The organism is Calothrix sp. CBUCES-K 9914 (assembly GCF_059640475.1).
Window position 1 is genome coordinate 1 of record NZ_JBXXZH010000048.1, and the last position, 46,157, is coordinate 46,157.

Consider the following 46,157-nt stretch of genomic DNA (forward strand, 5'->3'; position numbering starts at 1 on the left):
GCGAGTTTGGTAGCGTTGCTGTTTCCGCTCTGGGGATGGGAATGCTTTTTTGACGAACCAGTTATGATGCTGGGGTTTATTTTATTAGGAAGGACTTTAGAGCAACGAGCGCGCGGTCGAGCTGCTGCTGCTTTCAAAAATTTACTCGAACTACAGCCACAAGTCGCACGTCTAGTAGGAAAGCCTAAAAGTAATAATGATTCTGATTTGTCTACCTCTATTGCTACGAATAGTGTAGTGGAAATTCCGGCAGAGCAGGTACGAATTGGAGAATGGTTACAGGTTTTACCGGGAGAGAAAATACCAGTAGATGGTGAAGTGGTACAAGGACAAACTACCGTTAATGAATCGATGTTAACCGGAGAAGCGATGCCTGTCATGAAGCAGGCTGGAGATAAGGTAACATCAGCTACACTCAATCAATCAGGTGCGATTATAATGTGCGCTACTCGTACTGGTTCCGATACGACGATAGCCCAAATAATTGCCCTTGTAGAAGCCGCACAAACTCGCAAAGCTCCTATACAGAAACTTGCTGATACCGTTGCTGGTTATTTTACTTATTTTGTCTTAATTGCTGCGCTATTAACTTTTCTATTTTGGTATTTTATAGGCGCCCATATTTGGACAGATATTGCCCCCGTAACAATGGCAATGTCTCACCACTCACCCCTCACCCCTAGTAGAGACGCGATTAATCGCGTCTCTACACTCATCACTCATCACTCTCCTTTATTATTTAGTTTAAAACTCGCGATTGCCGTTATGGTAGTTGCTTGTCCTTGTGCATTGGGACTTGCGACCCCAACAGCCATTCTTGTTGGTACAGCAATGGGCGCCGAACGTGGTTTATTGATTAAGGGAGGAGATGTATTAGAGAAAGTTCACAGCTTAAACACTATAGTTTTTGATAAAACAGGAACACTAACCAGCGGTAAACCTGTAGTATCTGACTGCATTGTTTTCTGTGAATTAACAAAAGTTGAGGTTTTACAGCTAGCAGCAGCAGTTGAAAGCGGGACTTGTCACCCCCTTGCCACTGCAATTCAAACTGCCGCACAATCAGAACAGGTAACTATACCTAACGCTAAAGATTTTCATACTGAAGCAGGTCTTGGAGTTTCAGCATTAGTTGAAGATAAGATGGTGTTTCTCGGTAATTATGAATGGCTCAGTTGGCAGGGTATTACGGTTGAAGAAACTGCTATTGATCAAGCGCGCGTGTTAGCTAGTGCTGGGAAAACAGTAGTGTATTTGGGATACGACGGTAAACTAGCTGCTCTAATCGCAGTTGCTGATATCCTAAGACCACTAGCAAAGACAACTGTCGAACAACTTCGTGAAATGGGTTTGCGGGTAATGATTTTGAGTGGAGACCGTATAGAAGTTGTGAGCTATATAGCCAGTCAACTCGGTATAGACACAACCGACGTAATTGCAGGAGTACCACCAGCAAAAAAAGCCGAGTCAATCCAAACGCTACAGCAAAAAGACCGAGTTGCAATGGTTGGTGATGGAATAAATGACGCACCAGCATTATCGCAGGCAGATGTTGGAATTGCGCTTTATTCAGGAACAGAGGTAGCAATGGAAACCGCATCAATTGTACTAATGCGCGATTGTTTAACAGATGTTGTAGAATCAATCAAATTAAGTCGTGCAACATTTAACAAAATTCGCCAAAATTTATTTTGGGCTTTTGCGTATAATACGATAGGGATACCACTTGCTGCGGGTATTTTATTTCCCAAGCTCGGTTTTCTTCTAAACCCGGCTGGTGCTGCTGCTTTAATGGCTTTTAGTTCTGTCAGTGTCGTTACTAACTCTCTTTTATTACGACGATTACCCCGCAGTTAAACGTCTGTAACAAATAAAATTACAATGTGTAGTACCTAGTTTAACTGATACAAGGTTAAACTAGGTTGATGTTCGATATTTACAAATAATGTGTACTACTTTGTTTTTAGTACAGCACACCAATCAGTCAAAACTTCTGAGGTCAGCACGTATCGCTCATCTTTGAATTATGGGTAAACTAAGTAAAAGATTATTTGTACTAATTTGTACCATAAATGTAAATATAGAGCATGTCAGTAAATAATACTCAATCAATCTTTAGTAATCAAAGTTCAACCGATTTTGGTAACGATTTGTCAATGGCAGCAGAAACAAGTGAAAGCCATCTATTAATTATCGAAGATGACCAAGGACGTAAGGAAGTCACGCTTGAGCGTCCGGTATATTCAATTGGCAGGGATCGAGACTGCGATATTTGTTTAAACTCGCAGTTTGTCTCCCGTCGTCACGCTGTACTAGTGAGATTACCGCGCGACAATAATAGTCAAAGCTATTACTATCGAATTGTCGATGGAGATAGCAAAGGCAAACCTAGTGCGAATGGGTTGGTGATTAATGGTCGTAAGCTACCAGCTCACGACTTGAAAAACGAAGACGAAGTAGTTTTCGGACCGCAAGTGCGAGCAATATATTACCTGCTTAAAGATTCGATGCGAACAGGTCAAACTGATGCTAGTGAATACGACATCACTCTAATTAATCCTGGCATGACCGACGATATGGATGATTAGATTACTTTGTGTTAGATTCCCGACTTCTTTAATAAGTCGGGAATCTAACCATCGGCTACTTATCAAAACTTATGATATGAAATACTAGTGCCATCTATCTAACTACACACCTTTTTTCAGCAAACCACTCCACTAGTTTACCCAGCGATGCTTTCGATTAGACTCCAGTGCCGACTAGTTTCTATTTCCTGCTTAATATACTCGAACACTTGTCGGCAGTGATTATCGAGTTGAAGTGGTAGCTCTTCATTTTTCGTTACTAAATTCATACGAGTTTCAGTTGCAGTGGCAGTAGTCTTATCGATAAGTACTTCCACTGTAACTAGTTTTGAGAATGGAACACTTCCGGGAAATTCGCGCGCCATAATGTAATCAGCATTGTAATATTGCACATTCAAACCCGTAGCTTGTAGAAGGTCTACAAGTGTGGGATGAAGATGGTCTATCGAAACAGAAAGAACAAATGAACATGTATAGCGAGCCATAATAGCCCCAAACCTCGCAACACTCCGTCCATCCTATAATAACTAAGCATAGTTAAAGCAAGTATTTTTTTTAGTACTGAGTGCTGAGTGTTGAGAGAGTTAGGAATTAGGAGTTGGAATTATGAAAATCGCTATTACTGGAGCAACAGGGTTTGTCGGTAGTCGTTTGGTTGAACGGCTTACCAAAGATAATAATCAAGTAGTGGTACTTACTCGCAACGCTGCTCATGCTCAAAAAGTTTTTCCTCATAGCGCATTTCCAAATGTGGAGGTTGTTACGGCCACGCTCACTACGTCAGGAGAGTGGCAAAATGCTTTGTCTGGGTGTGATGGTGTGGTAAATTTGGCTGGTGAACCAATTGCAGAAGGACGTTGGACTCCCGCGCGCAAGCAAGAAATTCTTGATAGTCGTAAGTTGGGTACTGCAAAAATTGTTGAGGCAATTACTAATGCTAATCCTAAGCCAAATGTACTAGTCAATGCTTCCGCAATTGGTTTTTACGGAACTGACGAAACAGCTAGCTTTGATGAAACTAGCTCACAAGGCAGTGATTTTTTGGCAGAAGTTTGTCAAGCGTGGGAACTTGAAGCGCAACTAGTCAAAACTGTAGGTATTAGACTGGTTATTGTGCGCTTAGGTATTGTTTTGGGTAATGGCGGTGCCTTGGGTAAAATGATTACACCATTTAAGTTATTTGCTGGTGGTCCCCTCGGTAGCGGAAAGCAATGGTTTTCATGGATTCACCTTGATGATGTGGTGAATTTAATCATCCAAGCCTTAACAAAATCTGAGATGGAAGGCGTATACAATGCTACATCACCTAATCCAGTTCGGATGGGACAATTTTGCGAGACAATGGGAAAAGTGATGGGGCGCCCTTCATGGCTACCTGTACCGTCTTTTGCTCTCGAAGCATTATTAGGTGATGCTGCGATAGTGGTTCTAGAAGGACAACAGGTGATACCTAAACGCACTTTATCATCTGGTTTTAATTACCAATATCAAAATTTAGAGTCAGCTTTAGTAGAAATACTGAAGTAGAGCTTGTTAGTGTGTTTATACTCGTAGTAAGGACTTTAGTCCTTAAATATAAGCACTCTTCGTGCTTACTACGAGGTTATTTTCTTGGAAACCCAACTTATAATTCCACTAAGAATGGCGCCACCCATCAGAATACCAATAGCAGGGTTAAATACTGGTTGCCATAGCTGATGCCACAAATCAAGACCAAGTGGAACTCCAGTTGCGTTACCAACGACCGCTACCGCAAACCAAGCAAAACCGAAGAAGACTAAAAATACATCTGCCACAAGTATTGTATTTAACAAGTTTAAGAATTTGTCTTTCATAAAATTTTGATGATAAAAAAGGGGTAGAGGGCAACGAGCATCTCAACTCCCTGCCATTCCCCGCAAATTATTCAAATAGCCAATTACTAACTTTTGTTAAACTTTGCCAATCTGGTTTTCGCTCAAGACCATCTTTGATACTTTCTTCAAGCTCTGAGCGCCATTCTTCGTTAACAAAAATTAACTGCCGTGCGAACTCAACATGCTGCCGAAGTCCTTTTTGCCCGGTTTCTAACATAGCGACAGCCAAGTTAACCCTAGCTTGGGGGTCTTGCGGATTAATTTTTACAGCTTTTTGAGCCGCTTTGTGTGCTTCTTTTGGCATTTCATCAAGAAGATAAAGCCAAGATAAACAAGTCCATGCAGCGCTGCTTTTGGGAGAACGGTCACATATATCTTTAAAAACAGGAATTAAGGTCGCAGCACTTTCTCCGGCTTTATAACGTTCTAATCCTGAATCGAATAGTGATTCTACGGTTTGAGTCATATAAAATGGTCGAACACTCGAGAGCAAGACAGTCAGTGGTCGGTAGCTAATGGTTATTAGTTAATAGTCATCGAACTGACAAAAGACAATATTACACACCAAACGATTTACCGCAACCACAGGTTTGAGCGGCGTTTGGATTGGTGAACTGAAAACCGCCACCAATCATGGCATCGCTGTAATCAAGCATCAAGCCATAAAGATATAATAAACTCTTACGGTCGCAGACAATCTTGAAGCCGTCATAGTCAAATACGTCATCATGGGGAGTAATTTTACTCGAATCCTCAAACTCCATCATATAGGACATTCCTGAGCAGCCGCCTTGACGTACTCCTACTCTTAGGCACAAGTCCTCACCTTGCTTGTCACGCAAAGCTTTTACTTGTCGCAATGCAGCTTCGCTCATTTGAATTCCTCTTTGTTGGGATTGGGTAGCTTGTGTCATATGATAATTAAACTCCTGAAAATTTAAGGTAAAGGTTTTTGTGGCTCAAACGTGCGGAAAGCCTAAGTAGGTGGGCACCACCAGAGCTTCCCAAAAGGATTCAACAATAGTTTTTGTTTATATTGTAGCGAGAGAGGGGGGTCAAATAGCCAAATTGTAAATACGTTCTCAATACCGCGTTCGTTATGTTTTTATTCTAGAATTGAGAGACTCACTGTGTTTAATAAAATCCAGCATGGTTATCTCGCCACTAAAAATTCTGGCCAAAAATTAAAAAATCACAAATCGCTTGTTTTGATTCACGGTTGTATATGACAAGTTTTAATCGCTCTACCAGTCGTCGGCTGAGGAAATTACCCCAAATTCCTTCTATATGGGAGGGCGATCGTCGTCCGTTGTCATCACACCAGCAGTCCGAGGACGATAAAGGCGAATGTATCCTTTGGGTAGATGGTTCACAAGGTATTGTTCGGGGTATGGACGTAGTTGGGTATGACGCTGGACCAGAGGCAATTGTGCGGACATTAATGCGTGCGATGGAAAACCCTCACAGTCCCGCTAAACCATCACGTCCACAGCGAATTGTTGTTCGCGACCGCGAGATACAATTTTATTTACGTGGTGTTTTACAAGACCTTGATATTGCGATTGATTACACACCTGAACTTCCGTTGATCGACGAGCTATTTCGTGGGTTTGCCGAACTGATTGAAAACCAAATCCCAGATTTGCCACCGCAATACGCTGAATTATTGCACGAAAAAGCATATGCAATGTGGGAAGCTTGTGCGTGGGAATTTTTACAAGAACAGCAAATTATATCTATAGAAATTAATCAATGGGATATTGATACTTTATATGCCTCAGTAATGGGGATGTTAGGTATGGAGTATGGAATTTTACTATATAGGTCAAGCGAATCACTCAAGCGCTTTCGTGCTGCTGTTTTAAGAGATGAGGATACCGAAGATTTAGAAGAAGCTTTTCTCAAGCAAGATTGTTTGTTTCTCACCTTTGAGCGTAGCTCCAAGCTTGAAGGTTTAGATGAGGAAGAGTATGAAGACCTTGCCGAATTGCCGCTATCAGAAATTAGCCCGACTTTCGGTAACATTCATCCTTTAGAGGGACTACGTTCGGTACTATATGACGAAGAAGCGCTAGTTGTTTATGTCGCTCTTGAAAGCTTGTTTCGGTTTGTTCGCGACCATCGGCGCCAACTAAGCGCGGATAATTTTCCAAATGTAAGTCGTGCCTACCGAATTCCACTACTAGAATCAGAAGATACAAAGTCTGTCAGCGTTAATGTTGCCACTATGCCGGAATTAGCAGCCGAATTAGAAGAAATGGCTAGTTTGGATTCCGAGGACGAAGAAAGTATGTATGGCACACCGATGTTTCGTTCACTGCGCGATGATTTGATACCTGACGACTCGTTTTTAAGTTTAGGAGTCGTCTCGTGGGAAATGCTTGATTATTTACAGAAAGGTGTAAAGTATCAAAAAGCTGGTGATATAAAACCCATTGGTGACGGGTTACCAGTTATTTTGGTTCAAACATCGCGCCCTAAAGCTAAAGCTGTAATTGAGAGTATCGAAGAAGCTGGCGGACTTAGAGCGATTTGTTTTAACCCAGGTGCAGACCCTTTAGGTACTGAAAGATACGACCTTGGTTTACTTCAAACTAACAACCGTGAGCTATTTCTATTTGGTGAATTTGAAGACGATGACCCTACCCACGTTGAAGCTCGTAGGAAATGGAACCAGCGCTGCAAAAATACTAAAGGTTACTGCGGCTTAATTATTGCTAAAGGACTCACTGGCGCCAGTCGTGGTAATCCGCAACTCCGTGACATGATGGCTTTATTTGAAGCCGTATCAATCTCACCCCAAGAATTGGGGATTGGCACTTTACAGCTTATGCCTGAACTTCAGTTTGAGTAGAGACTGAATTAATTCGGTCTCTACAGATTCAGAAATATCACTGATGTAATCTGTATAAACAGTAAAATATATTACTATATGATACGGTCGTGTAACTTTTAAATTCAGCTATGTTTAATACAGCCTCAGTTTCTGGCTCGCAGTGGGAGAGCAAGCCAGGAAGTTCGCCAGTAACGCATATAGCTAAGATGTGGGCAAAAAAATATGTCCAATGCTTAGATACAATAGACAACTTACATAAAAATGAAAATACGGAAGATATAATTGTTAAGAAGTTGTACGATTCGTTACGTCAAGCAAGTATTGATGCTTGGCAGCAGACTGAAAAGTTAATTGGTCGAGAAGTTCATCGCCATGAAATTGACCGCGCGCTTATTGATCCGTGGCGAATTTCTCAAGACTCCTTTGTTTTATACAATAAAGCTATCGAAGCATACTCTCAAAAATCACCACCGGAACACCTAGCTCGAACCTTGGGCGGCCATTTGGGACAACTACGCGCACAATATACAGTTACTGACGCGCGAGTGATTGGATTTGTATCAATGCAGGTACATTATACAGGTCAAGTCCTTCTCAAACAAATTCCTGACTCAGAACGACAACGAGTTAGCAGTTATTTTAAAGTAATTGACGATTTTCTTTATATGCCTTTACAGAGAGCATATGAAGCATCCGCCAAACATGAGTTAAATTCGCCTGTTTTAAGGGTAGTGCAACAACTATTACCAATTAGCACTGATATTGCAAAGTCGATATGTGAACGAATTATCCTAATTTACCCCAGATACCATACACATAGCGGATACCTTTGTGACCCATTTGTCAAAATTGCCAGCATTCGTGATGTCGAAATGTTTCAAGTGTATCTATGGGTGTGCGTTCTTGAAGATAGTATTGGTTCAATTCAACACGAGTTATTTCCACTATGTGTAATGCTTTACCCTTCACTTAAAGTCCAGTGGGAATTAGTACGAACCATGATTCATCTGCTACGCCAAGAAATAAGCGCCAGATTAGGAGAGGAACAAAAAAATTTCTTTAAACCCTACTTTGAAATTTTATGGGAAATGTTTAGCCCAGATATTTTCCCAGACAGCTTTTAAGTCAATTTATACCTATGTTTTACTTTCCTGACAAAATCTACTTAGAATTTATCCAATAAACTTTTATACATTTAGCTTTACTCTATGCAAAATTTTAATTAGCAATTTGCTTTCATACACTTTGTACTGTAGCATTTTTATCTTTTGCTAATCATTTTTGTCAGGTATAGTTTATTACATGAGAGTCCTGATTAGTTTATTTGTGACAAAAAAGCCAGTTTAGTAACAGTTATCAAACGATTATCATTATATCTTTAAAAATAAGTATATGTCTACAAAATTTCTATAAAATAAAACACAGACTAATGACTTGAGGTACAAGGCTTTGGTAGCGTGTATGTGTAACTGTAATAACTGTGTGATTAAACTACATATACATATGATGTACACTGTCAAGAGAAGTGACTAAAAATTTAATAAATCTGCGATATTCTTTACAAATATTTCATGAAGTAAAACATTCAAATTGGATGCGTAAAAAATCAAGATTACTTAAAGAATATCAGTGAATAAGAGACGAGATATACAATTAAATAGTCAGGTTATGGATTATTTTTAGCTGGCAATATCTAGACAAACCAGGGTAATAATGAAAAAAAGATTGGAAGGATTTGATGAGCAAAGGTTAGGTTACACTTCACGAGGTGCGACTTCATCTTTAGCGCTGCAGTGGGCAAAAAAATATTTACAAAATCTGGATCACGGTTTGCACGAGCAATCGGACGAGCTTACACAAAGTCTGAATCATGTTATCTCTCAAGAGGGACGCAAGCAAACCGCGCGTTCGCTCATGAAATCGTTACGCACGATTAGCCATCAAGCTTGGAATCGAGTTGAGATGTTATTGGCTCATGAAGCCAAATGCCATAAGATTGACCCACTACTTATTGACCCGTGGGAGATAAGTGGAGAATCTTTCAAGATTTACCAAAAAACTTTGGAAGTCTACACTCAACAGGCGCCTCTGCGGCAATTATCCACGGTGATGCGGTTGACGCGCACTGGTGAACCCATATCTCAAAAAGCTTTAAATATCTACACTGAACAGGTGGCGCCAAGTCAGTTAGCAAAAGTAATTGGTTTTAATGTTGGGGCAATACGAAAGAAATACACAAAAAATGACCCGCGCGTGATTGGCTTTGTGAGTATGCAGTTTCATTACACAAGCGAAATGCTGCTAGAAAGTTTATCGCCATTAGAGCGTTCGATACTGAGTGCTTACTTTAAAGTTATCGATGACCATTTATACATGCCACTCCAACGAGTATATGAAGCGGCGGCACAACACGAATATGATTCTCAAGAAATGTTAGTAGTGCAAAGTTTATTACCAGTAAGCACTGAAATCGCCAAAAAAATATCAGAAAGGATAATTGAAATTTATCCTAATTACCGCTGTTCATCAGGTCTTTTGAGTGATTCAGCGATAAAGATTTCTAGTATACGTGATATCGAAATGTTTCAAGTCTACTTGTGGTTATCGACCTTAGAAGGAAGTGTGGCAGCAATTCAACAAGAATTATTTCTTCTATGTGTAATGTTGTATCCAAGATTCAACGTGCAGTGGGAATTGATACGACAAATGCTACATTTACTAGGTCAAGAACTACGTGAACGCTTAAAGCCCCAACAAGTAAATACGCTGATGCCGTACTGTCAGGTTTTGTGGCAAATGTTTTCTCCAGAAGTATTTGGAGAGATGGGTTTGCGTCACAGAACGGATGAGTTTGATGATAATTTTGTCAATTCGTTATTTGCTTGACAGTAACAATATCAAGTTAATTTATAAAATTTTATTTAAAGTTTTACTTAAGCAGGATGGTTTTATCCTGTCGATAGTTTTTCATGGAGTAGTATTCAGTGTGCAATATTTTTCCTGGCACAATGAACGACTATGAATTACAAGTTTTATAGTTTATTAGAAGATGATACATATCCTACAAACCCAACCCAAATATATTTTATTAATGAAATTATTGATTTAGAAACTAAAAGATATCAAAGTATAGCTGGAATATGATATATTCATAATCTTTCACTTAATTGCAACTTACAACTGAATTCAGCAAAACAAGAAGCATAACGATGACTAATAAGAAATGGGCTGTCAAACGCATAACTGTTAATTTAGCGGCACAGGAGGCAGAAAGACTTGAGGTGTACTGTCAGCAAACTGGTAGACCTGCAACCGATGTCATCCGGGAACTGATTCGAGGCTTGCCAATTAACGAGGAAGCTGCCAGTAATGGTGGCACGAATCGATAATAGCCAATAAATTAACACGTTCATATTTGATTCTTTTGGGAAGTATATGTAATCCATAAATGATTCATAAAAGTTAATGCTGCTCCTCCACACATTTCACATACACATTGACTTCATACAAACTTTCAACTCTAAAATTAAAGAACTCATGAGGATAAATTGCAATTTCGGACACTAAGCCAGTTAAAATTTGTAAAGATAACTGGAAAAGGAAGTACGGAATGCGCGTTGCAATCGTAGGTGCCGGTTTAGCTGGACTGGCAACCGCTGTAGATTTGGCTGATGCGGGCTGTGAAGTCCAAATTTTTGAATCGCGCCCGTTTTTGGGCGGAAAAGTCGGCAGTTGGGTCGATAATGGTGGCAACCACATTGAGATGGGTTTGCACGTCTTTTTTGGCTGCTACTATCAACTGTTCGAGTTGATGCAAAAAGTCGGTGCTTTGGATAATTTTTTAGCCAAGCAACATACCCATACCTTTATTAATGAAGGTGGACGTGTTGGTGCGCTTGACTTCCGCTTCTTCAGTGGCGCCCCCTTTAATGGGTTAAAAGCATTTTTCACTACGTCTCAACTTTCGGTTTACGATAAATTCCGAAATGCGATGGCATTGGGTACAAGTCCGGTTGTGCAGGGACTGATAGACTTTGATGGAGCAATGCGAACGATTCGTGACTTGGACAAAATCAGTTTTGCCGACTGGTTCCGCAGTCATGGTGGAAATAACAACAGTTTACGAAAGCTGTGGGATCCAATCGCTTTAGCACTAGGATTTATTGATACTGAAAATATTTCCGCGCGTTGTATGCTAACAATTTTTCAGCTATTTGCGGTTCGTACAGAAGCCTCGAAGCTGAGAATGCTTAAGGGTTCTCCTTACGATTATATGCACAAGCCGATACTTGAATATCTTGAAGCAAGAGGTGCAAAAGTTTACACTCGCCGACAAGTTAGAAATATTAATTATACAGAAGTCGAAGGGCAAACGCGAGTAACCGATATTGTAGTTGCAAACGGTGATAGCGAAGAGATTATTAAGGCTGACGCTTACGTTGCAGCGTGTGATGTGCCAGGAATTAAGCGATTAATACCTTCTGATTGGCGTAAATGGGATCAATTTGATCACATCTATAAACTTGATGCTGTACCTGTAGCCACGGTACAGTTACGATTTGATGGTTGGGTTACAGAACTTCAAGACTCAAGCGCACGTGCTTCACTCGAACATGCAGCAGGAATAGATAATTTATTGTATTCCGCCGACGTTGACTTTTCTTGTTTCGCTGATTTAGCTTTGACTAGTCCTGCTAGTTTTTATCGTGAAGGGGAAGGCTCGTTAGTACAATTAGTACTAACACCGGGTGACCCTTTTATTAAAAAAAGTAATGAAGAAATAGTCGAACACTCCCTAAACCAAATTCATAAATTATTTCCCTCATCACGGGAATTAAAACTAACCTGGTCTAATGTCGTTAAACTAGCACAATCACTTTATCGTGAGGCGCCGGGAATGGATGTGTATCGTCCCAACCAAAAAACACCAATCGTTAACTTCTTTTTAGCCGGAAGTTATACGCAGCAGGACTATATTGATAGTATGGAGGGCGCCACACTATCGGGAAGACAAGCCGCTAAAGCAATATTAGAAACAGTTAAAACGTAGGGTGCGTGACGCTACTAATAATTTAACTGCGAAGCTATTAATCTGGTAGCGTCACGCACCGACTTAAGATTGCCCTTTACCCTTTCACCCCATTAAAATATAATGCCAGACTGGTTAGAGCATACCGTACAGGTAGAAGTTGAGGCTCCAATGAATCTAGTATGGGGTCTATGGTCAGATTTAGAACAGATGCCACGTTGGATGAAATGGATTGATTCTGTAAAAGTTCTTGAAGATGACCCAGGTATATCGCTGTGGAAACTTAACTCAAACGGGTTGGAGTTTACTTGGCGTTCGCGTATTCTCAAGAAAATACCTAGTCAAATTATTGAATGGCAATCTATTGATGGACTACCAAATCGCGGCGCCATTCGATTTTATGACCGTAAAACCAGTAGTATTGTGAAAATGACCGTTGCATACGCAATTCCTGGCATTATCGGGAAAATTATGGATAATTTGTTTTTGGGAAAGGTTGTGGAATCTACCCTGAATTCCGATTTACAACGGTTTAAACAGTATGCGCTTGATGCGAAGGAAGAGAAGGACTGAAGTCCTTAGTACGGTTTTTACTACAAGCTTACCAGGTGGGGTCACTGAATAGATTAATTGTTAGTTCTTCGCGTCCGGGTGGTACAGATGATATGCACGCGCGCACTATTTTCCCGTCAGAGTACTCGACGGTGCAAGCGTGACATGAACCCATTAAACACCCAGTGGGAATAAATACACCAGCACGGTCTGCTACGTTGAGCAAAGGTTCTCCAACCTGGGCATCAACTGTTATATCATCGGGTAAAAAGTGGACGCGAATACTCATGATGGATTTGCTAATTACAAAAATGCTGATAAATCTAAGTGCCGCTCAACCTCATTAGCAAGCGAGTCTAATAAGTTTTCACGATGTTCACGGTAGTTGGCAACACCCGTAGGTAATGATTTTAAACCACGCTGCTGACGTAAACGGTTTAACCAAGCTCGGCGCCAAGGACCGTTATCAAATATTCCATGTAAATAAGTTCCCCATACAGACTGACAACCATCAACTAATCCTAAATTCACGTCGTCGAATAACGCTTGGTAGCCTTGGTTATCATTGGGTGGAATTTCTGTTCGTGAACGTCCTTGGTGTATCTCAAATCCTGTTACGGGTAAACCTAACTGTGGGAAGTTGGAGGTAACTTGACGCTGACGGGCAATTTTTTGTCCAGTAATAACTGTTTTGAGTGGTAGCAATCCTAACCCTTGGAATCTACCTGCTTGACCTTCGATACCTTCAGGGTCAGCTATCATTTGTCCCAAAATTTGGTAGCCACCACAAATTCCTAAAACTGTTCCTCCAGATGCGGCGTAGTGCTGGATTGCTTCTGCCATACCACTTTTTTGCATTATTAGTAAATCGGCAATCGTAGTCTTGGTTCCCGGAATAATTACTGCATCTGGATGTCCTAAATCTTGCTTTGGACTCAGGTATTTTACTGATACGCTCGGCTCAGATTCAAGTGGGTCAAAATCTGTAAAGTTAGAAATACGGGGCAAACGAATTACTGCAATATTTAGATCACTGCCTTGCTTATGGGCTTTACGTTCAAGCAAATCTAACGAATCTTCCGCCGGAAATACTTGCTCTAAGTAAGGAATTACACCAATTACTGGAATGCCTGTACGTTCTTCAACCCATTTAATTCCTGATTCGAGCAACGAGCGCTGTCCTCGAAACTTGTTGATTACAATGCCTTTTATCAACGCGCGCTCATCTGGATCAAGTAGTTCTAAAGTACCAATTATATGAGCAAACGCTCCACCTCTGTCGATATCAACGACTAATATTGTCGATGCGTTTAAGTGTTTGGCGACTCGCATGTTTGTTAAGTCGCGGTGCTTGAGATTAATTTCTGCTGGACTGCCAGCACCTTCACAAACTAATAAGTCAAATTCAGTTTGTAAATGCTGTAGGGATTCTTCAATTGAACGCCAGCCTAAATCAAAATACTGTTCATAATATTCAGAAGCCGTGACTTTACCGACAGGTTTGCCTTTAATTATTACTTGCGAAGTCATATCGCCCTGCGGTTTGAGCAATATAGGATTCATTTCCACCCAAGGAACTACACCAGCTGCCCAAGCTTGAACTGCCTGAGCATAGCCCATTTCGCCACCACTTGCTGTTACATATGCGTTTAGAGCCATATTCTGACCTTTAAAGGGCGCCACTCGCCAACCACGGCGCGATAAAATACGACAAATAGCAGATGTTAATAGAGATTTCCCCGCGTGGGACGTAGTGCCCACCACCATAATTGCTTTCATAAGTTAGTAATCTATTAGTTTTTAGTTGGGTCGAGTGGTAGCTTTAATGTGAGGTGTCAATCGTCACTATATAAATGACCTTTGACAACTCAACTATATTAAAGATTTCATAAATGGGATTGACGTTTCCCTACTTATTGTTCCCGTGTATTCCTCTTTAATAACTCATTACCCCCCAATTCTAGAAGGGTATTCTCAACCATCGAGTTACAGTTTCATAAAAGCTATCGCTTAAAGTTGGCTTACGCCAGGGTTTCGTCAAAGATTGCTCAACTAACTGGCGCCCAAGAGGAGTCAGTCGGAAACTATCGGTAATGCCCTGACCATCAACTTCGCGTCGTAATACACCAACTTGAATGAGCCAGACTAATTCATTATCCGCGATTAATTCCGAAAGTGAACGTTTAGTGTAACCTTTATTTACACCTGTACTACCAGTAATTTCACTTATTGCCACCCGGTCTTGACGCATTGCATCAAATAAGGTCAACTTAAAAGGTGAACAAATTAGAGACCGCAGCGCGCGTTCTTGAGTTTTATTTGAGTAGACATGCATGTTTTTGGTTTTGATAATCAGTAATAGACATAAAGTTAGGAGTTGTAGCATAGGCGTCTCGCCTGTGCAGTATAAGGAATTATTTTTACCACAGAGCCACAAACGGCACAGAGAAGAGAGTAAGAAAAATTTGTGGCGCCTGCTTTACAAATTTAAGCCCCTCATCTGAAAACATTGTAAATTATTGTAAAATTTTAAATGCATAAACAATCAGCAAACAGGGTAGTTTAATTATGGCTTTAACAGTTGGTACAAATGCACCTACATTCACCACCAAAGACACCAATGGTAATACTGTCTCCTTGTCTGATTTCACAGGTAAAACTGTAGTCTTATACTTTTATCCCAAAGACGATACTCCAGGTTGCACCAAGCAAGCTTGTAGTTTTCGCGATGCTCAATCAGACTATCAAAATAAAGATGTAGTCATATTGGGAGTTAGCGCTGATGATGAAAGTTCGCACCAAGCATTTACTCAAAAATACAATTTAAATTTTCCTCTGTTGGCAGATACTGACCACTCGCTGATCAAAGCTTATGACGTTGATGGTGGTGGATATGCAAAACGAGTTACCTATGTAATCGATGGTAACGGCAAAATTACTCACGTTGATTCCAGCGTTAACACTTCCACTCACGCTAGTGATGTGTTGACAGCACTTGGTTTGTAATTAAACTATATTTATGCAAAAGTAGGGCAGGCAAGATGCCTACCCTACTAGTTTAATGTTCAAATATATATAAGTCCTATTTGCTTGGTTCAAGCTTAATGATTTGTGAGCTTGGTTGAATAGGCTTTAATATATTTCCTGTATTTACAGTGTTTCCTGTTTTTCCAGTTTGCAGTCTTTGCTGCTGCCGCGCGCGGAATGCTGCTGCTGCTTCATCTAATTCTTGGCTCTGTTGCTTGTAAAATTCTGGATTGAAATTATTGATACCCAGTTGCGCGTTATGAAGCATTTGGAACATATTTAACGGCCCCTGTTCAGTACCCCTGGAAAATGGGTCGTTACTGTTATAGTCGTAGTTTTGTTGATTGGTTGATTGGGTGGGGTACACTTGGGTTGGAAAAACAGGGGTAGTATCAGTTTGAGTCGGTTTGGTTTCTGCGTTGCTTGGTTGTGCGACGCTTATTATACCTAGTCCCGCTAATGACAAAAGTGCTAATAATCGAATTTTCATAGAGTTTGCCCCTCAAGTACTGTATGTAATGATGTTTCTATTTTACGAAAGTGTCCGGCGAAGTCGAGGTTGAATACTTAGTAATGCGACAACTGCAAAACCTAATAACACGAGTAAGGCGCCACCAAAGGTTACATCACCCCAAAATGCGTGCATAACAACACTATTTAATCCCCAGTCGCTGTGAGTGTAGAGGTAGCGAATAGGTTCAATAGCGTAACTTAGAGGGTTGAGGGTAGCTATGGTTTGTAACCACTGTGGCATGAATGACAATGGCGCCAATGCAGTGCTGGCGAATAACATTGGTAAGGTGCTAACAAAAATAACTGCGATAAGTTCAATGTGTCCAGGCAAAGTAAATGCTAGGCCTAAGCTTAGAGCAGTAACACCTAGTGCCAGAGCGAAGACAATTAGTACTATTGCACTCAAGCCTGCTGCGTCGGGTAGACCTGCACCTAAAAATGATGCGGCACCAACAATAACGGCGGTTTGGAGTAAACTTTGGCTAATAATAAAGATGGCTGACGCGAAGACAATAGAGAACCGTGACGCTAAAGGTGCTACGAGTAGTCGATTCAAAAAACCAAACTCACGGTCGAACATTACAGGTAGTCCAGCATTGAGCGCTCCTGCAAATGCTGTAAAAACTATAATACCTGCTGCGAGAAATTGACCGTAGTTCGTTGTACTACCAAATATTCCTTTTGGTGCGTTTTGAAATAAGGCGCCAAACAGTACTAGCCACATTACAGGCTGAATGATACCTGCAAATAAAGTACTGGGGCGCCGTTGTAATTGGATGAATAAGCGTTTTGTCAGCGCTAAAGTTTCTTGAACTATTTCACCAAAGGTATTGCTTGGTGATTTATCAGCATAGAGTTGCGGTGATGCAACTTGTTGCCAGTTAATATCTGATTTTGGAGGTAGTACTGTGCCACTCATAAGGATTTTGGATTTTAGATTTGGGATTTTGGATTATTTAGATTAAGTTAGATTAAGATTTATCTCATATTTTGTTTTTTCTCTGCTTTGGGGTTGCGGTTTGCTACTGCCGCCATTTCGGCATCCATAAGCGTGCGTCCTGTAGCTGCAAGATACACATCGTCAAGACTAGGACGCGACTGAGCAATGCCAAATATTGGTAAACCAGCATTGTTTAACGCTTGCTGAATTGTTATTAAAGTATCGTTCTGTGGAGTTACAACTAGGTTCAGCGAATTTGCCTGTGCGCTATTAATAATCACATTCTGTACAAATGGCAAAGACTGAAGCAAAGAAGCTGCTTTTTCTGCTTCCTCTGTTGGGGAGAATTCGCGAATACGAAGTGTTATTCTATCCCCTCCAATTCTATCCTTTAACTCAGATGGCTTTCCTTGTGCGATTACCACACCTTGATCAATAATTGCCACTCGGTCGGCTAGTGCGTCTACTTCTTCTAAATAGTGGCTTGTTATTAGTACTGTAGTTCCAGCTTCACGTAACTTCCGTAAAAACTCCCAAACTATAAACCGACTTTCAATATCAAGTCCTACTGTCGGTTCATCTAGTACTAATACATCAGGTGCATGAAGTAATCCTGCTGCTAAGTCTAAACGTTTAAGTATTCCTCCCGAATAAGTACCAGTCTTTTTATCGGCGTATTCCTGTAATCCCAGTAAACTTAATATTGTATCGATTCGCTGTTTTGTGACTGCTGCTGGTAAATGATAAAGGGCGGCCTGCAATTGCAGTAGTTCACGACCAGTTAATATTTTATCTGGGGCGACTTCTTGCGCTACATATCCTAAACGTTGTCGTGCAGCTTTGGGGTTTTCTACTACCGAAATACCTGAAACCTCTACCTTACCTGCATCGGGTGTAGTCAGGGTACACAAAGTACGCAAAGTGGTTGTTTTTCCTGCACCGTTAGGACCAAGTAAACCAAAAATTTCTCCTGGCTGCACCTGAAAGGAAACGTCCTTTACAGCTTCAGTTGCACCATAGCGCTTTTTTAGATTTTGTATCGAAACTGCGGGAGCCATAGCAACATATTCCTAACTATATAAAAATCTTAACAAATCGCAATACTACTATTTTCATCTTAGCGGTCATGTTCTCATATAAACGTGTTTACAGAAAATAGGAAACTAGGGATTTCCCCAAATGTATCGACATGACCTAGAGTTATCTAACGGTACAATGTATAAATTGTTATCTATAATTAACTAATTACTGAGGTTAGGACTGAATGGACAGAAACAGTCTCCGGGCTTATATGAATTTGATTCGGAAATTGCTTCAGTGTTTGAGTGGAGAAGAGTTGGCTTTGTTACAAGCTAACTTAGAATTGGTTGACACTAATTTAATTAAATTGATGGAACGAGTTGCTGCCAGAGCAATGCAAAAAGGTGCTTTTGGGACAGCTAATTTTCTCTTAGACTTGGCACAGCAGCTTCAGGAAACGCTGGTGCCACAGGGGCTATCTGAAGATGAATCAGCAGGATATTCTATTTATATGCAAGTAGTTGAGGAGTTGCTCAATTGCCCTAACGGCGCCGAAACAGAAATTTTACGTTCTTATCAAGATATTATTGATACAAGATTTATATTAACGTTGCAACAGATAGCCGCTATGTTTGCTGACATTGGTGAAAAAAGAGCATCTGAGTTTTTACAAAAAATAGCGGTGCCTCTAACTCAAGCGCTTAATAATGCAACTTCTGATACAACTTTAAATTCTAACATTTTACCTTCACAATATATTGATTTTCTTGGAGATGTATTGCGTTTAACAGCTAGTACGAACGGTGATGCCAAAGCTGTTTATGAATTATTGGAAGTAAATTCAGATAAGCTTAATATTCAATTTGCTCAAGTACTTGATAATTGGGAAACAAGTACTTTAGTTACAGTTAACTCAGAAATTGCTTTAATACCATTTTTATATGAGGATGCACATTATTATTCTTAGCCCCCCTTCCACGCGGGGGGCTGGGGGGATTTAGTTATTTGCAGCTTCATATTAAATCGGTATAAGTATTGCGGCTGATATTATTAATTTTAGCCATTTGCTTCAGGACTTTTCTGGCGGTGAACCTGCTTATAATGTCGAAATAGCAATTGTAGGTTATGAAGTTGCGCTGCGAGCATATCGTCGTGATCAATATCCTAAAAAATGGGCTTCTGTACAAAACTATCTTGGAAAAGTTTATATGAAGCGTATTCTCGGTGATAAAGCAACGAATATAGAGGTTGCAATTGAATGTCACCGTGCTGCACTCGAAATATACGAACGCGAACATTTTCCGAAACAGTGGGCAGAAACTTTACGATACATGGCTACTGCCTACGAAAAACGTATTTATGGAAAAGAAGAAGACAACTTTCATATATCCTCTGAATATTTCCGCATTGCATCTCAAGTATTGCCACAAGAAAATGACTAGTAATCATCATAATTATCAAATACTGGCGCCTAGTATTCACTTTCTGGCTTTCAACCTTCAAGAAAGTGAAATAATTAAACTTAAATCAAATCGGCACCATATCAGCAAAGACTGGTTATGGAAAACATGTAATAATATAGTTTTTAAAGTTCTTCAGCAACAGTTTGTAATTACAAATTATTTGGATTTGACCAAAGAACCTAATAATTTTTTCGTTATTATAGCGCTTCCTATTCTAATGAAGTACATAAGGGCGGGCAGGGATGTCCGCTCCACAAGAAATTTACTATTTAAATCTGTACCTCATGTGATTAAGAACCGCTATATTAGCAGCAGTAAAACTTTTAATGCTCCATTAAAAAGTACTAATTTTTACATACCAGATGCAATTCCTTTACAAAGTAAGTTTGCTAAGATTCCCGACTTCTCAAAGAAGTCGGGAATCTTAGCACGCACATTGCTTACTACAAACTAATTACGAACTTACCAAGTCAGGAAATACAGATTGTACTGCTGGATGTACTAACCGATGATTTTGGACATTGACTCCTTTAGCTAAAGCAGGATTAGTTTCCAAAGCTTCTAATCCTAGATTCGCTAGCTGTTGTACATAAGGCAGGGTACTATTATTCAAAGCTTGGGTTGCTGTCCAAGGTACTGCACCCGGCATATTCGGTACACCGTAGTGAACCACACCCTCTTCGATATAAACTGGGTTTGTATGAGATGTGGGGTGTAACGTTTCTATACATCCACCTTGGTCTACTGCTACATCCACAATTACTGAACCCGCACGCATTTGTTGAACTAGTTCACGAGATACTAATATGGGTGCCCTTTTTCCTAAAACTAATACGGCGCCAATTAATAAATCAGCGTCTTTAACAGCTGTTTCGATATGAGCAGAGTTACTATAAAGTAATTCGACGCGCGAACCAAACAAAGTCTCTAAATAACTTAACCGTTCAACGTTAACATCCAATATCTGAACTGAGGCACCCATACCGACAGCGATTTTAGCAGCTTCAGTTCCAACAACCCCACCACCTAAAATCACTACCTTGCCCGATTTTACACCAGGTACTCCACCTAACAGTACTCCTCTACCACCCTGCTGACGCTCTAAATATCTGGAACCGAACTGTACTGACAACCTGCCTGCGATTATACTCATTGGTGTTAATAAAGGTAATCGATTGGCTCCGGGTACTTCAACTGTTTCATATGCTACAGCAGTAACACCACAATCGATTAAATGCTCAGTTAACTTACGGTCAGCAGCTAAATGTAAATATGTAAATAATATTTGCTCTTTATGTATAAAATCATACTCGTTTGTTAATGGTTCTTTAACTTTAACTATTAACTCGCGATTCCAGGCTGCATCTTTAGTTGGTACTATTTCGGCGCCGACATTTTTGTAATCATCGTCAGTAAATCCAGCACCTACACCCGCTTGTGTCTCGACATAAATGCGATGACCACTTTCTCGCAACACGCGCGCGGATGAAGGACTCAACCCAACTCGAAACTCTTGGTCTTTCGTTTCTTTGGGAATACCAATTTCCATTTATTGCCTCTAATTTAATTTTGCTTTAGTGTAGTTTCTCTTAGACTAAGTTGCCAGTTTGATACGTTAGATACGAACGTCACTACTTTGGAACACTTTCTTATTTTTGACACGCCTTACAGCCGTTTTCTTGACTATTACCTTAATTTTACTAAAATATATAAATAATCATTACATTTTGTTACAAGTCGAGTTTACTTAGTATTATAAAGTGCTTTATGATACTAAGATTTATCATGTATACGCAGGAGAGGTTTTTTTACCGACCGAACCTAAAGTAAACGTGTCACAAACTGCTATAAACTTGAGTTTGCCTTATTGAGGTACTTTTAATCATGACTCAGCCCAGCGTTACACCAAAGCTCGAAGAACCCAAGTTTGGATTTAATGAGTACGCCGAACGTTTGAACGGTAGAGCAGCAATGATTGGATTTCTCCTAATAGTGGTGATTGAGTACGTCACCGACAAAGGAGTGCTAACATGGCTCGGTTTACGGTAAGATTGCCGGAAAAGATGGCATATAAGTTGTAGTCTTAGTTGTAAGTCTTACAATTAAGGTTGTTCAACCAGCCGACAGATTTGAGACTCGGCTGGTTTTTAATACATATGAACTTTAATAATTAACTAAATTAAGTAAAATGCCGTCTATCTTGAGATTGATGCTTGTGGTTATAGTAATAATTAATGTGCTTATTCCGGTATTGTAAAACGTCTTCCCTTGTCACCCCTAAATCGAAATTATAATAGATACTAATGGGGTTTCATCCCTGGCGCCGATTATAGGTGAAGCATTTTAGGTAAATTTATACAAAAGGCTAAAAACAAAAGCTGTGATGAATATTGCGTTACCTCGTTTATTAAAATCTAAATACCGTCGAGAGCCTGTAGTTAGCGGATTAATTACCATTGGAGTAATTGATGCAGTAATTGGTGGGTTCGGCGATAGCTGGTCTTTATTTGCTTTTGGCTTAGGGACAGCGGGTCTGACACTAGCGTTTCGATGGTGGCGTGTTCAGCAAAGTCGTCCTTTGCCGCAAGAAGAAAAGCTGGCGCCACAGCTTTATCTACCTGAACGTTCTTCCAGTACATCGTTACCAATGTTGAGCGTTACTAAGAAAAGGCCTCCTCAGTAGAAGAGTAGAAAGTGCTGAGTACTGAGTAAATATACTAAAAACCAATTAGAATTGTCATTCTGAGCGTAAACGAAGTTTTCCCGAAGGGTAGCGAAGAATCTCGAAGATGCTTCACTGCACTGCAAGTTCCTTCAATACGTTCATAGCTCAGTATGACAAAGGTTTATATTTTATGGGTTTGCTGTATATATATTTCTGTTTTGATTAGATAAGAGTTTTTACCACAGAGACAGTAGAGACGCGAGGAACATCGCGTCTCTACACAGAGAAGATAATTATGATGGGTTGCTTTGCAACGGATATAACGGATGTAACGGATAATTAATTTGTTATAAACGATGATTATTACTTTCCCTCGATTGTTTATTGTTAGCTATATAAATATCAATCGCTGTATAAACATACTCCCGTGCGCTCATTCCCGCTGTTGACGCGAGTTGTGCAACTGAAATAAGTACATCTACTAGCAATACTTCTTCGTCGTTCTCACTTGCTTGATAAAGCTATCGCGCGCAGCGCCATATATTTACATACCTGGACGCAATATCTCTATTTCATTTTGAGACTTTTGCCTGCTCGTCAATTCCTACGAAACTATTAAATCACGACTGATTGATTATCTAGTGCTTTGTATCTCGTCTTTCCTGAATTATATGGATTACCGATGGTAGTAGCGACACTAGTACAACTAATATAATAATTGGTAGTAGATATTTATCTACTTGTTCTGCTGGTAGTAAGTTTCCTAAAAAATAACCAAGAAGGGTGATGCCAAACGTCCAAACAAAGCCACCAATTAGGTTATAAGACATGAATGTTTTATACTTCATGACTCCAAGACCTGCAATAATTGGTGCAAATGTACGAACGATTGGGACGAAGCGTGCTAGTACGATTGTTTTCTTTCCGTGTTTTTGATAGAATTTCTGAGTTCTGACTAAATATTCTTTCTTGAACCACCGCGAATCTTCTTTTTGAAACAGTCGGCGCCCAAATTTAGAGCCTGTGACGTAACCAACATTATCTCCGAGAACAGCGCATACAAAGCAGCCAATTACTAAAATCCAGATATTGAGCAAATTTTGAGATGCAGCAAAACCCGCAGCAACAAGCAAGCTGTCTCCCGGTAGAAAAAAGCCAATCAGCAATCCGGATTCTGCAAAAATGATTCCCCATATCGCTAGATAGCTAAATCCTTTTAGTGACTCAATTAATGCCCGAACATCTAAATGCATATTTTTTTATGTAAATGTAAAATTACGTTAGGTATGCACACAATATCTTACCCTCTGTGGTTTTTTCAGGATAAAAATTAAACTTAAATTTAAGTAAATTTCTTGTGTAGTGTTAGGCGGTATACATTTAACTGAAGCTAGTAGACTCCAACTGTAATATTGCGATGGCGCCTTTGAAATAATGAGCGAAAATAAAATGCAAAGATATTTTAAGATAATTGGACTATTTTGGAGTGCTGCGATAGCTGCCGAAATGGAATATCGGATTAACTTTATTTTGGCGAGTCTAAGTAGCGTTGGAAACTTAGCAGGTAGTTTGTTTGGTTTGTTTTTATTCTACCGCAAAGGTTATTCATTTGCGAGTTGGTCATGGGAAGAGGCATTACTCGTTCTAGGTGTTTTTACTCTACTTCAAGGTTTTGCAGCAACATTTCTGGCGCCAAATTTGAATAAGATAGTCCGTCATGTTCAAGAAGGCACACTCGATTTTGTCTTGCTCAAACCGATTAAGAGTCAATTTTGGCTATCATTCCACACTTTATCACCTTGGGGATTACCAGATTTAATTTTTGGTGGAGTACTAATAGGCTATGCGGGAACTCGTCTTGGTATCGGTATTAATAGCTATTTAATCAGTTTGATACCCATAAGTTTTGGGTTAGTTGTACTATACAGTTTGTGGTTTATGCTCGGCGCCACAAGTATTTGGTTTGTAAAAATTTATAACGTTACCGAAGTGCTGCGTGGGTTGCTTGAAGCAGGTAGATATCCGATGGTCGCCTATCCAACAGCATTTCGCTTCTTCTTCACGTTTATAGTTCCTGTTGCGTTTTTAACGACTATTCCAGCAGAAGCGATGCTGGGTAGAAGTCAAGTAGGTTGGTTGATAGGCGCCGGACTATTAGCGTTAGGTTTATTCTTTTTATCTTCGTGGTTTTGGCGGTTTGCACTGCGGTTTTATACTAGTGCGTCGAGTTAACTTTTGTAACTGAGCATTGGAGGAACGAACCACAAAGGCACAAAGGACACAAAGAAAGAATTTTTAAGCTTTAATAGCTTCTTTTTGTAAGCGCTTATTTCATAGTTTAGATGTAAGTAAGAAAGCTTGAAGTTGTATTAAAAGGGTACTAACTAGGCACATTTGTTTGATTAAAAGGCGTTTATTTTGCGAATAATACTTAATCAACAATAACTTTAGTAGCAATATTGACATTTGTTTGGTCAGATTAAATGCTCAACCTTTATGACCTTTGTGCCCTTTGTGGTTCATTCCTATGCACCTCAACTGCACAGGCGGGACGCCTGTGCCACGACGCGAAATTAAGGGCATAACAAGTATTTACTGTAAAATACTAATTTTATGGATTTTGGATAAGGAATAACAAGGGTGACTTTAACACTTGGGGTGAACATCGACCATATTGCTACCATTCGTCAAGCACGTAAAACGGTAGAACCTGACCCTGTAGCAGCGGCAGTATTAGCAGAATTAGCAGGTGCCGATGGTATTACTGCACATCTACGGGAAGATAGACGACACATTCAAGATAGAGATGTACGGTTATTACGGCAAACAGTACGTACACACTTAAATTTAGAAATGGCACCTACTGAAGAAATGGTGGCTATAGCACTTGATATTAAACCTGATTATGTGACTTTAGTACCTGAACGTCGCGAAGAAGTGACGACAGAAGGCGGTTTAGATATTGTTGGGCAAATTGATAGAATTGGAGAAGTTGTTGATAAACTGCAAAGCGCTAATATTCCAGTTAGCCTGTTTATTGATGCTGAACCTGCACAAGTAGAAGCTTCTGCAAAAGCGCAGGCGTCCTTTATTGAGCTACACACAGGTAAGTATGCTGAAGCAAAAGACGAAACTAGTCGTCAGCACGAGTTAGATTTTTTAGCTGCTGGATGCGAACTAGCTCTAAAAGCAGGGTTGAGAGTTAATGCTGGGCATGGACTTACTTACTGGAATGTATATCCCGTCGCGCGTCTTCCCGGAATGGAGGAGTTGAATATCGGGCATACTATTGTTAGTAGAGCCGCACTAGTTGGTATTGAGCGTGCTGTTCGCGAAATGAAAATGGCAATGCATGGTGAATATTGATTTGTTCATAGAGGGGTTCAAGCTGCGAAATCTTAAGACGTTTAAAACACAAGAACTTCTATGAGCGCAACAGACACAAACGAACAAAATAACTTACCGCTTTGGGCGCAGCATCGTGATACGGTGATTGCGTACAGTGCGACTGCTAATATTGAATGGCGTACTGGCAAAGCTCCTGATTATTCTCGGTCGAACGAAAACTTAGCTTCCGAAAGTGTATGTAAGCACATGGAAGGTTCGCTTGAAGCTATAGTTCAAAACTTAGTCCGAACCTTTGAAATGGAAGTATCTTTCAAAACTAACCCACAGCAGTGGTTGTCAGTAGTTCGAGATAAATTCCGTGTTAGTACTAATGGTGGTCGTGAATTTGATGCTGTAGAACTTGGCGCCAAAGGTACTTATAATGTTTTTATGGCAAATTCCGAACACTATAAATCTTCGGAAGAGTCTTTTGAATCCTCACATCACATTTTTCATACAACTTTTCCCAATGGTTTTCCTTGGGAATTGCTTGAAGTATATTCCGCACCTCCTAACGTTACCTTTAAGTGGCGCCACTGGGGTCACTTTAAGGGTCAGTACAAAGACTTTGCTCCAACTGGCGATACAGTAGAAATCGTCGGTATGAGTGTAGCAAAAGTCACGGATGATTTGAAAATTGAATCGATGGAACACTACTTTGATAATTCTTTATTCCTTACCAAACTGACAGCAGGAGGCAAGATAGCATCTGATACAAAATCAAGCGGTAGTTGTCCGTTTAACCCAGTTTCTTTATTTAAACGATTCAAAAAGAGTTAATAATTAATTAGAAGCATAAGCAAAAAGATGACTACATACTACTACGTTTTAGCGAGTCAACGCTTTTTACTCGAAGAAGAACCTTTTGAAGAGGTTCTCAAGGAACGGACTCGTTATTACCATGAGAACGAGAAAGAAATCGATTTTTGGGTTGTAAAACAACCTGCATTTTTAGAGGCGCCTGCGTTTAAGAGTATCAAAGCTAAGTGTCCGCAACCTAGTGCAGCAGTAATTTCCACTAACCCGCAGTTTATTACTTGGTTAAAACTTCGCTTGGAGTATGTAATTACAGGGGAATTTCAGGCGCCTAGCGAGTCAATACCTGATGCATTGGCATCGCTGGTAACAGTTTAAAGTGCGCTCGTGCGCTTGTTCCGAGTACTTTTCACGAGCGCACGAGCGCACTCATTACTACTTTTGTTTTGGGGAACAAAATCTATCAAGCGGAATCTTTGAAGAGAAGCAATTTATGTTTTCAACTGTTGTGGAGAGACTTCAGACTGTATCTAGTGCAATATTTATCGTTATTGCTGGGTTGATGGGTAGTATGAATTCTGTAGGCGCACAACAGAATATTCCTACTTGCCAACCTCCCAAGGGCGGTGAGTATCTTCTATTGGTAATTAGCCCTACAACTGACAATCAAAATCAGTTACGTCGCGTCCTGCCTTCAGAAACTAACACTTCTGTCTGTAGATATCTCAATGACACTGTTACCCGCATTGGCGGTTTCGCTAAATTAGAAGACGCAAATCGTTGGGCAAGATTTGTACGTGATTCTGCGGGTCTTTCTGCTATTATCACTACTCGACCTACTGAGGCACCTGTCGCAGTTCAACCTGTCCGTAGACCGCAAGCCTTGGGTCAAGGTTATGCTGTGTTAGTGGATTACTTCAACAAACCAGAAACTGTAAAACAAGTTCAGCAAGTAGTCGGAGGCGATGTTGGCTTTGTTTCCTATGGGCAACGTCCTTACTTGTTAGCAGTTTACACAACCAACTCAAAAGAAGCGCAAAACACATTACAGGCACTTTCAGAACGTGGATTTTATGCCCAAATGGTTGACGCGCGTAGAGTTGTGTTGTTACGCCCCATCGTCAAATTACAGTAGGGTGCGTGACGCTACCAAAAATTTTTAAACGAAGCAATAATCTGGTGGCGTCACGCACCTGACCCAAAGATTAATAACTCTTAATTTGCTCCGGTGCGTGAAGGCTACTAGACTGCTTCTTCGTTTTAAGATTGTTGGTAGCCTTCACACACCCTACTAGTACGCGGCGTGCGCGAGCCACGAGATAGTAATACCCAAAGCCGAACCAGCTATAACTTGAAACGGTGTATGTCCAAGCAATTCTTTTAAACGGTCTTCATTAAAGTTTGGATGTTCGCGGAATAATTCGTCTATCATTTGGTTTAAAATGCGCGCTTGTTTGCCAGCTGCTTGGCGTACTCCAGCCGCGTCGTACATGACGATAATGGCAAAAACCGCTGCAAGTGCAAATTCTGGACTGTGCCAACTAACTGTTTGCCCTACACCTGCCGCTAAAGCTGTGACTAAAGCCGAATGTGCGCTAGGCATTCCTCCTGTGGTGACTAAAACTTGTATATTCAATTTACGATTTTTGATGATTTCAACAGCTAGTTTCAAAGCTTGAGCCATAAAACAAGCTATTAGGGCAACCAGCAGCACCCGGTTGTTAAAGATGTCGCCTATGTCCTGCATGGTATTCAAAATAAGTTAGTATATGTCAGACAGTGGGTAGTGTGAAGTAAAGTCTTTGATGCAACCAATTGTAACCAAGTAATAAAACAATAAAACATATTGCCTCAACTTTTCTACTTTTCGCAATCGCATTGGATGAAGTAATCAAGCAGATAACACGAATACACTGTGTGACAAAAGTCCATTATTTACTTCATCCCGTATACTTTTTAGTGGTTGCGATTAGTGATAAAGTGTGCTAAGGCGATTAGCGGCTGTGCTTTTTCTCCATAGGGTTGGAGTTCGTCACATGCTGCTTTTATTAGTTGGTCAGCTTTCGAGCGTGACTCCTCAATTCCCCAAAGGCTTGGATAAGTTACTTTTTTTGCTTTTAGGTCTTTACCTGCTGTCTTACCCAACTGCTCTTTTGTGGCAGTGATATCCAAAATATCATCAATTATCTGGAATGCTAGACCAATATTTTGCGAATATCGTGATAATCGTTCTTGATCAAATTCAGAGGCGCCTGCCAAAATACCACCACATACGACGCAAGCTTCCAGAAGGGCTGCGGTTTTGTGATTATGAATAAAGTTGAGAGTTTCTAAGGTTGTATCGGTTTTACCCTCGCATTCTAAGTCCACAACTTGACCACCCACCAAACCTGCTGCACCTACCGCGCGTCCGATTCGAGACACAACTTTTAAAATACTGGATGGCGCCACATTTTGGGTATTTTCAACAATGTACTCAAAAGCATAAGCTAGTAAGCCGTCACCAGCTAAAATCGCAATATCATCACCATAAACCTTGTGATTTGTCAACTTACCACGTCGGTAATCATCATTATCCATTGCTGGAAGGTCATCGTGAATAAGCGACATTGTATGAACCATTTCAAATGCACACGCAGTTGGCATTGCCATCTCAATTGTGCCGCCAATCATTTCGCAGGTAGCAATGCATAAAATGGGACGCAACCGTTTACCTCCAGCCAGCAGCGAATAGCGCATCGCTTCGTAAATTTTTTCTGGGTACTGCATCGGAAGAGACTTGTCGAGCGCTACTTCACAAAGCTGTTGCCGTGCTTTTAAATACGACAGGAGGTCAAATTTAGTACCAGGTTGTGCCGTTTGTATATTATCTGCTGCTACCATGCTGAATATCCTTGAGATTCTGTCATATAGGTTACAATTTTAAGCTGTTAAGTTGATAAATTTTTCGATTTTGGATTTTGGATTTGTAAGTAAGGAAGCTACTACGTAAATCTAAAATCTCTTGAGATAGCTGAAAACAGTATTTTGTAATAGCATCGCGACTGTCATCGGACCAATACCACCAGGGACAGGAGTAATGTACTCTGCGACCTTTGAAGCTGATTCAAACTGAACATCACCAATCAAGCGACTGTTACCAGCTGCATCAACGACGCGATTTATTCCCACATCTACCACAATCGCGCCCGGTTTCACCATGTCACCAGTAATAAGTTCGGAACGTCCAACAGCAGCAATAAGAATATCTGCTGTTTTTGTGATGGATGCTATGTCGTGAGTACGGGAATGAGCGACGGTGACAGTAGCATTTGCTTCAAGCAACATCAAAGCTAAAGGTTTTCCGACTAATATGCTGCGTCCTAGTACCACGGCTTGTTTCCCTTGCACCCCTATTTGATATTCTTCTAAGAGCCGCATTACACCAGCAGGAGTACACGAACGTAAACCCTCTTCTCCTCGTAGCAAACGCCCCATATTTACAGGATGTAAACCATCAGCGTCTTTGTCTGGTGCAATTTGGTTTAGAAGTTTCACAGAGTCTAGATGTTCGGGTAATGGTAATTGGACTAAAATTCCATCGACAAGTTCATCTTGGTTTAGTGCTGTAATGGTATCAGATAGTTCGGAGTAACTTGTTTGTGTAGGAAAATGTTTTCCGAACGATGCAATCCCAACTTTTTCACTAGCGCGCTCCTTACCACGTACATAAGCAGCAGAACCAGGATTATCACCAACCATTAGTACAGCTAAACCAGGAGGGCGCCCAATTTTAGGTTGCAGTGACTGAATCTGTACAGATAATTCGTTTAGAATTTTCGCACTTAGCGCTTTTCCATCAAGGATTTTAGCAGTTTGTGTTTCCATTGGGAATGCAGGATTGAAAATTGGAATTGGATATTAGATATTGGGAATTGGGAATCAGAACTCTAAACGTCCTGCCCGATCACAAAGTCCTAGTTTCCTATTTTCTCAGAAGAGTTGTATCAGTAGAGAGTATATTTTTAATATCAAAAAACTTGGTATTAATGGGAACCGACGTGATTTAAATGGCGACAAAACTGATACTGATACAAAACTTTCTCCTTACTAGGGGTGCTATGAAACAATCACGTTTTTTATACATTTACATGTCAGTATTAATTTTGGCTCTGCCTCTGGTTATGACCGGGTTAGCAAGCTGCTCAAATTTAAGCATTTCGAGCATGAATGCTATTGGCGCCAATATTACACCGATTAAACAGCTAACACCACAGCAAAAAAACTCCACCGTTTACATTCAGGGGAAAGTTGAAAAATATATACCACTGCTAAATAAGCACGCATACCGATTAAAGGATTCGACGGGTTCAATAGTTGTTCTAACAAATCAAAAAGGGTTGAACGTCGGTTCGCAGGCAGTCTTTAAAGGTCAACTTCGCTACAAAAGTATTCCTCTAGCCGGAAAAGACAGGGGCGAAGTTTATTTAGAAGAAAAGTAGTCATTGATACTTAAACTTTCTTAATAAATACATATGAGTAACCAGCGAACGCAGGCTGTTATTGCAATTCTCTATCGAGATAATAAATTTTTGATGCAATTGCGCGATAACATAGCCGGTATTCGTTATCCAGGGTACTGGGCTTTGTTTGGTGGGCACATCGAACCAGGTGAAACTCCCGAAGTTGCTGTGAGGCGCGAAATATTAGAAGAAATTGGCTATTGCTTACCTTCGACATTTCGATTTTTCGGTCGCTATCCTGACTCGAATGTAGTACGTTATGTTTTTAGTGCAGCTCTAGAAGTTGATATCAACCAACTAGTTCTCAACGAAGGTTGGGATATGGCTTTACTGGCGCCATCCGATATTTGTAAAGGTAGTTACTATTCTCACAATGCAAATTCTGAGCGACTACTGGCGCCAGTACATCAACAAATTTTACAAGATTTTATGAGTGCTGAGTTCTGAGTGCGCTCGTGCTGAGTCTTGATTGAAAAGTTATAAGCTAGTAGTGAGGACTCATTACTTAGATAAATGATGCAAGTGAATAAATTACCTCGCTGGTTAACTATTGGAATTGCTTTTCCGCTAACCGTTTTAAATGGTTGGGTATTTTTACAAGTGGTTAAGTATTTTCAACCATTAGTTAATATATTTATTATTGCAATTTTACTCGCATTTATCCTTGACTATCCTATCGAATTTTTCCAGCGTCAAGGAATTAAGCGTAAATTGGCAATTGCAGGCGCCTTATTAATCACTATAGTACTAGCTGTAGGATTAGCCGTTACCCTTGTGCCTTTGATACTGCAACAAATTTACGAACTGACAAATATTTTACCAAGTTGGATTGATTCAGGTGCCCAGCAATTACAGGCTTTTCAAGATTGGGCACTTCAGCAACAGCACCTACCGATAAATGTTAGTAACATATTAACCCAAGCTCTTGACCGTCTTTCGAGTCAATTACAAACTTTTACAGGTAAAATACTCGGCATTGCTGTAGATACAATTGGTACTTTAGTTAATGTAATATTAACAGTAGTATTAACTGTTTATATGGTATTAAACGGAGACCAGCTTTGGAATGGTATTTTTCAATGGCTCCCACGCAATATCGGTACTCAACTTCGACAATTATTACGTGAGGATTTTCAAAATTACTTTCTAGGGCAAGCTGTTTTAGGCTCCATTCTTGCAGTTTCGTTAATACTGGTATTTGTACTGTTACAAGTCCCCTTAGCCTTACTGTTCGGTGTTACGATTGGTATATTTTCTTTGTTTCCCTTTGGAACTACAATCGGTATTGTTATTGTTGCTTTATTAGTAGGGTTACAAAATTTCTGGTTAGGTGTAGAAGTTTTTGCTGTTTCTGTAGGTATCGACCAAATCAATTCTAATATTGTTGCACCTCGTATACTCGGTAATTTAACTGGTTTAAATCCGGTTTGGGTAGTCATTTCTTTATTAATTGGTGCCAAATTAGGAGGAATTATTGGAGTATTAGTTGCCATACCGATAGCAAGTTTTATTAAAGATGTAGCAGATAGTTGGCAAGCAGGAACATTTAATACCCAATTATCAGAAATTGCTGACAAAAATCTCGAAAATACAATCAAGCTTGAGGAAAACCCAGATGTAACTGTTGGAAGATAGTAGGACAATTAGATATTGTTCATTAAAGTGGGTATGCTAAAGCGCCTCTTTCTGAAAAATTGGAAAAGTTTTCGTAATGCAGAACTACCGCTATACCCACTCACGGTTTTAATAGGTACAAATGCTAGCGGAAAATCTAATCTTGTTGAAGCATTTGAATTTCTTAAACGTATTGTTGACGGGTATCAAATTGAAACTGTGCTAGCGGGAGATAAAATTCTGCCTCCTATTCGTGGTGGTATTAGCTGGGCATCTCTCAAACCAGAACCAGAATTTACGCTCCGAGCGCTTGTACATGGAGAAGGTGAGCAGGTAGATTATTTATATGGTATTAGCGTAGAAACAAAACACGATGCCATGATACTCGAAGAAAAAATTACTTGTCGTGAGTATCAGCGCGATAAAAAAACAATGATTTTTGAGCGTGATTTTGTTACTAGTTATATAGATTCTAAAGATGAACGCGAAAAGATTCTTAAAATTTCCACCCATTATAAAAACGCGCGTTGGACGCTTCCCAACAACGATAAATCAGTTCTAACGTACTTTAAAAACACTTACGTCCTAGATAATATTACCGAAGTTAATCATGTTATTAAAAACCTAGAGAAAATTTATATACTTAACCCAATTCCTGCGAAAATGCGCTCATATTCGCGTCTTTCTAAACTTCTAGATAGCGATGCGTCAAATATTGCTGGGGTTATTGCTGGACTGTCAGCACGCGAACAAGATGAAGTCGAAAATATTCTTTCTGAGTACGCGCGTGGTTTACCAGCGGGAAATATTTTAAAAGTTTGGGCAGAACGTGTTGGTCGGTATGCTACTGATGCAATGTTATATTGCGAAGAAGAATGGACGAATGGACAAATACAAGAAGTAGACGCGCGTAGTATGTCAGATGGAACTTTAAGATTTATTGCCATCATGACTGCTTTATTAACAATACCCGAACGCAGCCAGTTAATTATCGAAGACGTTGATAATGGGTTACATCCTTCACGCGCGGAACTACTAGCACGAATGTTACATGAAATAGGTAGGAAACGCGAAATAGACATTTTAGTCACAACACACAACCCTGCCTTACTTGATGTATTTGGAGGTGATATAGTACCGTCTGTAGTGGTAGTTCACCGTGACCCTGCAACAGGAGAAAGCAAACTTACCAGGTTAAAAGATATTGAAAATTTACCCAAACTAATGGTATCAGGCGCCTTGGGTCAATTAACTACAGAAGGTGCTATTGAAAAAAGCCTTGCAGAGGAAAAATCTGACAGTAAAAATACTAAAAATTTGCCTAAGTAATGATTATGATTTTTGAGGTATAAATTTTCCTAAACAAGAGCATGACAATCACAGGCATGGAAGCGCGATTATTAGTTACCAAAACGAAGTTATGGACTTCACACCAAATAATAATTTCTGGGTCTAAAGTTCCTTTAGATGGTATATTGGGTTCTCCTATTGCGTAAATAATTATATCTGATCTTTTGCGACGGAATTGATTTATATATACTGGATTGACATTTTCATCCATCAAATATTTAAGCATTTTCAGCCTTTTTTATCAATTCTCGTTCAGCCTTAAGTTTGAGCTTCTGTACAACAGGTGATGGGTTGCGTCGTTGTTCTTCTCGCATTCTGCGACCCCATTCTAACCAATCGGCCATATACTGACTCACAGCAGACGAAAACGCATTCTATCAGCAAGAACGCGCGGAACAGGAACGACAACGCGCGGAAAAGCTAGCGCAGTATCTACGTTCTATTGGTATTGACCCTGATAATTTACCAAGTAACTAGTACTTCAATTGTATAAAATTATATCCATGTAGAGACGCGATTAATCGCGTCTCTACGATGCGTGGATATCATAAATGATTACTATAATTGGGGTTTGCTGAACAGGTAGGATGCCTGTGCTACAATTGCGATAAAAAATAAAGGGCACGACGATGCCGTGCCCTTTGTTTAAGTTGAAGTTACAATTTAGCCAACGTTAGCTAAAAGCAACTCAGGTTTTTCTGATTTTCTAACTCGCACTTGACCGTCGTCGTCTACGTCAACTGTTGCGGTGTCTCCATCAACAACTTGACCTGAAAGCATTGCCTCAGCCAAAGAATCTTCCAAGAGACGCATAATAGCTCGACGTAATGGTCTGGCGCCATAGCTTGGGTCATAACCTTCTTGTACCACGCGGTCTTTGAAGCGCTCGGTAACTTCGAGGGTAATACCTTTTTCAAGTAGACGAACAGAAACATCTTTGAGCATAATGTCAGCAATGTGCTTAACTTCGTCTTTCTTGAGTTGGCTAAAGACAATAATGTCGTCAAGACGGTTGAGGAACTCTGGACGGAAGAACGCTTTGAGTTCTTCGTTGACTAAGTTCTTAATGCGGTTGTAACTTGCTTCTGCTGCATCCTCGAACTGGAACCCTAAACCACCACCACCTTTCTCGATAACTCTAGAACCAATATTCGATGTCAAGATAATCAAAGTGTTCTTAAAGTCCACTTTTCTACCTTTCGCATCGGTAAGGTGTCCGTCATCGAGCAATTGCAACAGCATATTAAATACATCGGGGTGCGCTTTCTCGATTTCGTCGAATAGCACCACTGTGTAAGGTTTGCGGCGAATTGCTTCGGTAAGTTGTCCGCCTTCATCGTACCCTACATAACCTGGAGGCGAGCCGATGAGTTTGGAAACGGTGTGACGTTCCATGTACTCGGACATGTCAAGACGAATCATCGCATCTTCGGCGCCAAAGAAATACGCTGCCAAAGATTTCGCTAACTCGGTCTTACCTACACCAGTTGGACCCGAGAAAATAAAGCTAGCAATTGGTCGGTTTGGATTTTTCAAACCAACGCGCGCACGTCGAAGGGCGCGAGATACTGAGGTAACAGCTTGCTCTTGTCCTATTAAACGCTGGTGCAATGTGTCTTCAAGGTGCAACAGCATTTCAGACTCAGACTCAGTAAGCTTGTTAACAGGAACACCAGTCCACGAAGCTACAATTTGTGCAATGTCTTCTTCGCCAACAGTAGGGTTACTAGTAAATCCGTTTTCTTCAGCTTTAAGTTGTTCTTCAAGCCCAAGTTCTTTATCACGCAGTGTTCCTGCTTTGTCAAAGTCTTGAGTGCGAACAGCTTCTTGTTTGTCCTTACTAACTAATAACAGTTCGCGTTTGATTTCACGACTTGCAGCATTTTGCGAGTTCCGCAAACGCACGCGCGAACCTGCTTCGTCAATTAAGTCGATAGCTTTGTCAGGTAAGAAACGGTCGGAAATATATCTATCAGATAGTGTTGCGGCAGCTTGTAGAGCTTCATCGGAGATTGTAACGCGGTGATGCTGCTCGTATACAGAGCGCAAACCATATAATATCTCGATGGTTTCTTGTACTGAAGGTTCGCCTACCATAATAGGCTGGAATCTTCTTTCTAATGCTGCATCGCGCTCAATGTGTTTACGATACTCATCGAGAGTTGTGGCACCTAAACACTGTAGCTCGCCACGTGCTAACGCTGGTTTGAGAATATTGGCAGCATCCATGCCACCCTCAATTCCACCCGCGCCAACCAAAGTATGAATTTCATCTATCATGAGGATGATATTTCCGGCAGTGCGGATCTCCTCCATGATTTTCTTGAGGCGTTCTTCAAAGTCGCCACGGAAGCGTGTACCAGCCACAACTAAACCCATGTCAAGGCTGATCACCTGCTTGTCCATCAAAATATCAGGAACATCTTGGTTGATAATGCGCTGCGCCAAACCTTCGGCGATAGCTGTTTTACCAACACCAGGCTCACCTATTAATACAGGATTGTTTTTAGTACGACGACCGAGAATTTGGACGGTACGTTCGATTTCTTTTTCACGCCCAACAACGGGGTCAAGTTTACCTTCTCGCGCTAGCTTAGTCAGGTTTTTGCCAAACTCTTCGATAGTAAGATTTTGCTGGTTACGACGTGAACCACTATTGCCAGCACCTGGAGCTACGGCTACCTCTTCACCTAAACGGCGAATTACAGCAGTGCGAACTTCTTTAAGGTCTATGCCCAGATTTTGTAGTACTTTGGCTGCAACACCTTCGCCTGCGTCAGTTAAACCTAAGAGTAAATGTTCAGTGCTAATGTAATTGTTGCCTAATGTACGCGCTTCTTTAAAAGCTTGCTCAAATAAACTTTTAACTTTAGGAGTAAAAGGAATTTCTGGTGGAACGAACCCAGAACCTCGACCAATAATTTTCTCGACTTCGCGACGCGCATCTTTGAGGGTAACGCCCATGTCACTCAGCACTTTGGCAGCAACACCGTTTCCTTCTCCAATTAGCCCTAGGAGAATTTGCTCTGTGCCTACAAAATTGTGCCCCAGGCGGCGTGCCTCCTCCTGAGCTAACATGATTACCCGAATGGCTTGGGAAGTGAAGTGTTCAAACATAAGCGGGCTATTGCCTCCCTTGCTGGTACGACGTTGGGTGATAACGAATCTCACCCTCAGTTTAAGTTGTTTGTACTTTCTTAAAGATAATGTATCTTTATTTTAAGCTGTATGACAGTAGTGAGAGCCGTATGCATAAAGTTGTATTAGCCGCCTCGTTAAGTACTGAGTAAAAAGTGCGGAGTGCTGAGTATTTCTTTAGGTATATTTATTTAGTTATGAGTTATTACTTAAGACTTTGTACTCAGCACTCAGCACTCAGCACTCAATACTTTTTAGTGATTATGACTCAAGACCAGCAACATCCCCAATATAATCGTGACTACCCTACTATTGAAGCCTTACTTCAGGGTGAACCATCTAATATTAACTTAGCAGAATTAGCGCGTTTGCGGGTACGTTATAATGGTTTTCCCGGCGCCCGCGATATTCAAGCCAAGTTAGATACAATTTTGCAAAACTGGAATTTAACAGAAGAAGAGTTATTTGAACGTACCCGCACGATACATAATATCGAAAGTATTTATAAATCTCGTGGTAAACGTGAAGAGCAAGATTGGAATTAATTTCTGACGGATAAACTATTAGTTATGTTTAAATCTCAATAGTTCGTAACTTCCACTTTCAATCAAAATATAAACTCCTAAACAAATTAATACAATTGGCGCCAATATATGTCCATACTTACTGAATACACGTGTAATTGCATGATGACGAGTAAAAAAGTATCCTAAGTAACACCAAATTCCAATCAGAATATAAAAAACGCCTATAGTTATTAATAGTTTAACAATATTACTACTGGCAAATAAAGGCACGTATATACTGATATTATCTCCTCCGTTTGCCAAGGTGACAGCAGCAACGTTGTAAGTTTGGGGCGCCAATAGGTTATTTAATATAGTATTACGCTGAGTTGTAGCTGCTGTATTCACAGCTTGAATTTCATCATCATTATCATCTTCTTGACGTTTTACTAGCTGATAAACACCGATAATGATTGGTAAAAATCCTAACAAACCAATCAGCGAGCGGTCAATAACTAAACCACCGAAAAAACCAGGTAAACTGGCTAGGATTAATACAGTAAAACCTAAATATTGCCCAACAATAATATGACGCTTACGAAAGTTAGGGCTTACTTGTGCGAAAAGTAACGTTAAGATAATTATGTCATCAAGATTAGTTGCCGCAAAAGCAGCACAAGCTGATGCAATTGCACCCAAAATTTGGTTCATTTCGATTCAGATATTTATTTAGTGGCTACATAATACAATCTATTTTTCAGGATTTTGTTTGACTTTATAATTTTGTGGTAGCTTTGCTGATTGAGTATTTTGCTTCAAAACGCGCGTTAAGCGATTTATAGCTTGTTTACGCTGTACAGTCTCTCTTGTTTCTGGAATTTGTGAAAATTCTGAAACCTGGAAAACTTGATTTTGTGTCGAAGCACTAAATGTAGTGGTCGGTGTTGGAACTGGTACTTGAGTTAGTTGAGTACGCTTCATCATATCCAAAGTACGCGCGACTTGCACTTGCTGCTCTACCTGTTGAGTAGAAGACACCAAACTACTTAAACCATTAACAAGCTGTCGAAGATTATCACGGAATTTGGGGTCACCTGTTAACTCATCTAGGTCAGAGGTGATTTTTTGGGTGTTTTCAAATGTTACCCTAGCTGAATCTAAAGTTTGCTGAAGGACAACAGCGTTTTTGGGGTCGGTAAGAGTTTTAGAAGCATCACGTAAATTTGCTGATGCTTGTGCTGCATTTGCTGAGAGAGTTTCAAAGTTTTTAATTAGTGTACCCTGCGTCAAACGGTTAACTACTGGTGAAAGGTTACCAGCAGCTACACGCAGTTGATTGCTGCTTGCTGATATATTGTTAAGCGTAGAAACTAAGGAAGAACGGTTTGTGGTAACAAGACTATCGAGGTTGCCAAGTAACTTGTTAGCTTGACTTGCTGTTGAACGTAGTTCAGTTGCAGTGGAACCAAATTGACCGACTGTGGAATTTAATTGATTTGCTGTATTACCAAATTTAGTTAAAGTTCTATCAGCAGTTGCGCTGAGTTGTGCGGTTGAAACGCTAACTTGATTTGCCGCACGCTGTACGGAGCTAGTAACACCAGAAGTCGTATTAAGTTGGTACTGCGCGGTTTTACTTAATGCTGTTAAATTTTTACTCAGTTCTGCAACATTGGCAGCAGCTACTGCTCCTTGTTCGAGTGTACGATTGAGATTTTGATAGAATTGTTCGTTGGTATATCTACTTGCTAACTCCGTTGTTGAACGTAATACTTCATCAACGTTTACACCAATTTGACCTCTAATACGCGAGTTATTACAAACAATTTGTTTATTATCACAATTTTTATCTAAAGGTTTAGCTGCAATGGCGCCTTCAGGTATTCTCGACATAGGTGTAATATCAATAAGACTTTCGGCAATTAAACCGCTTTGATTCGCTTCAACTTTAACATCGCGCGGAATAATTAAGTCACGTTGATTAATTTCGAGTTCAACCTCAACGTTATTTAGACCCGGTCGAATTGCTGCGATTCTACCTACCTTAACACCACGATAGCGAACCGGGGCGCCTTTTTGCATCCCACCAGCGTTATTAAAGTCAACAAAGATTTTATAATTACTTTGAGTTGCATTAAAACGATTGAGCCATAAGAAAATAAGCCCAAATACACCTAGTCCAGCTAGGAATAGTAATCCTACTGTACCCTCTCGGACTGTACGCAATGAACGCATCTTTATTTCCTCTCTTTTAAGTTTAGTAATAAGTGCTGAGTGCTGAGTGCTGAGTGCTGAGTGCTAAGTGCTGAGTGCTTAGTATTAGGCAACTCTTAACTCCTAACTCCTAACTTCTAAAGTTTAACTTTTAACTTTACTCAGAACTCAGCACTTTCTACTCAGCACTTTTTTTATCCCACTACATGAATTGGTCCTGCAATACTGCCACTCATAAATTGTCGAATTAATGGATTGGATGTTGTGTCCATATCGCTTACGTGTCCTTGCCATTGCACTTGACCTTGATAAAGAAACACCAGTTTATCAGCTGTGCGCCGTATTGTACTATCTTGGTGAGTGACAATAGCATAAGTACTACAGACTCCTTGCGTACACTGTAACTGGCGTATCAAGTCTTCGATAACGGTTGAAGCGATGGGGTCTAAGCCAGCTGTAGGTTCATCATATAACAAAACTTCAGGTTTCTCTTTAGGGTTATCTGGGTTAGAAATAATCGCGCGGGCAAAACTCGCACGTTTCCGCATCCCTCCCGAAAGTTCGGATGGGTATTTATCTCCACTTCCTCCCAAACCAACCATCTCTAACTTCTCGTGTACTACATCTCGAATTCGCTTTCTAGATAGTTTAGAGTGTTGGTACAGCAAAAACCCAACGTTTTCTTCCACAGATAGCGAGTCAAACAATGCTGCTTGTTGAAATACCATACTAATACCTATCGGGTCTGCACCATCCTCAATTAAACCCTTTCTTCGCACTCCCTCTACATATATTTCTCCGCTGTCAGGTGCAGTTAACCCAGCAATTACCCGTAAAATAGTTGATTTCCCAGTTCCCGATGGACCGATTATTCCCAGTGCTTCACCTCGATCAATGGTTAAATCGATATTATCTAATACTTTATTATTTCCAAATGCTTTAGAAACACCTTTAAGTTCGATTAATGGTTCAGTCATGGTTCAATTAACTATTAACTATTAATTTATTAATTACGAAAATGTCTAATTTTGATGTCATAGTTATTGGTAGCGGTATCGGTGGGTTAACAGCAGGTAGTTTACTGGCACGTTACGGTAAGCGCGTGGTTGTATGTGAAAGTCATACAATTGCTGGTGGTGCTGCACATAGTTTTAGACGACGTGGTTTTGAATTTGATTCTGGACCTTCATTCTATTGTGGTCTTACAGGCGCCAATAGTTTGAATCCTGTAAAACAAGTATTAGATATTTTAGGTGAATCTCTGGACGCTGTGTGTTATGACCCACTAGGACATTACCATTTTCCTGAGAATAGTGTTCCTATTTATAGCGATAACTCGCTATATTTACGAGAAATAGCCAAAATAACACCCCAAGGAGCAACCGAGCTAAAGTCTTTCATCGACAAAATGCTTCCACTATACGAAGCGATGAAAGGAATTCCAGTTATCGCTTTACGTGGGGACTGGCAGGTAATTCCTATCTTAGTGAGAAATTATTTACCTTCACTACTAAAAATGTTGCCCAACCTCCTAACTGTACAAAGTTCAGTAGGTAATGTGATGGACGCAACAGTAAAAGACACTTGGGTGCGGCGCCTTATTGACTTAGAATGCTTTTTACTATCAGGTTTAAAGGCACATGGAACGATAGCACCCGAAGTAGCATTTATGTTGGGAGAACGCTCACGCGCGGGTGTTGAATATCCTTACGGTGGAAGTGGAGCAATAATTCAAGCGTTGGTGCGCGGTTTGGAACGTTGGGGTAGTATACTCCGCTTGGGGTGTCACGTTGAGCAAATTTTAGTCGAGTCAGGAAAGGCAGTTGGAGTCAAGTTAAAAAATAATGAGATAATTAAGGCGCCTCTCGTTATATCAAACGCCACTGTTTGGGATACTTATACAAAATTATTGAGTGCAGAGGATTTACCAGCTTCTTATCGTCAAAAAGCTTTACAAACACCCGCAGTCGAAAGCTTCATGCATTTACACTTGGGTATACGTGCTTCTGGTTTAGAAAACTTAACCGGACACCATGTTGTAGTTCATGACTCAAAGCTTGATATAACCGTCCCAGGAAACACCTGTATGATATCAATTCCTAGTGTCTGGGATGCTAACTTGGCGCCAAGCGAACATCATGTAGTTCATGCGTATACATTGGAACCATATACAGGATGGGAGAGAGACGAAGGGTACGAAGCGAAGAAGCTTATTAAAGCACAGACATTATATAAAGCGTTAGAACGAGTTATACCTGATATTCGAGAACGTGTAGTTTTAGAACTTATTGGAACACCATTAACACACGCACATTATTTAAGAAGGTATCAAGGAACATATGGACCAGCGATTGAAGCAACAAAAGCTATGTTTTCAGGCGCCAGTACACCAATAAAAGGATTATACCGCGTTGGTGACAGCACAATGCCAGGAATTGGAGTACCCGCCGTCGCTGCTTCCGGTATTTTATGTGCCAATACAGTTCGCGACAACTAGCTGGATGCGAAGGACGTAGGGTGCGTGACGCTATTAACAACCTTGAAACAAAGCTAGCATCTAGTAGCGTCACGCACCGACTCCAGTTATAAACGCTCATTTATAGTTTACCCATACAACTGCGAATTTCTGAACGAGTCGCTGCGTTTCTGAATGGTTCTATCAATGCAGGTTGTAATGCTAGGCGCCCTAATAGTCCTAATTGCATTGTACCTTGTGAAGATTGTGACGAAGGCGCAAAGTAAACGTCTATTTCTCTTATTTCTGCTGGTACTTTACGACTTGTTTCAACTTCGCCTAACGGCTGTAACAATTCTTTAAGATAGCATTTGGAAAATTCATCGTATGGAAATTTTGTCATTAGTTTATTTATACTGCACCTGTATGCAATAATAGCTTTGAGTATTTATGAGATTATGGATTTTGCAATATCTTTAACTCTCTCCAACAAAACCATTACATATTGCTGCAAAATAGCAATTAGTGTTGCACAATGAGAAAATCACAGATATTTACAAGGTTTTGCTAAATGTCTTATTCTAAGAGTCTAGATTTAATGGCGAAACTGATAGTAACTCTCAACCCGCTGATAGTATGTTGACTTATGCCAATTTAGAACAAGCGCTGAAACATCACTTCGGTTACGACAATTTTCGCCCTGGACAGCGACAAATTATCGAAGGTGCCTTAGAAAATCGGGATTTATTGGTGATAATGCCTACAGGTGGAGGAAAATCACTATGTTTTCAGTTACCTGCACTGATGCGAACTGGTTTAACTGTAGTGGTATCACCGTTGATAGCTTTGATGCAAGACCAGGTAGAAGCACTCCAAAAAAATGGTATTAATGCAACGTTTTTGAATAGTAGTTTAAATTCACATCAAGCGCGGTTGCGGGAACAAGCTATACTCAATGGTAAGGTGAGATTGCTTTATGTGGCGCCGGAACGGCTGATGAGTGAGAGGTTTTTACCGTTTTTGGATTTAGTTCAGCATCAAATTGGAATTTCAAGTTTTGCAATAGATGAAGCACACTGTGTATCAGAGTGGGGACATGATTTTCGTCCAGAATATCGTCAGCTAATATCATTACGTCAAAGATATCCAAACGTTCCTGTAGTCGCACTCACTGCAACAGCTACTGAACGAGTACGTTCGGATATTATCAAGCAGTTAGGGTTGAAAGACCCTGATATACATCTTACCAGTTTTAACCGCGAGAACTTATATTATGAGGTTCGTACTAGAACCAAGAATGCTTATGCGGAAATATTGGAATTAATTCGTGAAAGTGACGGTTCGACAATTATTTACTGTCTCACCCGTAAGCAAGTAGATGAATTAACTTTTCAGCTTCAGCACAGCAAAATTGCTGTTTTACCTTACCACGCTGGTTTGTCCGATGAAGAACGCAGCACGAACCAAACTAAATTTATTCGCGATGACGTGCGTGTGATAGTCGCAACAATTGCTTTTGGGATGGGTATTAATAAACCTGATGTACGTCTAGTGATTCATTATAACTTGCCTCGGAACTTAGAAAGTTATTATCAAGAATCGGGACGCGCAGGAAGAGACGGGGAATCATCGCGGTGTACATTGTTCTTTAGTGTTGGTGACATCAAGACTATAGAGTGGAGTATCGCGCAAAAAACTGACGACCAAGAGCAAAAAATCGCGCGGCAACAGTTACGGCAAGTGATAGACTATGCTGAGGCTAACGTATGTCGGCGTATTGTTCAACTTGGTTATTTTGGTGAACGCTTTCCAGGTAACTGTGGTGCATGTGATAATTGTCGTAATCCGCAACCGACTCAAGACTGGACGTTAGAAGCGATGAAGTTTCTATCCTGTATCGCGCGTTCTAAAGAGAAATTTGGCATGACACATGTTATAGATATATTGCGCGGCGCCAAAACAGAGAAGATTAAGTTATATGAACACGATAAACTTTCGACATATGGTATCGGTAAAGATAAAACTTTAAATGAATGGCGAACGTTAGCACGTTCTTTATTACAACAAGGTTTACTCGAACAAACCACGGATGGTTATTCTGTTCTCAAGCTCAATGCACACAGTTGGGAAATTATGCGGCGCCAGCGTACAGTATCTATAGTAGTACCAGCAGCCGAAAAAGTTAGTTTACAAGAGATTAATGGAAATAACGTCGAAATAGAGCTACTGTTTCAAAGATTACGTTCTTTGCGTAAAAAGTTAGCTGATGCTCAAGGAGTGGCGCCATATGTCATCTTCGCCGATTCTACCTTAAAATTGATGGCACAAGTACGTCCACAAACAAAAGAAGCATTTGGCAAACTATCAGGAGTTGGAAGTCATAAACTAACAGAGTATGGTAGTCAGTTTGTTAACGAAATTTGTGCATACTGTCGAGAGAATAACTTATCATCAGGAAAACAAGAAATTACACCTATAGTGAATACGAGCGCAACAAGTACTGAATTGATGAGTTTGCAGATGCATAAACAAGGTTTATCAGTAGAAGAAATCGCCAAAAAACGTAATTTAAAAGCTTCAACAATTTTGCGTCATCTCTTTGACTTAATGGAAAAAAATCACGAGGTAGATGTCAATTTATTAATACCAGTTCAAAAACAACAGGCAATTTGGAGAGTTTTGGATACTCTTGGTGATGTTTCGCTAACTCCAGTCAAAGAATATTTAGGTAGCAATTACAGTTATGAAGAAATACGATTAGTAAAAAGTAGATGGAAAAAGAAAAACAAAAAATAGAATTTTTAATTCGTTTAGCTCAACCTGAAGATGCTCTGCAAATACATGATGTTCATGTTAATTCGGTACGTCAACTTTGTACAGTAGAATATACGAAAGAGCAAATAGAAGCTTGGGTAGGTAATCTTGACCCCGAAACACGTCGTCAATATATGTTAAACGGCGCCGAGGATGAAGTAACATTTGTTGCAGAGAATCAGAATAATATCATAATAGGTTTTTCTTCTTTTGATAAAAATGGCGATATAAATGCTGTTTATGTTCATCCTGACTATACACGTCAAGGAGTTGGTAAAGAGTTACTTAAGGCAGTTGAAATGGAAGCAATAGTTTACAACTTCAAAAAGATTGAGGTTTCAGCTTCCATAACTGCTCTTCCTTTCTACAAAGCAAATGGTTATAAATTTATTAAGTACTCATCACATATCTTGCATTCGGGTGCAATTATACCATGCGCTTTATTGGAGAAAACACTGGCAACGGATACAACGGATGTAACGGATAATTGATTTTATTGAACAAGTCTTTGTTTGTAATAGTTTGTAATAAGTTATTCATCCGTTACATCCGCTTATCATCCGTTGCCAAGACTAACTTAATTAAATATTAAATTTTCTACTGGTATATTATTTTCAGTGCTAAATTGACTGGAACAATTTTCAACATTTTCAACTTGTTTTTTGTAGTTCAACTTTACACAAGCTTTAACAAAAATTAACAAAAATTAACAATATGTCAAAGATAATGGGCATCGATAACATGACAGTGGAAGCAGTGAATAATGAGTTATCCAAAGGTGCCAAGTTTGTTGTTTTTCCTTACTGCTTCTCGATAGTGATAATGTCATTTAAACGCAGTTCAGATATTTATTTTATTAAAGCAGGTGAAGGCGCCTTTGGTAAAAGTATTCCGTTTTTGCTAATCTCGTTGTTCTTTGGATGGTGGGGAAT

49 protein-coding genes and 1 pseudogene are annotated in these 46,157 nt (G+C 40.2%); 29 read left to right on the top strand and 21 right to left on the bottom strand.

Annotation, left to right across the window (positions count from 1 at the left end; translation table 11 throughout):
* On the top strand, positions 1-1,857 hold a 1,857-nt coding region (locus AC2JBO_RS13430), incomplete at its 5' end, for a copper-translocating P-type ATPase (RefSeq protein WP_496954158.1).
* 230 nt (positions 1,858-2,087) lie between these two features.
* Positions 2,088-2,588, top strand: a complete 501-nt coding sequence (locus tag AC2JBO_RS13435) for an FHA domain-containing protein (RefSeq protein ID WP_496954159.1) — start codon at positions 2,088-2,090, stop codon at positions 2,586-2,588.
* Positions 2,589-2,725: 137 nt separating this feature from the next.
* Here AC2JBO_RS13435 and AC2JBO_RS13440 read toward each other — a convergent pair whose 3' ends face one another.
* The gene (locus AC2JBO_RS13440; RefSeq protein WP_496954160.1) at positions 2,726-3,073 is read right to left on the bottom strand and encodes a hypothetical protein; all 348 of its coding nucleotides are present in this window, start codon (positions 3,071-3,073) and stop codon (positions 2,726-2,728) included.
* Between the two features lie 121 nt (positions 3,074-3,194).
* Between AC2JBO_RS13440 and thyD the strand changes: the two genes are divergently transcribed.
* Positions 3,195-4,115, top strand: a complete 921-nt coding sequence (thyD, locus tag AC2JBO_RS13445) for a thylakoid membrane protein ThyD (protein ID WP_496954161.1) — start codon at positions 3,195-3,197, stop codon at positions 4,113-4,115.
* A 68-nt stretch (positions 4,116-4,183) separates the two neighbouring features.
* Here thyD and AC2JBO_RS13450 read toward each other — a convergent pair whose 3' ends face one another.
* The 3 genes from AC2JBO_RS13450 to AC2JBO_RS13460 form a co-directional block, all read right to left on the bottom strand.
* Positions 4,184-4,423: a DUF8620 family protein gene (locus AC2JBO_RS13450; protein ID WP_496954162.1), complete on the bottom strand. Its 240-nt coding sequence runs from the start codon at positions 4,421-4,423 to the stop codon at positions 4,184-4,186.
* A 67-nt stretch (positions 4,424-4,490) separates the two neighbouring features.
* Positions 4,491-4,910, bottom strand: a complete 420-nt coding sequence (locus tag AC2JBO_RS13455) for a tetratricopeptide repeat protein (RefSeq protein WP_496954163.1) — start codon at positions 4,908-4,910, stop codon at positions 4,491-4,493.
* A gap of 91 nt (positions 4,911-5,001) precedes the next feature.
* On the bottom strand, positions 5,002-5,358 hold the full coding sequence (locus AC2JBO_RS13460; RefSeq protein ID WP_496954164.1) for an iron-sulfur cluster assembly accessory protein: 357 nt from the start codon (positions 5,356-5,358) through the stop codon (positions 5,002-5,004).
* A gap of 311 nt (positions 5,359-5,669) precedes the next feature.
* On the opposite strand from AC2JBO_RS13460, the gene AC2JBO_RS13465 reads away from it, so the two are divergent.
* From AC2JBO_RS13465 to AC2JBO_RS13490, 6 genes are all read left to right on the top strand, one after another.
* On the top strand, positions 5,670-7,298 hold the full coding sequence (locus tag AC2JBO_RS13465; RefSeq protein ID WP_496954165.1) for a DUF6930 domain-containing protein: 1,629 nt from the start codon (positions 5,670-5,672) through the stop codon (positions 7,296-7,298).
* Between the two features lie 110 nt (positions 7,299-7,408).
* On the top strand, positions 7,409-8,404 hold the full coding sequence (locus AC2JBO_RS13470; protein ID WP_496954166.1) for a hypothetical protein: 996 nt from the start codon (positions 7,409-7,411) through the stop codon (positions 8,402-8,404).
* 589 nt (positions 8,405-8,993) lie between these two features.
* A complete protein-coding gene (locus tag AC2JBO_RS13475) occupies positions 8,994-10,166 on the top strand; it encodes a hypothetical protein (protein ID WP_496954167.1) in 1,173 nt (390 codons plus the stop codon).
* 323 nt (positions 10,167-10,489) lie between these two features.
* Positions 10,490-10,669, top strand: a complete 180-nt coding sequence (locus tag AC2JBO_RS13480) for a CopG family transcriptional regulator (protein WP_496954168.1) — start codon at positions 10,490-10,492, stop codon at positions 10,667-10,669.
* Positions 10,670-10,890: 221 nt separating this feature from the next.
* Entirely contained in the window at positions 10,891-12,330 is a 1,440-nt protein-coding gene (zds, locus tag AC2JBO_RS13485; RefSeq protein ID WP_496954169.1) for a 9,9'-di-cis-zeta-carotene desaturase, read from the top strand.
* 102 nt (positions 12,331-12,432) lie between these two features.
* The gene (locus tag AC2JBO_RS13490; RefSeq protein ID WP_496954170.1) at positions 12,433-12,882 is read left to right on the top strand and encodes an SRPBCC family protein; all 450 of its coding nucleotides are present in this window, start codon (positions 12,433-12,435) and stop codon (positions 12,880-12,882) included.
* 28 nt (positions 12,883-12,910) lie between these two features.
* Here AC2JBO_RS13490 and AC2JBO_RS13495 read toward each other — a convergent pair whose 3' ends face one another.
* The 3 genes and pseudogenes from AC2JBO_RS13495 to AC2JBO_RS13505 form a co-directional block, all read right to left on the bottom strand.
* Entirely contained in the window at positions 12,911-13,150 is a 240-nt protein-coding gene (locus AC2JBO_RS13495; RefSeq protein WP_496954171.1) for a 2Fe-2S iron-sulfur cluster-binding protein, read from the bottom strand.
* 14 nt (positions 13,151-13,164) lie between these two features.
* The gene (cobQ, locus tag AC2JBO_RS13500; RefSeq protein WP_496954172.1) at positions 13,165-14,640 is read right to left on the bottom strand and encodes a cobyric acid synthase CobQ; all 1,476 of its coding nucleotides are present in this window, start codon (positions 14,638-14,640) and stop codon (positions 13,165-13,167) included.
* Positions 14,641-14,821: 181 nt separating this feature from the next.
* Positions 14,822-15,227, bottom strand: a pseudogene (locus AC2JBO_RS13505) (Npun_F0494 family protein).
* A 202-nt stretch (positions 15,228-15,429) separates the two neighbouring features.
* Between AC2JBO_RS13505 and AC2JBO_RS13510 the strand changes: the two are divergent.
* Entirely contained in the window at positions 15,430-15,867 is a 438-nt protein-coding gene (locus tag AC2JBO_RS13510; protein ID WP_496954173.1) for a peroxiredoxin, read from the top strand.
* Positions 15,868-15,943: 76 nt separating this feature from the next.
* Here the strand turns inward: AC2JBO_RS13510 and AC2JBO_RS13515 are convergent, their stop codons facing one another.
* Genes AC2JBO_RS13515 through AC2JBO_RS13525 form a run of 3 tightly spaced genes read right to left on the bottom strand, consistent with a single transcriptional unit; the run spans position 15,944 to position 18,399 of the window.
* Positions 15,944-16,378 carry a hypothetical protein gene (locus AC2JBO_RS13515; protein WP_496954174.1) on the bottom strand — a complete coding sequence of 145 codons (435 nt, stop codon included), beginning with the start codon at positions 16,376-16,378 and terminating at the stop codon, positions 15,944-15,946.
* A gap of 42 nt (positions 16,379-16,420) precedes the next feature.
* Entirely contained in the window at positions 16,421-17,320 is a 900-nt protein-coding gene (locus tag AC2JBO_RS13520) for an ABC transporter permease (RefSeq protein WP_496954175.1), read from the bottom strand.
* 59 nt (positions 17,321-17,379) lie between these two features.
* The gene (locus tag AC2JBO_RS13525; RefSeq protein WP_496954176.1) at positions 17,380-18,399 is read right to left on the bottom strand and encodes an ABC transporter ATP-binding protein; all 1,020 of its coding nucleotides are present in this window, start codon (positions 18,397-18,399) and stop codon (positions 17,380-17,382) included.
* Between the two features lie 233 nt (positions 18,400-18,632).
* Between AC2JBO_RS13525 and AC2JBO_RS13530 the strand changes: the two genes are divergently transcribed.
* The 3 genes from AC2JBO_RS13530 to AC2JBO_RS13540 all read left to right on the top strand — a co-directional run bounded on the left by AC2JBO_RS13530 (position 18,633) and on the right by AC2JBO_RS13540 (position 20,278).
* On the top strand, positions 18,633-19,328 hold the full coding sequence (locus AC2JBO_RS13530; RefSeq protein ID WP_496954177.1) for a hypothetical protein: 696 nt from the start codon (positions 18,633-18,635) through the stop codon (positions 19,326-19,328).
* Positions 19,329-19,425: 97 nt separating this feature from the next.
* A complete protein-coding gene (locus AC2JBO_RS13535; RefSeq protein ID WP_496954178.1) occupies positions 19,426-19,803 on the top strand; it encodes a hypothetical protein in 378 nt (125 codons plus the stop codon).
* Positions 19,796-20,278 (top strand): hypothetical protein, encoded by a 483-nt coding sequence (locus tag AC2JBO_RS13540; protein ID WP_496954179.1) that lies wholly within the window; start codon positions 19,796-19,798, stop codon positions 20,276-20,278. The genes AC2JBO_RS13535 and AC2JBO_RS13540 overlap by 8 nt, the downstream gene beginning before the upstream one ends.
* Here the strand turns inward: AC2JBO_RS13540 and ald are convergent, their stop codons facing one another.
* Positions 20,279-21,373: an alanine dehydrogenase gene (ald, locus tag AC2JBO_RS13545; protein WP_496954180.1), complete on the bottom strand. Its 1,095-nt coding sequence runs from the start codon at positions 21,371-21,373 to the stop codon at positions 20,279-20,281.
* Positions 21,374-21,708: 335 nt separating this feature from the next.
* On the opposite strand from ald, the gene AC2JBO_RS13550 reads away from it, so the two are divergent.
* Positions 21,709-21,873: a CAB/ELIP/HLIP family chlorophyll-binding protein gene (locus tag AC2JBO_RS13550; protein WP_496954181.1), complete on the top strand. Its 165-nt coding sequence runs from the start codon at positions 21,709-21,711 to the stop codon at positions 21,871-21,873.
* 334 nt (positions 21,874-22,207) lie between these two features.
* Positions 22,208-22,507: a hypothetical protein gene (locus AC2JBO_RS13555; RefSeq protein ID WP_496954182.1), complete on the top strand. Its 300-nt coding sequence runs from the start codon at positions 22,208-22,210 to the stop codon at positions 22,505-22,507.
* 620 nt (positions 22,508-23,127) lie between these two features.
* Here the strand turns inward: AC2JBO_RS13555 and AC2JBO_RS13560 are convergent.
* Positions 23,128-23,742, bottom strand: coding sequence for a DedA family protein (locus tag AC2JBO_RS13560; RefSeq protein ID WP_496954183.1), 615 nt, complete (start codon positions 23,740-23,742; stop codon positions 23,128-23,130).
* Positions 23,743-23,938: 196 nt separating this feature from the next.
* On the opposite strand from AC2JBO_RS13560, the gene AC2JBO_RS13565 reads away from it, so the two are divergent.
* The 5 genes from AC2JBO_RS13565 to AC2JBO_RS13585 all read left to right on the top strand — a co-directional run bounded on the left by AC2JBO_RS13565 (position 23,939) and on the right by AC2JBO_RS13585 (position 27,767).
* Positions 23,939-24,721 (top strand): ABC transporter permease, encoded by a 783-nt coding sequence (locus AC2JBO_RS13565; RefSeq protein ID WP_496954205.1) that lies wholly within the window; start codon positions 23,939-23,941, stop codon positions 24,719-24,721.
* A 408-nt stretch (positions 24,722-25,129) separates the two neighbouring features.
* Entirely contained in the window at positions 25,130-25,855 is a 726-nt protein-coding gene (locus AC2JBO_RS13570; RefSeq protein WP_496954184.1) for a pyridoxine 5'-phosphate synthase, read from the top strand.
* Positions 25,856-25,915: 60 nt separating this feature from the next.
* Positions 25,916-26,656 carry a SnoaL-like polyketide cyclase gene (locus AC2JBO_RS13575; protein WP_496954185.1) on the top strand — a complete coding sequence of 247 codons (741 nt, stop codon included), beginning with the start codon at positions 25,916-25,918 and terminating at the stop codon, positions 26,654-26,656.
* A gap of 27 nt (positions 26,657-26,683) precedes the next feature.
* Positions 26,684-27,010, top strand: a complete 327-nt coding sequence (locus AC2JBO_RS13580; RefSeq protein ID WP_496954186.1) for an MgPME-cyclase complex family protein — start codon at positions 26,684-26,686, stop codon at positions 27,008-27,010.
* A gap of 115 nt (positions 27,011-27,125) precedes the next feature.
* A complete protein-coding gene (locus AC2JBO_RS13585) occupies positions 27,126-27,767 on the top strand; it encodes a hypothetical protein (RefSeq protein WP_496954187.1) in 642 nt (213 codons plus the stop codon).
* A 156-nt stretch (positions 27,768-27,923) separates the two neighbouring features.
* Here AC2JBO_RS13585 and AC2JBO_RS13590 read toward each other — a convergent pair whose 3' ends face one another.
* The 3 genes from AC2JBO_RS13590 to folD form a co-directional block, all read right to left on the bottom strand.
* Positions 27,924-28,379, bottom strand: a complete 456-nt coding sequence (locus AC2JBO_RS13590; RefSeq protein WP_496954188.1) for a divergent PAP2 family protein — start codon at positions 28,377-28,379, stop codon at positions 27,924-27,926.
* Between the two features lie 209 nt (positions 28,380-28,588).
* A complete protein-coding gene (crtE, locus tag AC2JBO_RS13595) occupies positions 28,589-29,515 on the bottom strand; it encodes a geranylgeranyl diphosphate synthase CrtE (protein WP_496954189.1) in 927 nt (308 codons plus the stop codon).
* A 111-nt stretch (positions 29,516-29,626) separates the two neighbouring features.
* Positions 29,627-30,499 carry a bifunctional methylenetetrahydrofolate dehydrogenase/methenyltetrahydrofolate cyclohydrolase FolD gene (folD, locus tag AC2JBO_RS13600; protein WP_496954190.1) on the bottom strand — a complete coding sequence of 291 codons (873 nt, stop codon included), beginning with the start codon at positions 30,497-30,499 and terminating at the stop codon, positions 29,627-29,629.
* Between the two features lie 233 nt (positions 30,500-30,732).
* On the opposite strand from folD, the gene AC2JBO_RS13605 reads away from it, so the two are divergent.
* From AC2JBO_RS13605 to AC2JBO_RS13620, 4 genes are all read left to right on the top strand, one after another.
* On the top strand, positions 30,733-31,113 hold the full coding sequence (locus AC2JBO_RS13605) for a hypothetical protein (protein WP_496954191.1): 381 nt from the start codon (positions 30,733-30,735) through the stop codon (positions 31,111-31,113).
* A gap of 33 nt (positions 31,114-31,146) precedes the next feature.
* The gene (locus tag AC2JBO_RS13610; RefSeq protein WP_496954192.1) at positions 31,147-31,581 is read left to right on the top strand and encodes an NUDIX hydrolase; all 435 of its coding nucleotides are present in this window, start codon (positions 31,147-31,149) and stop codon (positions 31,579-31,581) included.
* A gap of 66 nt (positions 31,582-31,647) precedes the next feature.
* On the top strand, positions 31,648-32,769 hold the full coding sequence (locus AC2JBO_RS13615) for an AI-2E family transporter (RefSeq protein ID WP_496954193.1): 1,122 nt from the start codon (positions 31,648-31,650) through the stop codon (positions 32,767-32,769).
* 33 nt (positions 32,770-32,802) lie between these two features.
* Positions 32,803-34,077, top strand: a complete 1,275-nt coding sequence (locus tag AC2JBO_RS13620) for an AAA family ATPase (protein ID WP_496954194.1) — start codon at positions 32,803-32,805, stop codon at positions 34,075-34,077.
* 239 nt (positions 34,078-34,316) lie between these two features.
* Here AC2JBO_RS13620 and AC2JBO_RS13625 read toward each other — a convergent pair whose 3' ends face one another.
* Positions 34,317-34,442 (bottom strand): hypothetical protein, encoded by a 126-nt coding sequence (locus AC2JBO_RS13625; RefSeq protein WP_496954195.1) that lies wholly within the window; start codon positions 34,440-34,442, stop codon positions 34,317-34,319.
* Positions 34,443-34,761: 319 nt separating this feature from the next.
* Positions 34,762-37,215 (bottom strand): ATP-dependent Clp protease ATP-binding subunit, encoded by a 2,454-nt coding sequence (locus tag AC2JBO_RS13630; RefSeq protein ID WP_496954196.1) that lies wholly within the window; start codon positions 37,213-37,215, stop codon positions 34,762-34,764.
* A gap of 284 nt (positions 37,216-37,499) precedes the next feature.
* On the opposite strand from AC2JBO_RS13630, the gene AC2JBO_RS13635 reads away from it, so the two are divergent.
* Entirely contained in the window at positions 37,500-37,781 is a 282-nt protein-coding gene (locus tag AC2JBO_RS13635) for a DUF3288 family protein (protein ID WP_496954206.1), read from the top strand.
* A gap of 18 nt (positions 37,782-37,799) precedes the next feature.
* Here the strand turns inward: AC2JBO_RS13635 and AC2JBO_RS13640 are convergent, their stop codons facing one another.
* From AC2JBO_RS13640 to AC2JBO_RS13650, 3 genes are all read right to left on the bottom strand, one after another.
* On the bottom strand, positions 37,800-38,453 hold the full coding sequence (locus tag AC2JBO_RS13640; protein ID WP_496954197.1) for a cadmium resistance transporter: 654 nt from the start codon (positions 38,451-38,453) through the stop codon (positions 37,800-37,802).
* Between the two features lie 39 nt (positions 38,454-38,492).
* Entirely contained in the window at positions 38,493-39,977 is a 1,485-nt protein-coding gene (locus AC2JBO_RS13645; RefSeq protein ID WP_496954198.1) for an MlaD family protein, read from the bottom strand.
* A 173-nt stretch (positions 39,978-40,150) separates the two neighbouring features.
* Entirely contained in the window at positions 40,151-40,933 is a 783-nt protein-coding gene (locus AC2JBO_RS13650; RefSeq protein WP_496954199.1) for an ABC transporter ATP-binding protein, read from the bottom strand.
* A gap of 41 nt (positions 40,934-40,974) precedes the next feature.
* On the opposite strand from AC2JBO_RS13650, the gene AC2JBO_RS13655 reads away from it, so the two are divergent.
* On the top strand, positions 40,975-42,453 hold the full coding sequence (locus AC2JBO_RS13655) for a phytoene desaturase family protein (protein WP_496954200.1): 1,479 nt from the start codon (positions 40,975-40,977) through the stop codon (positions 42,451-42,453).
* Positions 42,454-42,553: 100 nt separating this feature from the next.
* Here AC2JBO_RS13655 and AC2JBO_RS13660 read toward each other — a convergent pair whose 3' ends face one another.
* Entirely contained in the window at positions 42,554-42,814 is a 261-nt protein-coding gene (locus tag AC2JBO_RS13660) for a hypothetical protein (RefSeq protein ID WP_496954201.1), read from the bottom strand.
* A 233-nt stretch (positions 42,815-43,047) separates the two neighbouring features.
* On the opposite strand from AC2JBO_RS13660, the gene recQ reads away from it, so the two are divergent.
* From recQ to AC2JBO_RS13675, 3 genes are all read left to right on the top strand, one after another.
* Positions 43,048-45,207 (top strand): DNA helicase RecQ, encoded by a 2,160-nt coding sequence (gene recQ / locus AC2JBO_RS13665; protein WP_496954202.1) that lies wholly within the window; start codon positions 43,048-43,050, stop codon positions 45,205-45,207.
* Complete coding sequence (locus tag AC2JBO_RS13670) at positions 45,183-45,716, top strand: GNAT family N-acetyltransferase (protein WP_496954203.1); 534 nt, start codon at positions 45,183-45,185, stop codon at positions 45,714-45,716. Before recQ ends, AC2JBO_RS13670 begins: the two co-directional genes overlap by 25 nt.
* Before the next feature lie 223 nt (positions 45,717-45,939).
* Positions 45,940-46,157: hypothetical protein (locus AC2JBO_RS13675; protein ID WP_496954204.1), on the top strand; the 218-nt coding region annotated here is incomplete at its 3' end.

What these genes read in the sequence shown, in the direction of transcription:
- AC2JBO_RS13540 (WP_496954179.1), top strand. Translation starts at nt 19,796, where the DNA reads ATGACTAGTAATCATCATAATTATCAAATACTGGCGCCTAGTATTCAC.
- AC2JBO_RS13660 (WP_496954201.1), bottom strand. Translation starts at nt 42,814, where the DNA reads ATGACAAAATTTCCATACGATGAATTTTCCAAATGCTATCTTAAAGAA.
- AC2JBO_RS13620 (WP_496954194.1), top strand. Translation starts at nt 32,803, where the DNA reads ATGCTAAAGCGCCTCTTTCTGAAAAATTGGAAAAGTTTTCGTAATGCA.
- folD (WP_496954190.1), bottom strand. Translation starts at nt 30,499, where the DNA reads ATGGAAACACAAACTGCTAAAATCCTTGATGGAAAAGCGCTAAGTGCG.
- AC2JBO_RS13610 (WP_496954192.1), top strand. Translation starts at nt 31,147, where the DNA reads ATGAGTAACCAGCGAACGCAGGCTGTTATTGCAATTCTCTATCGAGAT.
- AC2JBO_RS13495 (WP_496954171.1), bottom strand. Translation starts at nt 13,150, where the DNA reads ATGAGTATTCGCGTCCACTTTTTACCCGATGATATAACAGTTGATGCC.
- thyD (WP_496954161.1), top strand. Translation starts at nt 3,195, where the DNA reads ATGAAAATCGCTATTACTGGAGCAACAGGGTTTGTCGGTAGTCGTTTG.
- AC2JBO_RS13475 (WP_496954167.1), top strand. Translation starts at nt 8,994, where the DNA reads ATGAAAAAAAGATTGGAAGGATTTGATGAGCAAAGGTTAGGTTACACT.
- AC2JBO_RS13510 (WP_496954173.1), top strand. Translation starts at nt 15,430, where the DNA reads ATGGCTTTAACAGTTGGTACAAATGCACCTACATTCACCACCAAAGAC.
- AC2JBO_RS13520 (WP_496954175.1), bottom strand. Translation starts at nt 17,320, where the DNA reads ATGAGTGGCACAGTACTACCTCCAAAATCAGATATTAACTGGCAACAA.
- AC2JBO_RS13450 (WP_496954162.1), bottom strand. Translation starts at nt 4,423, where the DNA reads ATGAAAGACAAATTCTTAAACTTGTTAAATACAATACTTGTGGCAGAT.
- ald (WP_496954180.1), bottom strand. Translation starts at nt 21,373, where the DNA reads ATGGAAATTGGTATTCCCAAAGAAACGAAAGACCAAGAGTTTCGAGTT.
- AC2JBO_RS13480 (WP_496954168.1), top strand. Translation starts at nt 10,490, where the DNA reads ATGACTAATAAGAAATGGGCTGTCAAACGCATAACTGTTAATTTAGCG.
- AC2JBO_RS13645 (WP_496954198.1), bottom strand. Translation starts at nt 39,977, where the DNA reads ATGCGTTCATTGCGTACAGTCCGAGAGGGTACAGTAGGATTACTATTC.
- AC2JBO_RS13650 (WP_496954199.1), bottom strand. Translation starts at nt 40,933, where the DNA reads ATGACTGAACCATTAATCGAACTTAAAGGTGTTTCTAAAGCATTTGGA.
- AC2JBO_RS13455 (WP_496954163.1), bottom strand. Translation starts at nt 4,910, where the DNA reads ATGACTCAAACCGTAGAATCACTATTCGATTCAGGATTAGAACGTTAT.
- AC2JBO_RS13575 (WP_496954185.1), top strand. Translation starts at nt 25,916, where the DNA reads ATGAGCGCAACAGACACAAACGAACAAAATAACTTACCGCTTTGGGCG.
- AC2JBO_RS13470 (WP_496954166.1), top strand. Translation starts at nt 7,409, where the DNA reads ATGTTTAATACAGCCTCAGTTTCTGGCTCGCAGTGGGAGAGCAAGCCA.
- recQ (WP_496954202.1), top strand. Translation starts at nt 43,048, where the DNA reads ATGTTGACTTATGCCAATTTAGAACAAGCGCTGAAACATCACTTCGGT.
- AC2JBO_RS13615 (WP_496954193.1), top strand. Translation starts at nt 31,648, where the DNA reads ATGATGCAAGTGAATAAATTACCTCGCTGGTTAACTATTGGAATTGCT.
- AC2JBO_RS13550 (WP_496954181.1), top strand. Translation starts at nt 21,709, where the DNA reads ATGACTCAGCCCAGCGTTACACCAAAGCTCGAAGAACCCAAGTTTGGA.
- zds (WP_496954169.1), top strand. Translation starts at nt 10,891, where the DNA reads ATGCGCGTTGCAATCGTAGGTGCCGGTTTAGCTGGACTGGCAACCGCT.
- AC2JBO_RS13490 (WP_496954170.1), top strand. Translation starts at nt 12,433, where the DNA reads ATGCCAGACTGGTTAGAGCATACCGTACAGGTAGAAGTTGAGGCTCCA.
- AC2JBO_RS13565 (WP_496954205.1), top strand. Translation starts at nt 23,939, where the DNA reads ATGCAAAGATATTTTAAGATAATTGGACTATTTTGGAGTGCTGCGATA.
- AC2JBO_RS13530 (WP_496954177.1), top strand. Translation starts at nt 18,633, where the DNA reads ATGAATTTGATTCGGAAATTGCTTCAGTGTTTGAGTGGAGAAGAGTTG.
- cobQ (WP_496954172.1), bottom strand. Translation starts at nt 14,640, where the DNA reads ATGAAAGCAATTATGGTGGTGGGCACTACGTCCCACGCGGGGAAATCT.
- AC2JBO_RS13465 (WP_496954165.1), top strand. Translation starts at nt 5,670, where the DNA reads ATGACAAGTTTTAATCGCTCTACCAGTCGTCGGCTGAGGAAATTACCC.
- AC2JBO_RS13515 (WP_496954174.1), bottom strand. Translation starts at nt 16,378, where the DNA reads ATGAAAATTCGATTATTAGCACTTTTGTCATTAGCGGGACTAGGTATA.
- AC2JBO_RS13585 (WP_496954187.1), top strand. Translation starts at nt 27,126, where the DNA reads ATGTTTTCAACTGTTGTGGAGAGACTTCAGACTGTATCTAGTGCAATA.
- AC2JBO_RS13580 (WP_496954186.1), top strand. Translation starts at nt 26,684, where the DNA reads ATGACTACATACTACTACGTTTTAGCGAGTCAACGCTTTTTACTCGAA.
- AC2JBO_RS13440 (WP_496954160.1), bottom strand. Translation starts at nt 3,073, where the DNA reads ATGGCTCGCTATACATGTTCATTTGTTCTTTCTGTTTCGATAGACCAT.
- AC2JBO_RS13635 (WP_496954206.1), top strand. Translation starts at nt 37,500, where the DNA reads ATGACTCAAGACCAGCAACATCCCCAATATAATCGTGACTACCCTACT.
- AC2JBO_RS13670 (WP_496954203.1), top strand. Translation starts at nt 45,183, where the DNA reads ATGGAAAAAGAAAAACAAAAAATAGAATTTTTAATTCGTTTAGCTCAA.
- AC2JBO_RS13560 (WP_496954183.1), bottom strand. Translation starts at nt 23,742, where the DNA reads ATGCATTTAGATGTTCGGGCATTAATTGAGTCACTAAAAGGATTTAGC.
- AC2JBO_RS13625 (WP_496954195.1), bottom strand. Translation starts at nt 34,442, where the DNA reads ATGGCCGATTGGTTAGAATGGGGTCGCAGAATGCGAGAAGAACAACGA.
- AC2JBO_RS13525 (WP_496954176.1), bottom strand. Translation starts at nt 18,399, where the DNA reads ATGGCTCCCGCAGTTTCGATACAAAATCTAAAAAAGCGCTATGGTGCA.
- AC2JBO_RS13630 (WP_496954196.1), bottom strand. Translation starts at nt 37,215, where the DNA reads ATGTTTGAACACTTCACTTCCCAAGCCATTCGGGTAATCATGTTAGCT.
- AC2JBO_RS13435 (WP_496954159.1), top strand. Translation starts at nt 2,088, where the DNA reads ATGTCAGTAAATAATACTCAATCAATCTTTAGTAATCAAAGTTCAACC.
- AC2JBO_RS13460 (WP_496954164.1), bottom strand. Translation starts at nt 5,358, where the DNA reads ATGACACAAGCTACCCAATCCCAACAAAGAGGAATTCAAATGAGCGAA.
- AC2JBO_RS13605 (WP_496954191.1), top strand. Translation starts at nt 30,733, where the DNA reads ATGAAACAATCACGTTTTTTATACATTTACATGTCAGTATTAATTTTG.
- crtE (WP_496954189.1), bottom strand. Translation starts at nt 29,515, where the DNA reads ATGGTAGCAGCAGATAATATACAAACGGCACAACCTGGTACTAAATTT.
- AC2JBO_RS13655 (WP_496954200.1), top strand. Translation starts at nt 40,975, where the DNA reads ATGTCTAATTTTGATGTCATAGTTATTGGTAGCGGTATCGGTGGGTTA.
- AC2JBO_RS13640 (WP_496954197.1), bottom strand. Translation starts at nt 38,453, where the DNA reads ATGAACCAAATTTTGGGTGCAATTGCATCAGCTTGTGCTGCTTTTGCG.
- AC2JBO_RS13555 (WP_496954182.1), top strand. Translation starts at nt 22,208, where the DNA reads ATGAATATTGCGTTACCTCGTTTATTAAAATCTAAATACCGTCGAGAG.
- AC2JBO_RS13590 (WP_496954188.1), bottom strand. Translation starts at nt 28,379, where the DNA reads ATGCAGGACATAGGCGACATCTTTAACAACCGGGTGCTGCTGGTTGCC.